This window comes from Vibrio marinisediminis (assembly GCF_014050145.1).
GTDB lineage: Bacteria > Pseudomonadota > Gammaproteobacteria > Enterobacterales > Vibrionaceae > Vibrio > Vibrio marinisediminis.
This window is the reverse complement of the sequence record NZ_JACFYF010000003.1, coordinates 1-57,671: the sequence shown is the minus strand read 5'-3', so window position 1 is coordinate 57,671 and position 57,671 is coordinate 1. Positions and strand designations below refer to the sequence as shown.

55 protein-coding genes, 10 tRNA genes, 1 rRNA gene and 1 riboswitch (1 of these 67 running past the window's edge) are annotated in these 57,671 nt (G+C 44.3%); of the genes, 38 read left to right on the top strand and 28 right to left on the bottom strand.

The annotated features are described in order from the left end of the window. The 9 genes from mshE to H2O73_RS07065 all read right to left on the bottom strand — a co-directional run. Positions 1 to 876: the 5' portion of an MSHA fimbrial ATPase MshE gene (gene mshE, locus H2O73_RS07105; protein WP_182108010.1), read on the bottom strand. The gene continues 849 nt to the left of window position 1, outside the view; only the first 876 of its 1,725 coding nucleotides appear in the window; the start codon lies at positions 874 to 876; its stop codon lies beyond the left edge, outside the window. Then, positions 866 to 2,029, bottom strand: coding sequence for a tetratricopeptide repeat protein (locus tag H2O73_RS07100; RefSeq protein ID WP_182108001.1), 1,164 nt, complete (start codon positions 2,027 to 2,029; stop codon positions 866 to 868). The genes mshE and H2O73_RS07100 overlap by 11 nt, the downstream gene beginning before the upstream one ends. Before the next feature lie 3 nt (positions 2,030 to 2,032). Beyond that, entirely contained in the window at positions 2,033 to 2,872 is an 840-nt protein-coding gene (locus tag H2O73_RS07095) for an ExeA family protein (RefSeq protein ID WP_182107999.1), read from the bottom strand. Positions 2,873 to 2,878: 6 nt separating this feature from the next. After that, entirely contained in the window at positions 2,879 to 4,507 is a 1,629-nt protein-coding gene (mshL, locus tag H2O73_RS07090) for a pilus (MSHA type) biogenesis protein MshL (RefSeq protein ID WP_182107997.1), read from the bottom strand. A 15-nt stretch (positions 4,508 to 4,522) separates the two neighbouring features. Next, positions 4,523 to 4,846 carry an MSHA biogenesis protein MshK gene (locus H2O73_RS07085; protein WP_182107995.1) on the bottom strand — a complete coding sequence of 108 codons (324 nt, stop codon included), beginning with the start codon at positions 4,844 to 4,846 and terminating at the stop codon, positions 4,523 to 4,525. Next, positions 4,839 to 5,489, bottom strand: coding sequence for an MSHA biogenesis protein MshJ (locus tag H2O73_RS07080; RefSeq protein ID WP_182108389.1), 651 nt, complete (start codon positions 5,487 to 5,489; stop codon positions 4,839 to 4,841). The genes H2O73_RS07085 and H2O73_RS07080 overlap by 8 nt, the downstream gene beginning before the upstream one ends. Beyond that, positions 5,489 to 6,931, bottom strand: a complete 1,443-nt coding sequence (locus tag H2O73_RS07075) for an MSHA biogenesis protein MshI (RefSeq protein WP_182107993.1) — start codon at positions 6,929 to 6,931, stop codon at positions 5,489 to 5,491. Before H2O73_RS07075 ends, H2O73_RS07080 begins: the two co-directional genes overlap by 1 nt. 6 nt (positions 6,932 to 6,937) lie before the next feature. Next, positions 6,938 to 8,941, bottom strand: coding sequence for an RNase E specificity factor CsrD (csrD, locus tag H2O73_RS07070; RefSeq protein ID WP_182107991.1), 2,004 nt, complete (start codon positions 8,939 to 8,941; stop codon positions 6,938 to 6,940). A 166-nt stretch (positions 8,942 to 9,107) separates the two neighbouring features. Beyond that, positions 9,108 to 9,650, bottom strand: a complete 543-nt coding sequence (locus H2O73_RS07065; RefSeq protein ID WP_182107989.1) for a single-stranded DNA-binding protein — start codon at positions 9,648 to 9,650, stop codon at positions 9,108 to 9,110. A 299-nt stretch (positions 9,651 to 9,949) separates the two neighbouring features. Between H2O73_RS07065 and H2O73_RS07060 the strand changes: the two genes are divergently transcribed. From H2O73_RS07060 to H2O73_RS07045, 4 genes are all read left to right on the top strand, one after another. After that, positions 9,950 to 10,597 carry a LuxR C-terminal-related transcriptional regulator gene (locus tag H2O73_RS07060; protein WP_182107987.1) on the top strand — a complete coding sequence of 216 codons (648 nt, stop codon included), beginning with the start codon at positions 9,950 to 9,952 and terminating at the stop codon, positions 10,595 to 10,597. Between the two features lie 124 nt (positions 10,598 to 10,721). Next, positions 10,722 to 11,594 carry a UTP--glucose-1-phosphate uridylyltransferase GalU gene (galU, locus tag H2O73_RS07055; RefSeq protein ID WP_182107985.1) on the top strand — a complete coding sequence of 291 codons (873 nt, stop codon included), beginning with the start codon at positions 10,722 to 10,724 and terminating at the stop codon, positions 11,592 to 11,594. 127 nt (positions 11,595 to 11,721) lie between these two features. Continuing rightward, the gene (uvrA, locus tag H2O73_RS07050; RefSeq protein WP_182107983.1) at positions 11,722 to 14,544 is read left to right on the top strand and encodes an excinuclease ABC subunit UvrA; all 2,823 of its coding nucleotides are present in this window, start codon (positions 11,722 to 11,724) and stop codon (positions 14,542 to 14,544) included. A 61-nt stretch (positions 14,545 to 14,605) separates the two neighbouring features. Next, on the top strand, positions 14,606 to 16,384 hold the full coding sequence (locus H2O73_RS07045; protein ID WP_182107981.1) for a PglL family O-oligosaccharyltransferase: 1,779 nt from the start codon (positions 14,606 to 14,608) through the stop codon (positions 16,382 to 16,384). A 63-nt stretch (positions 16,385 to 16,447) separates the two neighbouring features. Here the strand turns inward: H2O73_RS07045 and H2O73_RS07040 are convergent, their stop codons facing one another. Beyond that, complete coding sequence (locus H2O73_RS07040; protein ID WP_182107979.1) at positions 16,448 to 17,569, bottom strand: pyridoxal-phosphate-dependent aminotransferase family protein; 1,122 nt, start codon at positions 17,567 to 17,569, stop codon at positions 16,448 to 16,450. A gap of 171 nt (positions 17,570 to 17,740) precedes the next feature. Continuing rightward, positions 17,741 to 17,919, top strand: a riboswitch (Lysine riboswitch). A gap of 130 nt (positions 17,920 to 18,049) precedes the next feature. Between H2O73_RS07040 and lysC the strand changes: the two genes are divergently transcribed. After that, complete coding sequence (lysC, locus tag H2O73_RS07035; RefSeq protein ID WP_182107977.1) at positions 18,050 to 19,402, top strand: lysine-sensitive aspartokinase 3; 1,353 nt, start codon at positions 18,050 to 18,052, stop codon at positions 19,400 to 19,402. Positions 19,403 to 19,478: 76 nt separating this feature from the next. Here lysC and H2O73_RS07030 read toward each other — a convergent pair whose 3' ends face one another. Continuing rightward, positions 19,479 to 20,585, bottom strand: coding sequence for a PilT/PilU family type 4a pilus ATPase (locus H2O73_RS07030; protein ID WP_182107975.1), 1,107 nt, complete (start codon positions 20,583 to 20,585; stop codon positions 19,479 to 19,481). A gap of 10 nt (positions 20,586 to 20,595) precedes the next feature. Then, positions 20,596 to 21,627 carry a type IV pilus twitching motility protein PilT gene (locus H2O73_RS07025; RefSeq protein ID WP_182107973.1) on the bottom strand — a complete coding sequence of 344 codons (1,032 nt, stop codon included), beginning with the start codon at positions 21,625 to 21,627 and terminating at the stop codon, positions 20,596 to 20,598. A gap of 24 nt (positions 21,628 to 21,651) precedes the next feature. Here H2O73_RS07025 and H2O73_RS07020 point away from each other — a divergent pair, with 24 nt between their 5' ends. From H2O73_RS07020 to hemW, 7 genes are read left to right on the top strand one after another with little or no spacing between them, the layout of a single operon-like run. After that, a complete protein-coding gene (locus H2O73_RS07020) occupies positions 21,652 to 22,362 on the top strand; it encodes a YggS family pyridoxal phosphate-dependent enzyme (protein WP_182107971.1) in 711 nt (236 codons plus the stop codon). A 25-nt stretch (positions 22,363 to 22,387) separates the two neighbouring features. Continuing rightward, positions 22,388 to 23,206: a pyrroline-5-carboxylate reductase gene (proC, locus tag H2O73_RS07015; RefSeq protein WP_182107969.1), complete on the top strand. Its 819-nt coding sequence runs from the start codon at positions 22,388 to 22,390 to the stop codon at positions 23,204 to 23,206. A gap of 44 nt (positions 23,207 to 23,250) precedes the next feature. Continuing rightward, positions 23,251 to 23,808, top strand: coding sequence for a YggT family protein (locus H2O73_RS07010; RefSeq protein WP_182107967.1), 558 nt, complete (start codon positions 23,251 to 23,253; stop codon positions 23,806 to 23,808). Next, positions 23,808 to 24,098, top strand: a complete 291-nt coding sequence (yggU, locus tag H2O73_RS07005) for a DUF167 family protein YggU (protein WP_182107965.1) — start codon at positions 23,808 to 23,810, stop codon at positions 24,096 to 24,098. Before H2O73_RS07010 ends, yggU begins: the two co-directional genes overlap by 1 nt. 50 nt (positions 24,099 to 24,148) lie before the next feature. Further along, a complete protein-coding gene (locus tag H2O73_RS07000) occupies positions 24,149 to 24,580 on the top strand; it encodes a DUF4426 domain-containing protein (RefSeq protein ID WP_182107963.1) in 432 nt (143 codons plus the stop codon). A gap of 12 nt (positions 24,581 to 24,592) precedes the next feature. Then, positions 24,593 to 25,189 carry an XTP/dITP diphosphatase gene (locus H2O73_RS06995; protein WP_182107961.1) on the top strand — a complete coding sequence of 199 codons (597 nt, stop codon included), beginning with the start codon at positions 24,593 to 24,595 and terminating at the stop codon, positions 25,187 to 25,189. A gap of 3 nt (positions 25,190 to 25,192) precedes the next feature. Beyond that, positions 25,193 to 26,368, top strand: a complete 1,176-nt coding sequence (gene hemW, locus H2O73_RS06990; RefSeq protein WP_182107958.1) for a radical SAM family heme chaperone HemW — start codon at positions 25,193 to 25,195, stop codon at positions 26,366 to 26,368. Positions 26,369 to 26,440: 72 nt separating this feature from the next. Here hemW and glsB read toward each other — a convergent pair whose 3' ends face one another. Both glsB and trmB read right to left on the bottom strand, forming a co-directional pair. Then, positions 26,441 to 27,361 (bottom strand): glutaminase B, encoded by a 921-nt coding sequence (gene glsB / locus H2O73_RS06985; protein WP_182107956.1) that lies wholly within the window; start codon positions 27,359 to 27,361, stop codon positions 26,441 to 26,443. Positions 27,362 to 27,651: 290 nt separating this feature from the next. After that, a complete protein-coding gene (trmB, locus tag H2O73_RS06980) occupies positions 27,652 to 28,371 on the bottom strand; it encodes a tRNA (guanosine(46)-N7)-methyltransferase TrmB (RefSeq protein ID WP_182107954.1) in 720 nt (239 codons plus the stop codon). A 173-nt stretch (positions 28,372 to 28,544) separates the two neighbouring features. Here trmB and mutY point away from each other — a divergent pair, with 173 nt between their 5' ends. The 13 genes from mutY (at position 28,545) to H2O73_RS06915 (ending at position 34,350) form a co-directional block, all read left to right on the top strand. Beyond that, entirely contained in the window at positions 28,545 to 29,597 is a 1,053-nt protein-coding gene (gene mutY, locus H2O73_RS06975) for an A/G-specific adenine glycosylase (RefSeq protein WP_182107952.1), read from the top strand. Positions 29,598 to 29,613: 16 nt separating this feature from the next. Beyond that, on the top strand, positions 29,614 to 29,886 hold the full coding sequence (locus H2O73_RS06970; protein WP_182107950.1) for an oxidative damage protection protein: 273 nt from the start codon (positions 29,614 to 29,616) through the stop codon (positions 29,884 to 29,886). 71 nt (positions 29,887 to 29,957) lie between these two features. Then, positions 29,958 to 31,094 carry a membrane-bound lytic murein transglycosylase MltC gene (mltC, locus tag H2O73_RS06965; RefSeq protein ID WP_182107948.1) on the top strand — a complete coding sequence of 379 codons (1,137 nt, stop codon included), beginning with the start codon at positions 29,958 to 29,960 and terminating at the stop codon, positions 31,092 to 31,094. A 102-nt stretch (positions 31,095 to 31,196) separates the two neighbouring features. Continuing rightward, positions 31,197 to 31,272, top strand: a tRNA-Phe gene (locus H2O73_RS06960). 54 nt (positions 31,273 to 31,326) lie between these two features. Then, positions 31,327 to 31,402 (top strand) — tRNA-Thr (locus H2O73_RS06955). 7 nt (positions 31,403 to 31,409) lie between these two features. After that, positions 31,410 to 31,485: transfer RNA gene (locus H2O73_RS06950), tRNA-Phe, on the top strand. Positions 31,486 to 31,523: 38 nt separating this feature from the next. Beyond that, a tRNA-Asn gene (locus tag H2O73_RS06945) sits at positions 31,524 to 31,599 on the top strand. A 398-nt stretch (positions 31,600 to 31,997) separates the two neighbouring features. After that, on the top strand, positions 31,998 to 33,626 hold the full coding sequence (locus tag H2O73_RS06940; RefSeq protein WP_182107946.1) for a methyl-accepting chemotaxis protein: 1,629 nt from the start codon (positions 31,998 to 32,000) through the stop codon (positions 33,624 to 33,626). 222 nt (positions 33,627 to 33,848) lie between these two features. After that, positions 33,849 to 33,924 (top strand) — tRNA-Phe (locus tag H2O73_RS06935). 54 nt (positions 33,925 to 33,978) lie between these two features. Beyond that, positions 33,979 to 34,054 (top strand) — tRNA-Thr (locus tag H2O73_RS06930). 16 nt (positions 34,055 to 34,070) lie between these two features. Next, positions 34,071 to 34,146: transfer RNA gene (locus tag H2O73_RS06925), tRNA-Asn, on the top strand. Positions 34,147 to 34,182: 36 nt separating this feature from the next. Continuing rightward, positions 34,183 to 34,258: transfer RNA gene (locus tag H2O73_RS06920), tRNA-Thr, on the top strand. 16 nt (positions 34,259 to 34,274) lie between these two features. After that, positions 34,275 to 34,350 (top strand) — tRNA-Asn (locus H2O73_RS06915). 65 nt (positions 34,351 to 34,415) lie between these two features. Here H2O73_RS06915 and H2O73_RS06910 read toward each other — a convergent pair. The 9 genes from H2O73_RS06910 to mlaF all read right to left on the bottom strand — a co-directional run bounded on the left by H2O73_RS06910 (position 34,416) and on the right by mlaF (position 41,028). After that, a complete protein-coding gene (locus tag H2O73_RS06910) occupies positions 34,416 to 35,465 on the bottom strand; it encodes a serine hydrolase domain-containing protein (RefSeq protein WP_182107944.1) in 1,050 nt (349 codons plus the stop codon). A 133-nt stretch (positions 35,466 to 35,598) separates the two neighbouring features. Continuing rightward, positions 35,599 to 36,342, bottom strand: a complete 744-nt coding sequence (locus H2O73_RS06905; protein WP_182107942.1) for a 1-acylglycerol-3-phosphate O-acyltransferase — start codon at positions 36,340 to 36,342, stop codon at positions 35,599 to 35,601. A gap of 121 nt (positions 36,343 to 36,463) precedes the next feature. Then, positions 36,464 to 37,729: a UDP-N-acetylglucosamine 1-carboxyvinyltransferase gene (gene murA, locus H2O73_RS06900; protein ID WP_182107940.1), complete on the bottom strand. Its 1,266-nt coding sequence runs from the start codon at positions 37,727 to 37,729 to the stop codon at positions 36,464 to 36,466. A 9-nt stretch (positions 37,730 to 37,738) separates the two neighbouring features. Then, the gene (ibaG, locus tag H2O73_RS06895; RefSeq protein WP_182107938.1) at positions 37,739 to 37,993 is read right to left on the bottom strand and encodes a BolA family iron metabolism protein IbaG; all 255 of its coding nucleotides are present in this window, start codon (positions 37,991 to 37,993) and stop codon (positions 37,739 to 37,741) included. 9 nt (positions 37,994 to 38,002) lie between these two features. Beyond that, the gene (locus tag H2O73_RS06890) at positions 38,003 to 38,317 is read right to left on the bottom strand and encodes an STAS domain-containing protein (protein ID WP_182107936.1); all 315 of its coding nucleotides are present in this window, start codon (positions 38,315 to 38,317) and stop codon (positions 38,003 to 38,005) included. Then, positions 38,314 to 38,952, bottom strand: a complete 639-nt coding sequence (mlaC, locus tag H2O73_RS06885; RefSeq protein ID WP_182107934.1) for a phospholipid-binding protein MlaC — start codon at positions 38,950 to 38,952, stop codon at positions 38,314 to 38,316. The genes H2O73_RS06890 and mlaC overlap by 4 nt, the downstream gene beginning before the upstream one ends. A gap of 2 nt (positions 38,953 to 38,954) precedes the next feature. Then, positions 38,955 to 39,440, bottom strand: coding sequence for an outer membrane lipid asymmetry maintenance protein MlaD (mlaD, locus tag H2O73_RS06880; RefSeq protein WP_182107932.1), 486 nt, complete (start codon positions 39,438 to 39,440; stop codon positions 38,955 to 38,957). A gap of 2 nt (positions 39,441 to 39,442) precedes the next feature. Next, positions 39,443 to 40,234, bottom strand: coding sequence for a lipid asymmetry maintenance ABC transporter permease subunit MlaE (gene mlaE / locus H2O73_RS06875; protein WP_182107930.1), 792 nt, complete (start codon positions 40,232 to 40,234; stop codon positions 39,443 to 39,445). Continuing rightward, a complete protein-coding gene (gene mlaF / locus H2O73_RS06870) occupies positions 40,231 to 41,028 on the bottom strand; it encodes a phospholipid ABC transporter ATP-binding protein MlaF (RefSeq protein WP_182107928.1) in 798 nt (265 codons plus the stop codon). The genes mlaE and mlaF overlap by 4 nt, the downstream gene beginning before the upstream one ends. 234 nt (positions 41,029 to 41,262) lie before the next feature. On the opposite strand from mlaF, the gene H2O73_RS06865 reads away from it, so the two are divergent. The 12 genes from H2O73_RS06865 to mgtE all read left to right on the top strand — a co-directional run bounded on the left by H2O73_RS06865 (position 41,263) and on the right by mgtE (position 50,516). Then, positions 41,263 to 42,228 (top strand): calcium/sodium antiporter, encoded by a 966-nt coding sequence (locus H2O73_RS06865; protein WP_182107926.1) that lies wholly within the window; start codon positions 41,263 to 41,265, stop codon positions 42,226 to 42,228. A 19-nt stretch (positions 42,229 to 42,247) separates the two neighbouring features. Next, positions 42,248 to 43,213 (top strand): KpsF/GutQ family sugar-phosphate isomerase, encoded by a 966-nt coding sequence (locus tag H2O73_RS06860; protein WP_182107924.1) that lies wholly within the window; start codon positions 42,248 to 42,250, stop codon positions 43,211 to 43,213. Then, positions 43,213 to 43,770, top strand: a complete 558-nt coding sequence (kdsC, locus tag H2O73_RS06855) for a 3-deoxy-manno-octulosonate-8-phosphatase KdsC (RefSeq protein ID WP_182107923.1) — start codon at positions 43,213 to 43,215, stop codon at positions 43,768 to 43,770. Before H2O73_RS06860 ends, kdsC begins: the two co-directional genes overlap by 1 nt. Beyond that, positions 43,767 to 44,330: an LPS export ABC transporter periplasmic protein LptC gene (gene lptC, locus H2O73_RS06850; RefSeq protein ID WP_182107922.1), complete on the top strand. Its 564-nt coding sequence runs from the start codon at positions 43,767 to 43,769 to the stop codon at positions 44,328 to 44,330. The genes kdsC and lptC overlap by 4 nt, the downstream gene beginning before the upstream one ends. Next, positions 44,311 to 44,808 (top strand): lipopolysaccharide transport periplasmic protein LptA, encoded by a 498-nt coding sequence (lptA, locus tag H2O73_RS06845; protein WP_182107921.1) that lies wholly within the window; start codon positions 44,311 to 44,313, stop codon positions 44,806 to 44,808. Before lptC ends, lptA begins: the two co-directional genes overlap by 20 nt. Positions 44,809 to 44,810: 2 nt before the next feature. Continuing rightward, positions 44,811 to 45,536 (top strand): LPS export ABC transporter ATP-binding protein, encoded by a 726-nt coding sequence (gene lptB / locus H2O73_RS06840; RefSeq protein WP_182107920.1) that lies wholly within the window; start codon positions 44,811 to 44,813, stop codon positions 45,534 to 45,536. Between the two features lie 43 nt (positions 45,537 to 45,579). Further along, positions 45,580 to 47,040 carry an RNA polymerase factor sigma-54 gene (locus H2O73_RS06835; protein WP_182107919.1) on the top strand — a complete coding sequence of 487 codons (1,461 nt, stop codon included), beginning with the start codon at positions 45,580 to 45,582 and terminating at the stop codon, positions 47,038 to 47,040. A 23-nt stretch (positions 47,041 to 47,063) separates the two neighbouring features. Then, positions 47,064 to 47,351: a ribosome hibernation promoting factor gene (hpf, locus tag H2O73_RS06830; RefSeq protein ID WP_182107918.1), complete on the top strand. Its 288-nt coding sequence runs from the start codon at positions 47,064 to 47,066 to the stop codon at positions 47,349 to 47,351. A 2-nt stretch (positions 47,352 to 47,353) separates the two neighbouring features. Further along, positions 47,354 to 47,800, top strand: coding sequence for a PTS IIA-like nitrogen regulatory protein PtsN (ptsN, locus tag H2O73_RS06825; protein WP_182107916.1), 447 nt, complete (start codon positions 47,354 to 47,356; stop codon positions 47,798 to 47,800). Between the two features lie 8 nt (positions 47,801 to 47,808). After that, positions 47,809 to 48,672, top strand: a complete 864-nt coding sequence (gene rapZ, locus H2O73_RS06820) for an RNase adapter RapZ (RefSeq protein WP_182107914.1) — start codon at positions 47,809 to 47,811, stop codon at positions 48,670 to 48,672. 3 nt (positions 48,673 to 48,675) lie between these two features. Further along, the gene (locus tag H2O73_RS06815; RefSeq protein WP_182107912.1) at positions 48,676 to 48,954 is read left to right on the top strand and encodes an HPr family phosphocarrier protein; all 279 of its coding nucleotides are present in this window, start codon (positions 48,676 to 48,678) and stop codon (positions 48,952 to 48,954) included. Positions 48,955 to 49,160: 206 nt separating this feature from the next. Next, a complete protein-coding gene (gene mgtE, locus H2O73_RS06810) occupies positions 49,161 to 50,516 on the top strand; it encodes a magnesium transporter (RefSeq protein WP_182107910.1) in 1,356 nt (451 codons plus the stop codon). Positions 50,517 to 50,591: 75 nt separating this feature from the next. Here mgtE and metH read toward each other — a convergent pair whose 3' ends face one another. After that, positions 50,592 to 54,272 (bottom strand): methionine synthase, encoded by a 3,681-nt coding sequence (gene metH / locus H2O73_RS06805; protein ID WP_182107908.1) that lies wholly within the window; start codon positions 54,270 to 54,272, stop codon positions 50,592 to 50,594. 169 nt (positions 54,273 to 54,441) lie between these two features. On the opposite strand from metH, the gene H2O73_RS06800 reads away from it, so the two are divergent. Then, the gene (locus H2O73_RS06800; protein WP_182107906.1) at positions 54,442 to 55,731 is read left to right on the top strand and encodes a cation:proton antiporter; all 1,290 of its coding nucleotides are present in this window, start codon (positions 54,442 to 54,444) and stop codon (positions 55,729 to 55,731) included. A gap of 119 nt (positions 55,732 to 55,850) precedes the next feature. Here the strand turns inward: H2O73_RS06800 and H2O73_RS06795 are convergent, their stop codons facing one another. The 4 genes from H2O73_RS06795 to rrf all read right to left on the bottom strand — a co-directional run bounded on the left by H2O73_RS06795 (position 55,851) and on the right by rrf (position 57,516). Next, complete coding sequence (locus tag H2O73_RS06795; RefSeq protein ID WP_182107904.1) at positions 55,851 to 56,549, bottom strand: DedA family protein; 699 nt, start codon at positions 56,547 to 56,549, stop codon at positions 55,851 to 55,853. A gap of 26 nt (positions 56,550 to 56,575) precedes the next feature. Further along, on the bottom strand, positions 56,576 to 56,980 hold the full coding sequence (locus H2O73_RS06790; protein WP_182107902.1) for a hypothetical protein: 405 nt from the start codon (positions 56,978 to 56,980) through the stop codon (positions 56,576 to 56,578). Between the two features lie 299 nt (positions 56,981 to 57,279). Next, positions 57,280 to 57,356 (bottom strand) — tRNA-Asp (locus H2O73_RS06785). Positions 57,357 to 57,400: 44 nt separating this feature from the next. After that, positions 57,401 to 57,516: ribosomal RNA gene (gene rrf / locus H2O73_RS06780) — 5S ribosomal RNA — on the bottom strand. Between the last annotated feature and the right edge of the window lie 155 nt (positions 57,517 to 57,671).

Here is a 57,671-nt window from a genome sequence, read left to right as displayed (position 1 = left end):
TCTTACGCCCGAAGATTGATTGAGAAGACGCATTACCACCGATTCGCCATATTGAACAGGCATTGTCGACATACGGATATCGACCGATTGACCTTTGGCTTTGATGTTAAAGCGACCATCTTGTGGCAAGCGTTTTTCTGAAATATCCAGATTCGCCATCAGCTTTAAGCGCAAAACCAATGCCGAGGCAATATTCACTTCGTTAAGTAAGGTTTCATGCAATACACCATCAATACGCTGACGCAAGCGAAGTACATTAGAATCCGGTTCAATATGAATATCTGATGCGCCCACTTGGATCGCATCTTCAAACATTGAGTTGATCAGTTTTACGACCGTCACTTCATCGCTGTCAGAATCTTCAATACTGAAATCGAAGGCTTCTGTCACTTGGTGCTCTGCCTGTAACTGCTCGGCAAACGAAGCAATTTCTTTGGTTCGACGGTAATAACGGTCAAAACCATCAACCAATTGCTTTTCCGGAGCAATCACAAAATCAATCGAGTATTGCGGCAGTTGAGATAGCAATGATTCTTGAGCAAACAAATCAGCAGGGTCACTCATTGCGACTCGAAGTGAATCTTGGTTGCGACCGATCACCAATGCGCGCAAACGTCGAGCATGCACTTCTGGTAGTAACTGAACCGCATCAATATCGATATTTAAACGGCTTAAATCAATTAAGGGAACATCAAGTTGCTGAGATAAGAAAGTCAGCATCTGCTTTTCGGTTAAAAAGCCGAGGTCAATCAGAGCAGCACCGAGCTTTCGCCCTGTTGATTTTTGTGCCGCAAGCGCCTGCTCAACCTGCTGTTCGGTGATGATGCCTTCTTCAACCAACAAGTCACCAAGGCGTTTTCTTAATCTAATTTGCATTGGTTTGATCCTCTAGCCGGCTTAACAACACCAAACGGTCACGAATAAATTGCTGGGATTGGCTTGAAAGCCCAACTTTATTCAGTGCTTGTTGGTACACCTTCGTCGCTTTAGTGAGCTCAAAAGCTCGCTCTAACTGAATACCTAAACCCAACCACCAACGACCATTATCAGGCTCCAGCTGGACAAGTTTTTGATAGCTCTCTTGTGCCATTTCATCTTGCGCACTTTTTTGCGCCAAGACTGCTCGTAGCGACAAATATTCAACCGTTGGATTGGAAGGTAAATAAACAAGTGGGGTGAGCGCGGCAGTATTTTGCTTCTCTTTAAGCAACAATTTAGCCAATGAGATACGCAAACTCATATCATCTTGTGAAAGTGCGATGCCTTTTTGCAGTAAATCCACCGCTTTGCGGACTTCGCCTTTACCGTAATATAAAGCAACGAGTTTTTGTCGCACCTGGCTATCACGTGGTGTATAGCGAAGCGCATCATTGTAGTAATTGATAGCGCCAGCTAGATCATTGGCATCCAGCGATTTTTCCGCTCGAGACTGCGCTTTTTCGGCTAATTGGATTGGAGTGAGCTCGACTTGTTCCACGATAACCTCTCCTGTCGTAACCTCTAACGCGGGTTTAACTTGCGCGGTTACAACAGACTCTGGCTGGTGTGAAACACCAGCTTTGGCAATGAGCACCGGCTTTGCCACAACGTTATACTCTTCAACTTGTTCTAATGGCGCTGATAGCGTATTGCTTTCGACAGTTCGTTGAGCCACCACTATAGGAGCAACACGCTCTTCAACAACCGTATCCGCATTAGTAGGCAAAGAATTAGCAACTGCGTCACTCTGGCGTTGAGGCGCAGCAAAAATGGCATCACTTGCTTGAGCCAATTTAGTCGTTGGAGATCGCACTGGCGTATTGGTTGAAATAGGCTGACTAACAATCACTTCGCTTGTCGCCTGAAGTACAGGCACTGGCTGCTGAGAAATAGCCCAACCGCCGACCGCTAAGCTAAGGGTAAATCCACTTATCAGCCATGGTAATGCATTGGTTCGTTTTACAACTTGCACCTGCGCTCTTTCTAGCCCTGATTTTGAAACCGTTTGTGACTTCGACAATTCAGATAGCGCGTTATTAATCGCACTCATGTTCTAACTCCAACCCCATAATATCGGGCTTTTATATTTTGGTTTACAAGCATCAAAGGTATCGTGCATAGCGGCATGCAAGTGGGTGTTTCCAACTTTTGATAAGTTTTGACTGCTCGCAAATACTAAACTCTTGTGACAAATTTGGTTAACTAGCCTTGGGATGCCATGGCTCGCTTTCCACACCGATTTCTTCTGCGCTAAGGTGAACACGTCTTGGTTTGAACCCGCTTTGGCGATTCGACTATCAATATACGCAACGGTTTCATCGAGTGAGAGCGCTCTCAACTTTGCGTTAAAGGTAATTCGTTGGCGAAACTGACGCAGGTGGTATTGCTCTAACCGCACATCTAACTCAGGCTGACCAAACAGTACAATCTGCATCAACTTTTGTTGTTCCGTTTCCAAGTTTCCAAATAAACGCAGTACCTCAAGCGCTTCATCGCTGAGCGCTTGTGCTTCATCAACCAGCACCACAACCTGTTTGCCTATTTTCGTAAGCTCGATGAGACGACACTGTATATCGTCAACAATTTTGGTTGGGCTAACACTTTCAACTGACAACTCAGTTGCCACCGCTTGCCTTAATTCATCACCACTCAATGCAGGGTTAGGCAAATAGACTAACTGAATATGAGGCTCGAAATGGTTGACTAGCATACGACAAACCATGGTTTTACCCGTTCCAACCTCACCCGTTACTTTAATCACACCCTCCCCCATAGAGAGCGCCGAATTGACCATTTGAATGGCTTCATAATGTGGCTCTAAGCCCAAGAACAACTCAGTATTGGGCGTTAGATGAAATGGCAGTTGGGAAAAACCAAATTGCTCTAAATACATGCCGATTTACTGCTGCTGTTCCGGGAACCATTCTTGAAGTAAATCACGTGAGCGTTCCAGCTCCTTTTGCCATGTATTCACACCAACCACTGTTGGCTTAAGTAAAATTACCAATTCTGTTTTTTGGTTCAGTTTTGTGCTGTTTCTAAAGAGATGCCCAACCCCTGGAACATCACCTAAGAATGGAACTTTTGATACTTGATCGATAGTGTTAGATTTCATCAAACCACCTATCACCACCACATCACCATCTTGAGCTCGAATTACTGAGTCAGACTCACGAATTGAACTACGAGCTAGCGGTAGCGTGATGGCATTGCCACCAAAGCCAATCTCTTTCACTTGCTCTTTCACTTCAGTTACCGCAGGGTGCACGTGAAGCAGAACATTACCTTGGTCATCAATCTGTGGGGTGACATCTAATGAAATGCCTGAGAAAAATGGCGTTAACTCAACTTCTGGTGAAGGTTCTGAATTGTCACCAGAGCCAACAACACTCGACAGATCTGTCACGTAGTACTCATCAGTACCAACCTTAATCACTGCTTTTTGGTTATTTGAAGCAGTTACGCGTGGACTAGACAGCACATTTAAGTCACCTTGTGTGGCCATAAAACTGATGACCGCATCGAAACTACCACTCGAGATCACCAAATTTGTTTGACCACCGAGTAAGGTGCCTATCGTATCCAAACCTGGTAGTGTTGGAGCATTACCGTTGGTTAACTCTGTTGAACCTTGACCAATCGTATAGTCGGTACCATTAGAGCTAAAGGCTTTGCTCCAATTGATCCCTTGCTGATATCCGTCACTTAAGGTTACTTCTAATATCTTTGCTTCCAAAATAACTTGGCGATGCATGCGTTTCTGTGAGACACCTAAGAATTCACGTACTTGACGAATTTCATCAGGATAAGCACGCACAGTAATGACACTCGCTTGTGGGGTCACCACTACGGACTGCCCCTTACCACTACCAATCAATTGAGTCACAGCAGACTGTAATTGAGGCCAAAAATCACTTTCACTGGTTGTTTCAATCTCTGTACCACCGCTGGCAGAAGAAGAGCTTGATGAACTCGACGATGAATCAGAATCACTTGATGAACCACTGTCAGTACTGGTAATGGTACCGGTGGTAATTGAAGTCAATGAACGGCCCGTACGTTTAAATTGAAGGTAATCAACCGGAATTGTCACCGTGCGTAAACCCGCAGGGTAAACCTGAATAACTTTACCAACCACCTGCACGTCATAGCCATACATATCACTGACAACAGATAGCACTTCATCTAAAGTGACATCCGAAAGGTTTACGGTAATTTTCCCACTGACATCAGGGTGAATCGCCGCGCTAAACTCTGTGCCTTTAACCAAACTGGTGAAAAACGCTCTGGCATCCACACCACTGGCTTTGATTCGAAAACGTTTTACCGTTTCGCTTTGCTCAACGGCTATACCATCTAAATCAGGCATCAGATCAGCTTCTACCGATGGCGGCAGCTCTTGAAGTGCACGGCTATTTGATTCATTAATCGCTTCATTTAGGGCGTTTTTCGCTTCTACAGGGTCTCGGTGCCCCATCGCGCAGCCTGCCAACGAAACAAGGGAAATGGCTAAAACAAGTTTACGCATACAATTCCAACAACCTTATTGTTTTACTTCTAGAGGGAACAGTTCCAGTTTCCACTGTTTACTGCCACGGGTTACTGTTACGTAGTCAGCCTTAATTTGCTTAACTTTAAACCCATCAATTTTTTCACCGTTGGCCAGCGCCTGACCATCCAAGATCGCATAACACTCTTTACTGTCACCACACACAATGCTTTGTAAATTAGGCACACGGTATTTTACTACTTTCTTCACTTGGTCTGCTTTCGGAGCCTGCTGCCAATTCAGTGGGGCTGTTGGGTCTTGAGAAGCAAATGCAAATGAAGACACTGCGAACAAAAATAGGATTTTCTTTTTAACCACCAATAAACTCCTGTCTTGTACCGAGTGTATAAACTTCCAATATCAGCCTTGCTTTAGGATATGCGTCCACTTGGTATTGAAAACTTCGCCAATAGTAATTCACAGGCAGAGACTCTAATGTTTCCAGGTAAGTGAGAATGGCGAAGTAATTACCCGTTAGCTCTAAACGAACAGGGTGCAAGTAATAACCCGCGTAATTTTCAGAGGCATGATCATTGATGATCGGTTCTGCTTTTAACGACTCCAAAGAGACCAGATGTAACCCTTTGCTTCCCGCTAATACGTCCTCCAGCAATTTCGCCATTTGACTTGGTGAAATTAGGTTTTCAATTACCTTCGCGAGTTTTTCAGACAGTACCTGACTCTCCTTCAACAACCTTTTGTACTCGATATTGATTGATTGATCCGGATCTTTTTTGAGTTTTGCGGTAATCGCTAAAATTTCCCCTTCTAAGCGAAGGTTATTTTGCTTAGTAGTCGCAACTTGCTGAGTTAATAACTGGTTAGCTTTAATAGCGGGCTCAAGTAGCAACGTAAACATACACAGAGTAACAACCACAAAAGTACATAGAGTGATTAACCACTTTTCACGCGAACTTAAATTGGAGAACTTCTCTCCCATTTTTTGCCACTGTGCTTTCATCACTCAGTTTCCTCTTCCTTAGTACGCAGCTCAAAAGTAAGGACATTTTGTTCATTACGAGCAATTTTTAACTTTTCAAACGAGCGACCAACAAGGTTAATCTCACTCTTAAATTGATTGACCCAATTAGGTATCGCCTGAGGGTCTCGAGCCATACCTTTAATATCTAAATTGTCCGCATCCATTTGAATGGAACTTAGCGAAATATCATTGCGTCCAAGCTGGGCGAGAGATTGCATCACACCAGAATAACCCGCTTGTTGCTGTCCATCATATTTCGACACAGCCGCTAACGAATCTTGCTTGGATTTTATTTCTTCTTTTAGTCGCTCAACTGCATGAACTTTCTCAGGCGATGGACGATGCTTTGCCAATCGTTGATTGAGACTCGTCAACTGTTGGTTAAATTCTTTTTCTTGGGATTGCAACACGTTGAGTTGTTGTTCTAACTGGTTATTCTGCCAAGCTGAATAACCATAAACAGCGCCAAAAGCACCCAATAAGATGGCACTAAAAATCGCCACGTTATTAAGCGTAAAGCGCTCAACTTTAGGTTGAAGATGCTGTGGATATAGGTTGATTGCGGATAGACCATCCTCAACATCAAACTGAACCAGCAACGCGCCACACTCAACGATTGAACTAGATAGTGGGGAAACCTTTACGCTTAAGCGTTCATCCAACTCTTTTGCCAGTTCACTGTCATTTTCTTCATCGCAACAAACTTTCATGTGGTGCAAAGTCGCGCCACGCAATTGCGAAGACAAATAATCTATCGAACGTTGCAGCTCTAATGCGATGCCATCAAGTTGTAAGCCACTGGTCGCGACACCCGTCAATGGTGGAGTGACACCACGAATACTACGTTGAAAAACACAACGGTTATCAACAAAAGCACTCACTTTATAACCACTACCTTGGCTTCGTTGCAGCAAGATAAATCGTTCGCTATCTGGTGAAACTCGCGCCCAAATATCTTCCTCGACGAGAACTCGTCCTAAGCAAATCTTTATCGCATTCAGTTTATTCGCAAGCCCAAGTACCAAGGTTTTAGGTACGACATATACTTGCAGCTTACTGCTTGTCGGTAATGTCGTTGCATCAGCAACAATATCGGCGACCTTTTCACTGATCAGGTCTTTGAGCAAAAATGGCAGAGTAAGGCTTAGCTCCTCTTGAGGAACATTCGGCTTTTCGATTTGATAATTTTGATAAAGGTTGGAGTTGAGCACAACATCGACAGTAATATCCGTCAAATGAGCTTGCTGCAGTGTGGTTACCAACGTTTTTTGCCAGTCTCCAGACTCAATAAAGACTTGCTTTGGTAAGTTCGCTCCATTCCATTCAGAGAAATGGAGTGTGCTTGGCTGTACAACAACACGCAAACAGTTTGCTGAACGTTTAACAGAGCCAAACTTTCCTAATAAAGATTGAATGTTCATTTACTACTAACTTCTTCGCCAACGGTTACGTCGTCCAATATGGATATTTGACTTGGACTTACTTAGTTGTTCAGATTGCTGTTCAGGTATCAATTGTTGCTCAGGTTCGAAATAACGACCTTGCACACCTTGAACACCAAGGTTCAATAACGTTTTGTACTCTTGCTCTTGATCGACTCCGACCGCAATAACTTGAGTTTCGAGTCCTTCGCACGCACCGAGCAAACTACGGACAAACAGTTGGTTCTCATGTCTGTGATCTATTTGCTTTATCAAGCTTCGGTGGAGTTTGAGATAATCAATAGACAATTCTTTTAGATAGTAAGTACTGACAATTGAGCGCCCTGCTTGACCTACTACCACTTTACAGCCCAAACCATTTAACATCTTGATCACTGGCCGCATATAATCAAGATGCTTCACTAACCGTGCCTCAGAAAATTCAAACAATAATCGCTGTCGTGATTCACTCGGAAGTTGAAGTAGCTCATCCCTAAACCATCGAAAGTACTTTCTACTGGAAAACGGCGTAACATAAAGGTTAATAGAGTAACATAAACTATTTTTTGACGCTTTCAAAAACCTGACGACTGATAAAAAAACCGAACGATCTAAAAGACTTTCATAACCGATCGACTCAATTGCAGTATTAAAACGTGATGCTTTAATCAACCCTTTCTCTGGATCGTTAATTCGAACAAATAATTCGTAGTGCGCTAAGTTAGGTTGCGAATCTTCTAGCAAATAACACGGCTGAGAGAATATATAGACGCTATCTGGCGTTAGCACTTGGTCAAATAACGTTCGCCAACGAACACTTCCACGCTCCTGCTCTTGAATCGAGAGTTTATTAAAGCGGCTCCACGTATTCATTTGCTGTAAACGCGCACTTTTCAATGCAGTTTCTGTCTCATCCAAAATTTTACCTTGCCGCTCTCCCTCTTGGAACATACAGACACCGATATGGCACCAGTTGTCTTTGTCTAAGGGCTGCAAAAGCGACAATTTATCGAACTGTTTTAAACAATTAATCGCAATACCAGACACTTCCTTGCTACTCAAGTGCGGAGCAAAAACAGCAAAGTCAGATTCGTAATAACGAGATAACAACACATCTGGGTAGCGTAGTATCACTTTGTTGATCGCTTCACCCATCGCAATGATGAACTGATTAGCAGCCTGCTTATCAACTTCTTCAAGTACTTGCTCCCAATCATCGATTCGAATCAAAAGCACACCGCCATGAGAGCCACTTTCAGATAGTGCCGATTCCAGTTTGCTATCAAACAAGATTCGATTTGCCGTCCCGGTCAGTTGGTCAAGAAAAGTTTGGGTACGAATAAAAGTATCAAATCGACTGCGTTCTTGGCGCGCATCATTCAGCTCTTCAATTAAACGATCTAACGCTTCACTCGCAGTATAAGGCCACTCGTTGTGATCCCCTTTCGCGTACTCTTCTACGCGTCCCGCTAAAATCATTCGTCCGCGCTCTTCCAACAATTCAGAGCCACTCAATTGTATTTTGAGCCATTTAAGTCCCTGAATAAGACAAAACACGATCAGAGCAACCGCTAATGTTATCGACCACAAGGCTTGCAATGAATAGCCATAGCCAACGTAAGGCGGGATTGCCGTAAAGCGAATTTTAAAGCCGTTATTACGCTCGAGAGAATACTCAGCTTTGTGCAACAAAGAGGGTTCTATTTTTGACGAAGTATCGCGATAGCGGTATATCACACCAACTTGTGAAGATAACTCCATTTCAATAATTCGAGATGCCTGCAGCATTTTAGGCATCCAACGTTGCATGGAGTACGCCGCATCAGGGTCCTCCATCTCCTTGTCGACAACTTCAACAATGCCTTTCAACGATTGATCAAGGTACTCCTGTCCTAAGCTTCGAAACGACAATGTGCCGCCTAAAAACAGGATAAACATCGCACTAATAACGATCATCGTAACAAAACCGACTAAGCGCGTGCTCAATTTTAAGGTAGGTGTATACCTCATAAAATTGGAGCTCCCTCTCTCTGAAAATGGCAACAAAGTATGAACAAAGAAATGATACGCTAGAACTATTTTTCTAGCACGAAAGCCCACTTTCCATAGAGGAGCTTATCTCAGCCACTATATAAAAAAGCCGCGACAATCGCGGCTTTTTTTAACATTCAATCGATTAAAACGGGATGTCGTCGTCAAAATCCATTGGTGGCTCATTATATTGAGGCTGTTGTTGTGGTGCTTGTTGTACTTGCTGAGGCGCTTGTTGTTGGTGTTGCTGCTGCATCGCTGGCTGTTGAGGCTGACCCCAACCTTGCTGCTGCTGTTGCTGCTGACCACCCATAGGGGCCCCTTGACCACCGCCTTGGCGACCACCTAACATTTGCATCACACCGTTGAAACCTTGTACCACAATTTCAGTTGTGTATTGATCTTGGCCTTGCTGGTTCTGCCATTTGCGCGTTTGTAGTTGACCTTCAATATATACTTGAGAGCCCTTACGCAAATACTCGCCTGCAACTTCCGCTAGCTTGCCAAACAGAGACACTCGGTGCCATTCTGTTTTCTCACGCTGTTCGCCAGTCGCTTTATCACGCCATGATTCTGAAGTTGCAACTGTAATGTTTGCAACAGCACCACCGCTAGGCATGTAACGCACTTCTGGGTCTTGACCTAAGTTACCGACTAAAATAACTTTGTTTACTCCACGGCTAGCCATGTTTCGCTCCGTCTAGATTCATGTTCAATTTTGATAGCGCATAAGGATAACACCCCACTTGCAAATCAAACAACTGTTCCTGTCGATCTCACCAATAAGTTTCTTGTTACTGATCTCAGATTCCAATACTTCCATCTCCTTCTCTAGCCACAATTTCAATGAGATAAATAAAATTCACTATCAAATATGAAACAGAGACCGATTTCATACTGACGATGAGTCGCTCTTTGCAGTTAAATAAGACAGGATAGCCATATAACAATTTATAAAGTATATATCATCAACAATGAGAATAACTTATGGCGAAGAACATCTACGCGAGAACTCTCTATTTTCTTTGTGAAGATAAAGAAGCCCACTATCCAATTGTAGACCTTATTGAACAAAGCCTCTGTTTACCTATACCACGCATGGAGCCTCAAGACTTGATGCTAGCCATGCAGCAACATAAGCATAAAATTCTACTTATTGACCATAATAATTATCAACAGCTCAGCAGCGCTATACGCGACTTACCACTATCCAACAAAATATTCGAAACCGTCATCTTTAACGTCGAACGACGCTTAACCACCGATGAACTTTTAAACTTTGGCAATCTGAAAGCACTGTTCTATAAAAATGATGATATTGCCGATATCGCTTTTGGCTGTGGTGAAGTCATAAATAGCCAAAACTGGTTACCACGCAAAGTGACTGCCCAGCTACTGCATTACTATCGTCATGTTATAGATAGCCAAACGTCACCAGCAACCGTCGATCTAACGACAAGAGAGATTCAAATATTACGCAGCTTAAAAACGGGATCTTCGAACAACCAAATCGCCGAAGATCTGTTCATCAGTGAATTTACGGTTAAGTCGCATCTATATCAGATCTTCAAAAAGCTCTCGGTAAAAAATAGAGTTCAGGCAATCTCATGGGCGAAACAACATCTGGTGTCTTAAAATTAATTCACGAAGTAAAAAATCAACTTTTGCACTAGTTGGTTAATTATCTATTCATAAAAACCATGCTATCTTGTCGACAATTTCAATTTTCAATTACGTCAGACAGATAAAGGGTCTTCTCATGATTAAAAAATGTCTATTCCCAGCGGCTGGTTACGGAACACGATTTCTTCCTGCAACGAAATCTATGCCTAAGGAAATGATGCCTGTAGTTAACAAGCCTTTGATTGAGTACGGTGTAGAAGAGGCGATTCAAGCAGGCATGAATGGTATGTGCATTGTGACAGGTCGTGGCAAGCACTCAATCATGGACCACTTTGACAAAAACTACGAACTAGAACATCAAATCAATGGCACTAACAAAGAAGAGCTGCTGGTTGATATTCGCGACATCATCGAATCAGCAAACTTCACTTATATTCGCCAACGCGAAATGAAAGGCTTAGGTCATGCGATTTTAACTGGGCGTGAACTGATCGGTGATGAACCTTTTGCTGTGGTTCTAGCTGATGACCTATGCGTGAATGAACAAGCTGGTGTGCTTGAGCAAATGGTGACTCTATTCAAGCAATTCCGCTGCTCAATCGTCGCGGTGCAAGAAGTGCCTGAAGATGAAACTCATAAATACGGCGTTATCTCTGGCGAGATGATCAAAGACGATATCTTCCGCGTCGATGATATGGTTGAAAAACCAGAACCAGGTACGGCGCCAAGTAACCTAGCGATTATTGGTCGCTATATTCTAACGCCAGATATCTTTGACATCATCGAGCAAACTGAACCTGGCAAAGGTGGCGAAATTCAAATTACGGATGCGCTACTAAAACAAGCGAAAGCGGGTTGTGTCCTTGCGTATAAATTTAAAGGTCAACGCTTCGACTGCGGCAGTGTTGAAGGTTACATTGAGGCAACTAACTACTGCTTTGAAAACCTTTACTTAAAAGACAGTAAGAAAACTGAGCTGGGTAAACACGCGACGGCAAAACAAGCTTAAAGCTAACAAACATCCACCAAAGGCGGCCTACTCACGGCCGCCTTTGCTGTGTTTATATCCAGTATTTTCTTTGAACATTTCTCGCACTGTGTAATACTAGAAGTTCTTCCCATACAGAGCGACAACAATGGACAAGATAGAAGTACGCGGCGCCCGCACCCATAATCTTAAAAACATTAATCTCACTATCCCACGCGATAAACTTACCGTTATCACCGGTTTATCTGGCTCGGGGAAGTCGTCTTTAGCTTTTGACACTCTGTATGCAGAAGGACAACGTCGGTACGTAGAATCACTCTCTGCCTATGCTCGCCAATTTCTTTCATTAATGGAAAAACCGGATGTTGACCACATTGAAGGTTTATCTCCGGCGATCTCTATCGAGCAAAAATCAACATCGCACAACCCGCGCTCCACTGTGGGTACCATTACTGAAGTGTATGATTATTTGCGCTTACTCTACGCTCGTGTTGGTGAGCCTCGTTGCCCGGAACATAAGGTTCCGCTATCTGCGCAGACAGTCTCTCAAATGGTCGATAAAGTTTTAGAGCTACCACAAGGCTCCAAAATGATGCTGTTAGCCCCCATTGTCAAAGAGCGTAAAGGGGAACACGTTAAGACACTAGAAAACTTAGCCGCTCAGGGTTTTATTCGCGCACGTATTGATGGAGAAACCTGCGATCTCTCCGATCCACCACCACTTGAACTGCATAAAAAACACACTATCGAAGTGGTTGTTGACCGCTTCAAAGTCCGTGCAGACTTACAGCAACGTTTAGCTGAATCGTTCGAAACAACCTTAGAGCTCTCTGGCGGTATCGCCGTGGTTGCACCAATGGAAGGGAACGGCGAAGAAGTGGTTTTTTCAGCTAACTTTGCCTGCCCTCACTGTGGCTACAGTATGCAAGAATTAGAGCCGCGTTTGTTCTCATTCAATAATCCGGCAGGTGCCTGTGGTACTTGTGATGGCTTAGGCGTACAGCAGTATTTTGATCCTGCACGAGTGATTCAAGATGAATCATTAAGCCTTGCTCAAGGTGCGATTCGCGGCTGGGATCAGAAAAATTACTACTATTTCCAAATGTTGACCTCTTTAGCTCAGCATTATGATTTCGACCTCCACCAACCTTTCGAACAATTGCCGAAAAAGATCCAAGAGGTGATTTTAAAAGGTTCAGGACGAACAGAGGTTGAATTTAATTACATCAATGATCGTGGTGACATTCGAGTTAAACGCCATCCATTTGAAGGGATTCTCAATACCTTAGAGCGCCGCTACCGTGATACAGAATCAAACTCTGTACGCGAAGATTTGGCCAAATACATTTCAACCAAATGCTGTTCAAGCTGCGATGGTAGCCGCTTGAGACTCGAAGCTCGTAATGTCTTTATTGGCGATACCACGCTACCTGAAATTGTTGAGCTCAGTATTGCTGACGCATTATCCTTCTTTGCCGCTCTCTCCCTTGAAGGGCAGCGAGCCAAAATCGCTGAAAAGGTGATGAAGGAGATCAATGATCGCCTCGAGTTTTTGGTTAACGTAGGCTTAAACTACCTCAATCTATCTCGTAGCGCAGAAACACTCTCTGGTGGTGAAGCGCAGCGTATTCGCTTAGCTAGCCAAATTGGTGCAGGTCTAGTCGGTGTGATGTATGTGTTGGATGAACCTTCTATTGGGCTTCATCAGCGTGATAACGAACGTCTACTTAAGACCCTCACTCACTTGCGCGATTTGGGCAATACAGTGCTAGTGGTTGAACATGATGAAGATGCCATTCGCTGCGCTGACCATGTTATCGATATCGGTCCAGGTGCTGGGGTACATGGCGGTCAAGTCGTTGCTCAGGGCACTATGGAAGATATTCTCAAAGCTCCAGAATCTTTAACAGGGCAATACCTCTCCGGTGCTAAAAAGATTGCGATACCAGAAAAGCGCACACCGTTTAACAATAAAAAAGTAGTCGAACTCCTTGGCGCGACGGGCAACAATCTTAAAGCGGTTGATTTAACTATTCCAGTTGGTTTGTTTAGCTGTATTACTGGTGTTTCAGGCTCAGGAAAATCAACACTAATCAACGATACTTTCTTTAAAATTGCTCATACCCAACTGAATGGAGCGACCACGGCAACACCGGCACCATATAAAAAAATCAAAGGGTTAGAGCACTTTGATAAAGTGATAGATATTGACCAAAGCCCTATCGGTCGGACACCGCGCTCCAACCCTGCCACCTACACTGGGATATTTACACCTATTCGAGAACTATTTGCTGGTACTCAAGAGGCTCGCTCTCGTGGTTATAAACCAGGACGCTTTAGCTTTAACGTCCGTGGTGGGCGCTGCGAAGCTTGCCAAGGCGATGGGGTCATCAAAGTAGAAATGCACTTTTTACCTGATGTTTATGTGCCGTGCGATGTGTGTAAAGGCAAGCGCTATAACCGCGAAACACTAGAGGTTCACTATAAAGGCAAAGCGATTGATGAAGTACTGGAAATGACGGTTGAAGATGCACGTCAGTTTTTCGACCCTGTTCCTGTGATCGCCAGAAAGCTACAAACCTTGATGGATGTCGGCTTGTCATACATACGTCTTGGTCAGGCAGCAACCACTCTCTCCGGTGGTGAAGCACAGCGAGTGAAATTGGCTCGCGAGCTGTCTAAACGCGACACAGGGAAAACCTTATACATTCTTGATGAGCCAACGACGGGGTTACACTTCCATGATATCCAGTTGTTACTAACGGTACTGCATCGATTACGTGATCACGGCAATACCGTGGTGGTGATTGAACACAACCTCGATGTAATCAAAACTGCTGACTGGGTCATTGACCTCGGACCGGAGGGAGGACAAGGTGGTGGTGAAATTATTGCCCAAGGCACACCGGAAGATGTGTCACAGGTCGAAGGTTCACATACCGCACACTTCCTTAAACCTATGTTAAAATAGTCAAAAGTAATCAAACCAGCGTATCATACGCTGGTTTTGTTTTTGTAGAAGTGACCCCTATATGGCAACCATACATGTGACCGGTACGCAACTTGAGCCACCAACGCCAAGGCTGCCATTAATTCGCCCTTTTCTTGCGTCCCTTGGGGTCATCTACCTATTGGCCATGCATTTTTTTATGGCTAACCCTGGCGGTTCTGGCTTAGCGCTCTCTTTCAATGCCACTACTTGGCTGGCGTTCGGTATTACTATCGCCATTGGACTGTATCAAATCGGTACCGAGGGTAAGCTTCGCTATAACAAATTAACCATCGTCTTGTTTATCTCTTGCTTGATGATGACCGCACCAGTGCTTTACCTAAACTCATCACTGTTACTTTCATTCAATCGTCTCGCTGGTCTATGGATGGGATTTTTGTTGCTGGTGGTACTGCAACAATTTCGCTTTAGCAATCGTCAAAAACAGCGCTTGTTGTGGTTTATAGTTATCGCCGTTGCGATACAAGCTATCTTCGGCTGGTTTCAGTATTTACTGTTAGAGCCCGGTAATTTTTTTGGTTACAACACCGACAGCAATCGCCCCTATGGCATCTTCCAGCAGCCCAATGTAATGGCGAGTTTTCTTGCGACTGGTTTAGCGATTTCAGGCTACTTACTTTCGCGTCAACCTATTAAGTATCAGCGAAAATTGAGCGATGTCAGTCTGCTTTATGTCATGCCCTTGCTTACCATTCCATTGATCATCGTTTTGGCATCTCGTACGGGATGGTTGGGTGCAGCGATTGCCGTCGCTTTGGTACTACCGTACCTCTATCGATTTGCAACCCACAAGCGTATTGCGGGTTGGAGCCTATCGGTGTTAGTGGGCGTGATGCTCGGCTTAGTATTGCCTTTATTATCAGCCTCATCAAATAGCTCAAACGTCGACTTAATTGAGCAAAAAGTTAACCTCGAAAGCCCACGTAGTTACCTCTACCCTCAAGCGCTGGATATGTTTATTGAGAAGCCTTTCACTGGCTATGGATATGGCAGCTTTGAGCCCGACTATATTATTTATACCGCTAGACAGCACCAGCTCAATCCAAGTTATCATGTCGGACTACCGGCACTTGATCACCCGCATAACGAGTTATTATTTTGGGGAATTGAAGGCGGATTACTGCCCGTATTGGGGATAATTCTTGCAGCGCTATTCGTACTGCTTCGGATGTACCAAGCAAAGAAAGGGACTCGACTGGCGATGTTTGGGCTATTTGTTCCTATTGTGCTGCATAGCCAACTGGAATACCCCTTCTATCACTCATTCGTACATTGGATAACGTTCATTATCCTACTCTATTGGGTTGATCAACGCTCCAATGCTTGCCGAGTCGCCTCATTTAGCCGCGTTTCTCAAGTTGCTGTGAGGGTAATGAGCCTAGTATTACCGATCATTATTAGTCTTTATATGCTCAGCTCTTTGCATACTAATTACGTACTGACTCAATTTGAACGCTCAAGCCCTAAAGCACCGGAGATACTAGAAAAAGTAACGAACCCTATTGTTTGGAAAGATCGCTATGACTGGGATGTTTATAGCACTTATTTAAATATTGGTTTGATTACCCAAAACCCGGATTACATAAAGCCTTACATTGAATGGTCATTAGCCATTATTAAAGATAAACCACGTCCGGCGTTTTATAACAACTTGATCATGGCTTACCTAGGGCTAGGTGATACACTCAAAGCCGAGCAAATTCGTAGTGAAGCGAAATTTCTTTTCCCGAATCGCGACTTTGACAAAGTACAATACATTGCACCGGATATTGATGCGCTCAAACCCTCTGCAGGGCAGTAGTATTCGCTCAATTCAATGACATTGTTTAGGCAGATAAAAAGCGGCTTTACGCCGCTTTTTATTTTATTGCGTTAATGATTCTTCCAACGCTCTAAGACATAGCGCAACATTTTCTTCTTTAGCACCATACCCCATTAAACCTATCCGCCAGGCTTTACCAGCCAAAGCGCCAAGACCTGCACCGACTTCCAAATTGTACGTTTCGAGTAAGTGGCTACGCACTTTCGCTTCGTCAATCCCTTGCGGTACATAGACAGCATTGAGTTGCGGCAAACGGTAAGCCTCATCCACGACAAATTCAAAGCCCAACTTTTCTAGCCCTAACTTTAATTTTTCATGCATCGCTTGATGACGCTGCCAAGCATTTTCTAACCCTTCATTTTGCAGTATCAACAACGACTCATGCAGGGCATACAAACTGTTGACAGGAGCGGTATGATGGTAGCTACGTTTGCCCTCGCCGCTCCAATATCCTAATACTAAGCTTTGATCTAAGAACCAGCTTTGTACTGGAGTCGTGCGGCTCTGAATCTTCTCAATCGCTTGCTTAGAAAAAGTTAATGGCGCTAAACCTGGAACACAAGAGAGACACTTCTGGCTACCTGAATAGACCGCATCCAATTGCCATTCATCCACTTTCAATGGCACCCCACCTAATGAGGTCACCGCGTCCACAATTGTCAACGCGTTGTGCTGTTTTGCTAGTGCACCAATGGCTTTCGCATCCGAAACTGCCCCTGTTGATGTCTCTGCGTGGACAAAGGCAACAATTTTGGTTTCAGGATTATCAATGAGTGCTTGTTCAACTTTATCAACTGAGACAGGGCATCCCCACTCATCATCAATGACAATCGCTTCACCCCCTGCGCGTATTACGTTTTCACGCATGCGCTCACCAAAGACACCATTGCGGCAAACTATCACCTTATCGCCCGCTTCAATCAAATTGACAAAACATGCCTCCATCCCGGCACTGCCCGGTGCAGATACCGCGATAGTAAACTCATTTTCGGTTTGAAAAGCATACTTGAGTAGCTGCTTAAGCTCGTCCATCATGCCAACAAAAAGTGGGTCTAAGTGCCCAACCGTAGGGCGACTCAACGCTTGTAGTACTTGCGGAGAGATATCTGACGGTCCCGGTCCCATCAGAATTCGGCGAGGTGGAATAAAACTTTGAATTGTCATAATTGCTCCTTGCAGCATGCTTTTAGTCTTCTCTGTATCTACGCCACATTAGATCAATATCCACCTTGGAACAATTGGTCATAAGTCTAGTTAACTCTAATTTGTTAAATAGTCTCGGTTTCTAAGTAAAATTTTCGATTGACATTGGTCACATAAAGCCGTTCAATAATTAAACACAGAAGAGGAGCATTGCCTAGGTAGATGCATCGTGGAGCCGCAACTCCGAAACGATTCATTGAGGGAGAGCAGTGCCGAGACGCCACCAAATTGCAGGTTAGGTGACGTCGGTTGACTTGAGTTGACTCTCATCAATTGTCATCAGCACTGTCTGATGAAGCGCTTCTGAGGTGAATATTAATGCCTAATAACTTACCTCTATATATCGCTCAAAACTCTCTTCTCGTTTGATCATATTCAAACAAAAAACAAAGGACGTTGGATAACCAACAACAATATTCAGGAAGTCGTGGGAGAATCGCTGTGAGCTTATTTAATGTCGCCAAATTTGGCGGTACGAGTGTTGCAAATTTTGAAGCCATGAGCCGCTGTGCGGCTATTATTGAAAACAACCCAAATACTAAACTGGTGGTAAGCAGTGCTTGCTCTGGAGTCACCAATCTATTAGTTGAACTCGCTAATGGAGTGGTGTGCGAGCAAGAACGAACTAAGATCATCGAAAAACTTGCCGACATACATCAGGCGATCCTCGCCAAGCTGGAAAGCGCCACTGAATCGGCAGTTGAGGTACAAAAAATCCTCGATACAGTCACTCGCCTTGCTGAAGCAGCATCAATTCAAGAAAGCACCAAGCTGACCGATCATCTCGTCGCGTGTGGTGAGTTAATGTCTACCCACCTACTAGCACAAGTGATGCGTGAACGCGGCATTAACACCGTGCGTTTTGATATTCGCCAAGTGCTACGTACCGATAACAGCTTTGGTAAAGCAGAGCCTGATGTTGAGCAAACCGCACTCCTCGCCCATGAAAAGCTGATCCCTCTTTGCCAAGAATTTGTGGTTGTTACACAGGGCTTTATCGGCTCAGATGAACAAGGTAACACCACAACTCTCGGACGTGGCGGTAGTGACTACAGCGCAGCCTTAATTGCCGAAGCGGTTAAAGCTGAAGGTCTTGAGATTTGGACTGATGTTCCTGGGATCTATACCACAGACCCTCGCATTGCGGAAAAGGCGTCGCCAATACCGGAGATCAGCTTTAGTGAAGCCTCTGAAATGGCAAATTTTGGCGCTAAAATTCTTCACCCTTCAACTTTAGTTCCAGCACTGCGCCATGATATTCCCGTCTTTGTCGGCTCATCAAAAGAGCCAGAAAAAGGCGGTACTTGGATTCGTCATCAAGTACAAAGCTCACCACTATTTCGTGCTCTAGCGCTGCGTTGCAACCAAACCATGGTCACCCTGCGTAGTGCGAAGATGTTCCATGCTTATGGTTTTTTAGCCAAAGTATTTGAGATCTTAGCCAAGCATAAAGTGTCGGTTGATCTGATCACCACCTCGGAGATCAGTGTCTCTTTAACGCTCGATCAAACCGATACCGCCGGTGGCGCACCAGAGCTTCCTGCGGCTGCCCGTCAAGAACTCGAAGAGCTATGTACGGTTGAGATCGAGCAAAACCTCTGCCTAGTTGCGCTTATCGGTAACAACATGAGTGAAAGCCGTGGTTATGCTAAAAAGGTATTTGGCACACTGGAAGATCTCAACTTACGTATGCTCTGCTTCGGCGCTAGCCCACACAACTTGTGTTTCCTTGTGCATGAGTCTGTCGCGCGTCATGCGATTCAAAAGCTTCACCAAGAGCTATTTGAAGTCTAACTCTTCAAAGCTATAAATAGAAAAACCGAGCATCTGCTCGGTTTTTTGCAAATCAACTCTATGGTCAAGTAAGTAATTAATCCATATCGATTTTCACGTTAGCTAGCGTGCCACTTGTTATGCTATCGCCCCGTTGAGTCTTGAGCATAATACGCAAATCATTGGCAGAATCGGCACTATGCAGAGCATCCTCTTCACTGATTTTGTCATCCACAACAAGCTGGTATAATGCTTGGTCAAAAGTCTGCATACCAATTTGCTGAGACTTCGCCATGGTCGACTTCAACTCATGCAAATCACCACGGCGAATCAGGTCAGCCACCCGTGAACTATTAAGCAAAATTTCGAACACACCATGGCGCCCTTGCCCATTTTTATCACGCAACAACTGCTGCCCAACCACTCCTTTCAGGTTCATTGAGAGATCAAATAAGAACTGCTCTTTCTTCTCCTTAGGTACCAAGTGAAGAATACGTTCTAAGGCTTGGTTGGCATTATTGGCGTGCAAGGTAGCCATACACAAATGACCCGTTTCAGCAAACGCCATCGCATATTCCATGGTTTCTCGGCTACGGATCTCACCAATCAAAATCATATCAGGAGCTTGGCGAAGCGAGTTTTTCAATGCCACTTCATAGCTTTCAGTATCAAGACCAACCTCTCGTTGGGTAACGATACAACGTTGATGTGGGTGCACAAATTCAATCGGGTCTTCTACCGTAAGAATATGCCCAGTGCGGTTCATATTACGAAAACCCGTCATTGCCGCCATGGTGGTTGATTTTCCCGACCCTGTCGCGCCCACCACAAGCACCAAACCGCGTTTGGCAATCGATAAGTTTTGCAGTACATCCGGCAAATTAAGTGATTCAAAAGTCGGTATTTGAGTCTCGATACGGCGAATCACCGCACCAGGCAGCTCTCGCTGAAAGAATGCAGAAACACGAAAACGACCATACTCACGCACCACAGCAAAATTGGCTTCACGAGTTGAATTAAAGTCAGCTCGACGTGAGTCATCCATAATTGAGTTCAATAACTCAAAGACACCTTGCTCGGTCAGCACATCTCCATGAGCGCGCAATTCACCGTCAACACGATAGAGTACTGGCGCACCGACAGTAATATATAAATCTGAGGCTTTTTGTTCCGTCATCCCTTGTAGAAATGCATCGATTGCCATTGATCATCCCTTAATAAGTTAGCGAACCAATTTTCTGTTCGACTTCTTCAGGCTCAACCAGACCACGCGCAATTAGTTGTTTGGCATTTTGCTCGATGGTTTGCATCCCTTGAGCTGAGCCCGTCTGAATAACCGAATACATTTGCGCCACTTTATCTTCACGAATAAGGTTACGGATTGCTGGTGTCGCCATCATAATTTCGTGGCAGGCAACTCGACCACCACCGATACGCTTCAGGAGCTTTTGCGCAATCACAGCGCGCAAAGATTCAGACAGCATCGAACGCACCATATCTTTGTCACTACCCGGGAAGACATCAATAATTCGGTCAATGGTTTTAGCTGCAGAGCTAGTATGCAAGGTGCCAAACACTAAATGCCCTGTTTCTGCAGCGGTCAATGCTAGGCTAATCGTCTCTTGGTCACGCAATTCACCGACGAGAATGACATCCGGGTCTTCACGCAGTGCACTTCGCAATGCCGCTTTAAAGCTATGTGTATCACGGTGAACTTCACGTTGGTTCACTAGACACTTATGATTCTCGTGAACGAACTCAATCGGGTCTTCGATGGTCAGAATATGCTTATTGTGATTACGGTTAATGTAATCAACCATGGCTGCTAGCGTAGTCGACTTACCTGAACCAGTAGGTCCAGTTACCAACACCAAACCTTTTTCAATATTGGCTATTTTTTCAAAGATTTCTGGCGCATCTAACTCTTGTAAGGTAGGGATTGTGGTTGGAATAGTACGGAAAACTGCCGCACAACCACGCGCTTGATTAAACGCATTAACACGGAAACGTCCGACATCAGGTAATTCAAAAGAAAAGTCGACTTCGAGACGTTCCTCAAATTCACTGCGCTGTGCATCGTTCATAATCTCGAATACCAAACGGTGCACATCAGCATGACTAAAAGCAGGCACGCCTAGCTTTCTGACTTCACCATCTATGCGTACCATTGGAGAAACACCTGCAGAAAGATGTAGATCTGATGCATTATGTTTTACACTAAAGTCCAGTAACTCAGTGATATCCATTTAAATTCCTTAGTAAAGTTAGCTATGAACAGTATTCAACAAAACATTGAACAGATCACCTCACAGATCTTAAGTGCACAGCAAAAATGTGGGCGCGCTCAAGAGTCCGTGCAACTTCTCGCCGTCAGCAAGACCAAGCCAAACCAAGCCGTTCTAGAGGCGGCTCAAGCAGGTCACACTGCTTTTGGTGAAAACTATGTGCAAGAAGGCGTAGACAAAATAGCATATTTTTCAGAGCATCATCCTGAACTGCCTCTTGTATGGCACTTTATTGGTCCAATTCAGTCCAATAAAACTCGCCCAGTGGCAGAAAGCTTCGATTGGGTCCACACCATTGACCGCTCTAAGATTGCTCAACGTTTGAGTGATCAACGCCCAGCAGAAATGCCACCATTACAAGTGTTGATCCAAGTTAACACTAGCGGTGAAAGCAGCAAATCTGGCATTGAAGAAGAACAGGTTTTTGAACTTGCAGAGTTGATTTCATCACTGCCAAACCTCACCTTAAGAGGGTTGATGTCAATTCCAGCTAATGTTCCAGATCATGCGTCTCAACTGTATGCATTCAATCAATTGGCTGACTTAAAACAGAGCCTAAGCGAACGCTTCCCACAGCTCAACTTAGATACCCTATCTATGGGGATGAGTGGCGATATGGAAGCGGCTATCGAAGCAGGTAGCACAATGGTTCGCATTGGTACCGCTATTTTTGGTGCTCGAGACTACAGCAAATAATAATGTAAATAACTAGGAAGCCATCATGGAACACAAGAAAATCACCTTTATCGGCGCAGGGAATATGGCGCGTTCAATCATTGCTGGTTTATTGGCAAGTGGTTACCCAGCGAGCTTTATTACCGCTACAGGACCAAATCAAGACAAACGTGATTTTCTCGCTAACCAATATGGTATAAACACCACTGGTGACAATGCTGAAGCGGCGCGTAATGCTGACGTTATTGTTCTGTCGGTAAAGCCACAGATGATGGCATTAGTCGCCGAGGGAATGCGCGATATAGCCTACCAAGATAAACTGGTGATCTCGATTGCGGCTGGTATCAGTGCAAACCGTCTCAATGAAATGTTTGCCGCGGCATTAAACCTAGTACGTGTGATGCCAAATACACCTTCGCTCGTAGGCAAAGGCATGAGCGGACTATACGCACCTGACAATGTTAGTGAGCAAGATAAACAGTTCGCAGCAGACTTAATGCGTGCTGTTGGCAAAGTTTGCTGGGTAGAACAAGAGTCTGGTATCAATAACGTCATTGCCGCAGCCGGTAGCGCACCCGCTTACTTCTTTTTGTTTATGGAAGCAATGCAAGCGGAAGCCATCAACCAAGGTTTTGATGCAGAGACAGCACGACTACTGGTGCAACAGTCGGCTTTAGGTGCAGCAGAAATGGTGGTTGCAAACCCTGAGATAGAGCTGTCGACGTTGCGCGAACAAGTGACCTCAAAAGGTGGTACGACTGCTGAAGCAATTCGTACTTTCAATGAACATCAATTATCCGATATCATCGCTAAAGCAATGCAAGCGGCGGTGCAGCGCGCACAAGAAATGGAAAAACTATTTTAATAGTCAGAACCGTTTGTGGACTGTTTTAAATACAAGGTTAATCTATGAATTCAATGAGTTTTCTAATATCCACCCTGTTTGATTTGTACATCATGGTGGTTTTGCTACGCATTTGGCTACAAGCTTCGCGTGCAGATTTCTACAATCCGTTCTCACAATTTATTGTTAAAGCAACTCAACCAGTAATTGCTCCACTGCGTAGAGTGATTCCTTCAATCGGCAAGATTGATATGGCAACACTGCTGTTTGCCTACGTCTTATGTGTATTGAAGTTCGTTAGCTTAATGCTGATTGCTTCTGGCGGCTCTGTTGTCTTCAGTGCTGACTTCCTACTGCTTGGTCTATTAACGCTAGTTAAAGCAGCTGGTGGTTTGTTGTTCTGGGTACTATTGATCCGCGCTATCCTAAGCTGGGTTAGCCAAGGTCGCAGCCCAATCGAATACGTATTTCATCAACTAACCGAGCCAATGCTCACGCCAATTCGCCGTATTATTCCTGCGATGGGCGGCTTTGACTTAAGCGTGCTGGTACTGTTTATCGGGCTTCAATTCGCCAACTTCTTAATTGGTGATTTAATCGGTCCAATCTGGTTCCAGCTATAATGTCAGTAGCGGTATGGCGTGAAGGCGACGATATTATTCTGCGCCTTTACATCCAACCGAAAGCAAGCCGCGACAAAATCGTCGGCTTGCATGGTGAAGAGATCAAAATAGCGATTACTGCACCACCTGTTGATGGCAAAGCCAATGCTCATTTGAGTAAATATTTGGCGAAGCAATTTAAAGTAGCGAAAGGATTGGTCAATATTGAGAAAGGCGAACTCGGGCGGCATAAGCAAGTTCGTATTATCTCTCCTAACCAAGTTCCTACTGAAATCGAAGCCATCCTATGATGGCTTTTAATTTATCTCATGGATGTAAAAATTAGAGTAAGGACATTATTATGAACAAATGGCTTATCGCACTGGCTATCAGTTGTTTGGCATTACCAAGTTTTGCCGGGCAATTCAAAACCATCAAGGATGTCGAAGTGCACTATTCGGCATTTAACTCCACCTTCCTCACCCCACAAGTTGCAAGTAGCTACCAATTAAAGCGCAGTGGCTACTCAGCAATCATCAACATTAGTTTGCTAGACCGCTCTCAAGCAGGTAAGCCTGCTCTATCGGGTAAAGTCACTGGCTTGGCTAAAAACTTAATTGGGCAATCTAGAGAGCTGGCTTTTAGAGAGGTTAAAGAAGGGGATGCCATTTACTACTTGGCTGAATTTAAAATCAGTGACGAAGAGAATATTAACTTCAATATCGATATCGATGCTGGCAATAAAGGCAAAGGCGCTTTAAAGTTCACCCAAAAATTTTATGTTGAAGAATAAACAGGACTGATGATGAGCAAGATTGTATTAGCGACTGGCAACCAAGGCAAAGTTCGCGAAATGTCTGACCTATTGGCTGACTTTGGTTTTGAAGTACTGGCACAGAGTGAATTTAACGTTGTTGATGCTGATGAAACTGGCACTACCTTTATCGAAAACGCCATCATCAAAGCCCGTCATGCCGCCAAAGAAACTGGTTTAGCCGCTATTGCTGATGATTCAGGTCTTGAAGTTGATTACCTTAAAGGTGCACCTGGTATTTACTCTGCACGTTTTGCTGGACAAGGAGCAAGTGATGAGGACAACCTCAACAAACTGCTCAAAGCGATGGAAGGTGTACCTGACGAACAGCGCAGCGCTCGTTTTCACTGCGTATTAGTACTAATGCGCCATGCTGATGATCCAACACCTATCGTATGCCACGGTAAATGGGAAGGTCGAATCCTGACCAAAGCACAAGGTGAAAATGGCTTTGGTTATGATCCTATCTTTTACGTTCCTGAAGATAACTGCTCATCAGCACAACTTGAGCCTGCGCGTAAGAAGCAGCTCTCACATCGCGGTAAGGCATTAAAAACACTATTTGCAACCTTAGCGGAGCAACGTTAAGCAATGCCTCTTCGACCACCAGCATTGAGCCTCTACGTACACATCCCATGGTGTGTACAAAAGTGCCCCTATTGCGATTTTAATTCTCATGCGCTTAAAGCAGAGATCCCTGAAGATCATTACATTGACGCACTTTTAGAAGATTTAGATCGTGACATCGAGAAATATCAGCTCAATCAGGCACCACGTCCGCTACACTCAATTTTTATTGGTGGCGGAACCCCAAGCCTAATCTCAGCCGAAGGCATTAAACGGTTACTCAATGGCATTGAGCAACGCATTCCTTTTAAGACTGAGATAGAAATTACCATGGAAGCCAACCCTGGTACGGTAGAAGCCGAACGATTTATCGGCTACCAAGCCGCTGGTGTCACCCGTATTTCAATTGGTGTACAAAGCTTTGCTGAAGATAAACTTGTTAGCCTTGGACGTATTCATGGCAAGCAAGAAGCGATCAATACCGCCAAGCTTGCACATACTATTGGTTTAAAAAGCTTTAACCTCGATCTTATGCATGGCTTACCGGATCAAAGCATCGATCAAGCGCTTGCCGATCTTGAGCAAGCGATAGAGCTTAACCCACCGCACCTCTCTTGGTATCAGCTCACTATAGAGCCCAATACCATGTTCTACTACAAACCACCGACGCTGCCTGACGACGATGATTTGTGGGACATTTTCGAACGTGGTCATCAAAAATTAACCCAAGCGGGTTACGTACAGTATGAGATCTCTGGTTACAGCAAACCGGGATACCAATGCCAGCACAACCTCAACTACTGGCGTTTTGGTGACTACTTAGGCATTGGCTGTGGTTCACACGGTAAGCTTAGTTTTAACGATGGACGCATTATTCGCACTACCAAAACAAAGCACCCGAAAGGCTATCTGGCAGCTTATCAGAACATGGTGAAGCCATACCTAAGTGATGAGTTTGAAGTCGCGGCGCAAGATCGCCCATTTGAGTTCTTTATGAATCGCTTTCGCTTAATCGAAGCTTGCCCTAAGCAGGATTTCATCGACACAACAGGGCTACCGCTAAGTGCTATCCAAACCACTATCGATTGGGCGCTAGAGCAGCAGTACCTGTCACAAACAGAGACCCACTGGCAAATTACTGAGAAAGGAAAACTCTTTTTAAACGATTTGCTTGAAGCGTTTATGGCAGAAGAAGAATAGTGAAATTCAGTTAGCTAAAAAGTAAAAAGGCTTGGATAACCAAGCCTTTTTACTATCGATAATTTAGACGATTTAGAAAATCGAACGACCAATACGCTCTGAAAGCAATTCTAACGCCTGTGTACCCGCCAAAGAGTTGCCTGAGGCATCTAGTTCAGGCGACCATACCGCAATACTCATCTCGCCCGGTACAATGGCAATAATGCCACCACCGACACCCGATTTACCCGGCATACCAACACGATAAGCAAACTCACCCGCACCGTCATACAAGCCGCAAGTTGCTAGCAACGCATTTAACTGCTTAGTTTGCATTGGGGTAATCACTTGCTTACCGGTTTGAACCGATACACCTTTATTGGCTAAATAGCTGAACGTTTTGGCTAAATCAACGCAGTTCATTTTCAATGCACAAGCATGGAAATAATTATTCAAGACTGGCAGCACTTCGTTTTCAAAGTTACCAAATGAACGCATTAAATAAGCAATCGCTGCGTTGCGATCACTGTGCATCATTTCTGAAGCTGCGACGACTTTGTCATAAACAACACGATCTTCACCCGAGAGCTGGCGAACAAACTCCAACAAGCGCTGACGAGGTGCAGAAAGACGGCTATGCAGCAAATCAGCCACCACAATAGCACCAGCGTTAATAAACGGATTACGAGGGATGCCCTGCTCCATTTCCAGCTGAATCATAGAGTTAAATGCTTGCCCTGATGGCTCTTTACCTACACGCGCCCAAATTTCTTCAGGTTTATACAAAGACATAGCAAGTGTCAGGCTAAGAGCTTTGGAAATTGATTGAATCGAAAATCCTTCATCAGCATCGCCCGCTTTTATCACTTCACCTTGGTTGGTAAATACCGCTATTCCGAGCTTGCTGTTTGGTACTTTTGCCAATGCTGGAATGTAATCTGCGACTTTCCCTTGTCCTATTAAAGGACGAACTTCTTCCAAGATGTCCGCTAGAATTTCGCGTGTCGGTTTCATCTATGACCTGCTTTTGGTTGTCGTTGAAACTCGCCAAAACGAGTTTATCTACCTAAATAATTTAGGTACTTATCTATATCTCCAAACAACTTGGCATGACAGAGGAGTGCCCGTAAACAAAGCCTCCGAGCATAGACTAACTATGTAATGAGGTTTGTGAACACCAATCAGCAACGCTGTGACTTCAAGTTGGGTGGGGATAGAGTCAAAAAAGCCAACATCAGGATGCTGGCTTTATGTTCTATATTTTATACCAAACGGGATTAGGTATAGTAAAGAAAATACAAAAACTACGCGGTGCGTTTGTATTTAATATCCCAAACTCCGTGACCAAGACGGTGACCACGAGCTTCAAATTTAGTCAGAGGGCGCTCCTCTGGACGCGGGATGTAATCACCATCCGTCGCAATATTGGCAAAACCAGGCGCTTGGTTCATAACTTCAACCATATGCTCTGCGTAGTTTTCCCAGTCAGTTGCCATGTGGAAAATACCGCTATCCATTTGAAGTTTTTGGCGAACCATTTCTGCAAATTCAAGCTGTACGATGCGACGCTTATGGTGACGCTTTTTGTGCCATGGGTCAGGGAAGAACAATTGCAGTGTGCTCAAGCTACCATTTGGGATCATGTGTTCAAACACTTCAACCGCGTCATGACACATAACACGTAGGTTAGTAATACCTGCTTCACGAGCATCAGCAAGACATGCGCCTACGCCAGGACTATGAACTTCAATACCAATGAAGTTTTTCTCTGGCGCATTCTTTGCCATTTCAACCAGCGATGCACCCATGCCGAAACCAATTTCAAGTACAACTGGGTTGTCGTTGCCAAACACTTCTTTCCAATCAAGAAGCTCCGCTTGGTAGTCGATACCCATCGTCGGCCAGCACTCTTTCATCGCGCTTTCTTGACCTTTGGTAAGACGGCCTTCACGACGTACAAAACTACGTATTCTACGGATCAGCTTGCCGTCTTCATTGTATTCGTTAGTGGTCACTTCACTCATGATTTCGCCTGTTTAAAATTTGGTCTCGACTTAAAGGGATTGTGATTATCCAAAGAATTGTCACTGGTGCAAGTCTTTCTGGATAAAACCCTACACTTTATTGGTTGTACTTACCCCTCGATCTGTGATGCAATTTTAAACCAATTAACTTACAAATAATAATCGAGCACGTCGTGACGCCTTTTGCCAATGCCATTGTTACTTGGTACGACGCCTATGGAAGAAAAGAACTTCCATGGCAACAAAATAAAACCGCTTACAGTGTCTGGTTATCTGAAATTATGTTGCAACAAACCCAAGTTGCAACCGTAATTCCATATTATCAGCGATTTTTAGCGCGTTTTCCGACCGTCATTGATCTGGCAAATGCCGAACAAGATGAAGTTTTGCATTTATGGACAGGGCTGGGTTATTACGCACGGGCACGTAATCTACACAAAGCTGCGAAGATCGTTGCCAACGACTACCATGGTGAGTTTCCAGTTGAGATTGAACTGCTTAATGCTTTACCAGGGATTGGGCGTTCAACTGCGGCAGCAATACTTTCTTCGGTTTATAAACAGCCTCACGCCATCTTAGATGGCAATGTAAAGCGCACATTAGCGCGTTGTTTTGCCGTGGAAGGATGGCCAGGGCAAAAGAAAGTAGAGAACCAACTTTGGTCCTATGCTGAACAACACACTCCGACTCAAGATACTGATAAATACAATCAAGCGATGATGGACATGGGAGCAATGGTTTGTACTCGCAGTAAGCCAAAATGTAGCTTGTGCCCGGTTGAATCACTGTGTGTAGCAAAAGATCTCGGTAACCCACTAGATTACCCAGGTAAAAAACCGAAAAAAGAGAAACCAGTAAAAGAAACCTGGTTTGTCATACTGCACCACAATGGCAAAGTTTGGCTGGAACAACGTCCACCCACCGGGATCTGGGGCGGTTTATTCTGCTTCCCTGAAAGCAATAATTCAGACATTCAAACCCAATTAGAACAGCGCCATGTTCAAGCGCAAAGTGTTCAACTGCAACAACAACTGATCGCATTTCGCCATACCTTTAGTCACTATCATCTAGATATTACGCCGATTTTGCTGGATCTATCAAAACAGCCTGACGTGATAATGGAAGCGGGCAAAGGTCTTTGGTATAACTTATCTCAACCAGAAGAAGTTGGATTAGCAGCGCCAGTAAAACAATTACTCGAAAGCTTGCCATTTGAACTTCGTTAGTTAAAAGGAATCTGTTATGAGCCGCACTGTATTTTGTGCTCGACTAAAACAAGACGCCGAAGGTCTTGATTTTCAACTTTACCCAGGTGAACTAGGTAAAAGAATTTTCGACAACATCTCAAAACAAGCATGGGCAGAGTGGCAACACAAACAAACCATGTTAATCAATGAGAAGAAACTGAATATGATGGATCCGGAGCACCGTAAGCTACTGGAAACTGAGATGGTTAACTTCTTATTTGAAGGTAAAGATGTTCACATTGAAGGCTATACACCGCCAAGTGAATAACTAACATCAAGAGAAATTAGAGATGACATCGCAGTTAACTGTGATGTCATTTTTTTGTGTTTAGGATTGTGATGAAAAAACTTGCGTACTTCTTAACTGCCATGATGCTGGTCGGCTGCAGCCGTGAATTCGTTGAAAGCATTTATGACATTAACTATGAACCGACCAACCGATTTGCCAAGAACTTAGCGCAGCTTCCGGGGCAGTTCGAAAAAGACACCATGGCACTTGATGCTTTAATTAATAGCTTTTCTGGCAATATCGAAAAGCGTTGGGGTAGCCGTGAAATCAAAGTCGCAGGTAAGAGTAACTACGTTAAATACATTGATAATTACCTTAGTCGTTCTGAAGTAGACTTTCAGAAAGGCACGATTATTGTAGAGACCGTCTCTCCAACCGATCCTAAACTGCACCTAAAAAATGCCATTATCACCACCCTACTGACTCCAGATGATCCAGCGCATGTCGATCTTTTTTCATCGAAAAGCATCAAGCTAGAGGGACGTCCTTTCTTATACCAACAGGTTGTCGATCAAGACAACAAACCGATTCAATGGTCTTGGCGCGCCAATCAGTTTGCCGACTACCTGATCGCCAACAAGCTAAAAGTCAAAGACGTCGATTTTAAGAAAGCCTATTACGTAGAAATCCCTTTGGTTGAAAATCAGGTTGAGATCCGTGGCTATAAGTACGCTGATATTGTTCGCCGAGCATCGCGCAAGTACGACATCCCTGAAGACTTAATCTACGCCATCATCAAAACCGAAAGTAGCTTCAACCCTTATGCCGTTAGTTGGGCCAATGCGTATGGATTAATGCAAGTGGTACCCAAGACCGCAGGTAGAGACGTATTCAAACTGGTAAAAAAACGTTCTGGAGAACCGAGCCCTGAGTATTTGTTTAATCCTGAAAACAACATTGATGCCGGAACGGCTTACTTTTACATCTTAAAAAATCGCTATCTGAAAGATGTAGAACATCCATTGACGCTGGAATACACCATGATCTCCGCATACAACGGCGGAACGGGTGGTGTTTTAAACACTTTTAACCGCTATGATCGAAAACGAGCAATGCGAGACATTAACTCTTTGCAGCCAAACCAAGTTTTTTGGGCGCTTACTAATAAACACCCCAAAGCAGAAGCGCGTCGTTACCTAGAAAAAGTTACAAATTACAAAAAGGATTTTAACTCTGGTAAAACCTAACGGTAATTTTCGAACAAAAACCAAGCAAACAACCGTTATTTTAAAAAAAAACTAAAAATAACGTTGACGTAGGAGCCGAAAATACGTTTAATACGCTCCGTTGCCCGGATAGCTCAGTCGGTAGAGCAGAGGATTGAAAATCCTCGTGTCGGTGGTTCGATTCCGCCTCCGGGCACCATAATTTAATTATTGGTGTCTTAGACATCAGTAAGTTAGCAAAGAATATTAGTGTGCCGACTTAGCTCAGTAGGTAGAGCAACTGACTTGTAATCAGTAGGTCACCAGTTCGACTCCGGTAGTCGGCACCATTCTTTTGCCTCGATAGCTCAGTCGGTAGAGCAGAGGATTGAAAATCCTCGTGTCGGTGGTTCGATTCCGCCTCGAGGCACCATTATTTGGTGCATTGTTTACACGATACACATGAATAATTCCTCCTTAGCTCAGTTGGTAGAGCGACGGACTGTTAATCCGCAGGTCGCTGGTTCGAGCCCAGCAGGAGGAGCCACATTTGAAGCCAAGTCGAAAGACTTGGCTTTTTTTGTATCTGTAATACCTCTATTATCGCCCTCATTGCTACCTAATAACACTTACCTCTCCGGCTTTTCCTATTTTCTAATTGATTTCCCTCCCCTATAGCTGCCAAAATGCGCGCCCATTTTATTGGCTCAAAGCAAGCAAATTAAATATCAATCAGTAACCAACCGAGTGATATCAAGCTTTACTGTGTTCTGAATACTTATTTTCCGACGAGAATTTAATCGGCATCATAATTCTATTCAAAGCACAGATAACTCACTTGAGCCTAATGTAGTATTTTCTCGCAGCAATCTGCGAAGCGTAACTTTGTTCAAAATAGAGTAGATACCAAGGTTCGTATCTACAAGCCTTAGCCAGTGGGGAAACATGAAACTCAAAACACAAGCTTATATTCTGTCAGCTATTATTTTAACGGCTCTTTTAGCGTTGACAGTCACAGGTCTTTGGACGCTGCGCGTAGCGAGTACTCTCGACAATAAAGCGCGTGTAACCGAATTATTTAGAAGCGCCTATAGTGTTCTGACAGAAGTTGAAAAAATGGCAATCGAAGGCAAACTGGGAGAAAGAGAAGCCAAACAACTAGCAACTCGCCTACTTCGTAATAACATCTACAAAGATAATGAATACGTTTATGTCGCCGATGACAATATGATGTTTGTCGCCGCCCCACTCGACCCACAACTGCACGGCACCAGCTTTCATGATTTTAAAGATGGCAATGGCGACAGTGTCGGACAATTGCTCCTTGATGAACTAAGCCGTTCATCTCCAGGTCAAATGGTTGAATACACTTGGACACAAAAACAGCCTGACGGCACCATTGAAGAAAAGTTGTCTATTGCAGAGAAAACGCCACATTGGGGTTGGGTTGTAGGTACAGGTATCGGCTTCAACGAGGTAAATGCGCGTTTCTGGTCTACCGCTCAATGGCAACTCTTGCTTTGCCTTACTATTGCGGCGGGTATTTTTAGTGTCCTCATCGTCTCTATCCGCAAAATGCTCGCCCTGCTTGGTGGAGAACCCCAAGCCGTGCGTAATGCCGTTCAAGCGGTTGCTAGAGGGGATATTCAAACATCGTTCAAGGTACCGGCTGTAAAAGGAAGTATCTATGAGGCAGTACAAGACATGAGCCTATCTCTGGCTCAACTGGTTAAAAACTTAGATTCCTCGATGGTAGCATTGCGTCATGAACTAGCTAATGTGGAAGACCGAGCAGGTGCAATTTCAGAATTGACCGATTCTCAACAACAATCTACCGCGATGATCGCAACAGCAATGACTGAAATGGCTTCTTCCGCAACTCAAGTAGCCGATTCGGCTAGTGATACTGCGCGCAACACTGATGAAGCTGACAAACAAAGCCAACATACTCAGCAGTTAATTCATAATACCGTAGACAACATACAAGGACTTGCTTCTCAGCTAAGCACTGCCAGCCAAGCGGTCGCCGATCTTGATAACGATGTTAACAATATTGTGAAAGTACTCGATGTGATTGGTGATATTGCCGAACAGACCAACCTACTTGCTCTAAATGCCGCGATTGAAGCAGCCCGAGCTGGTGAACAAGGGCGTGGCTTTGCTGTCGTAGCCGATGAAGTTCGTAATCTAGCAGGACGAACCCAATCAAGTACCAAGGAGATCCAACAGATGATTTCAAACCTACAAGAAGGATCTCGAAACGCCATTCAGACGATGGACGTGTGTGCTGCAACCAGTCAAAGCACGGTGGAAGAGTCTCAAACTGCGTCACAAGCACTGCAACAGATAGTCAACGCACTCGAATCCATTTCTCAAATGAGCCATCAAATCGCAACCGCTGCAGCTGAGCAAACTGAGGTAAGTGACGATATTTCGATGCGAATTAACATGATTGAAGAGAGCGGAAGCCAGCTAAGCCATGTGGTAACAGAAAGTCAAAGTAGCACTCAAAGCCTCACTCAACTGGCAAATGAGCTCGAAAATTGGATGAGCAAGTTTACTGTTAAGCAATAATGAATAGCTAAACCGACAAAAGCACGCGTATTTGCGTGCTTTTTTTATGCTCCAACCGCTACTAATACTGTGCTTTTAACACTATAACTTGTCTTAATTCATAGCGGCACAGGGTGTAAATGAGCAAAAACAGCCCATTAAGTACAGAAAAGCAACAAACGATATTTTTTTTGCAATTTAATGTTGACCTGAAAAGCGAAAAGCCGTTTAATACACCTCGTTGCCCGGATAGCTCAGTCGGTAGAGCAGAGGATTGAAAATCCTCGTGTCGGTGGTTCGATTCCGCCTCCGGGCACCATAATTTAATTATTGGTGTCTTAGACATCAGTAAGTTAGCAAAGAATATTAGTGTGCCGACTTAGCTCAGTAGGTAGAGCAACTGACTTGTAATCAGTAGGTCACCAGTTCGACTCCGGTAGTCGGCACCATTTATTCAAATATAGTTCCTCCTTAGCTCAGTTGGTAGAGCGACGGACTGTTAATCCGCAGGTCGCTGGTTCGAGCCCAGCAGGAGGAGCCACTTTCAATTGATAAGACTTTGTCTTGTTGATTATGTGCCGACTTAGCTCAGTAGGTAGAGCAACTGACTTGTAATCAGTAGGTCACCAGTTCGACTCCGGTAGTCGGCACCATTTATTCAAATATAGTTCCTCCTTAGCTCAGTTGGTAGAGCGACGGACTGTTAATCCGCAGGTCGCTGGTTCGAGCCCAGCAGGAGGAGCCAATTTCAAAAGCCAAGTCTCACGACTTGGCTTTTTTTATTTCTGCGAACCTTATCCTCAAAACCAATCACAACAAGCTTGCTAATAACCTTACCGTCTCAAGTGAAGGCGCACTCGGCATGTCATAATTACCTCCAGTTGCAACAATCACGGCTTGCTCATTGGGCAGCATCACTATGTACTGCTCACCAATGCCAACAGCGGCAACCGCACCGCCAATTTGTGAAATCTGCCAAAAATGCAAATGATAGCCCATGCTGTAGCTAAAAAAACGACTCAACTTCAATTCATCAAACCAATGAGGTGCCACAATCTGTTGTTGGTTAACCTGCCCTCTATTGAGCCACATCAGACCAAACTTGCCCATGTCCATTGGTGACAGCATTAATCCCCAATCAGCCCCTGGCTCATTGCTACCATGCTGGGTTAACCAACGATAGTTTTCAATCCCCAACGGTTCAAACAGTTTCTTGCGCATCACTTTGGCAAAAGGCTGGTCGTACAACCGCTCGATAATTTTTGACAAACCTACGGTTGATAAACCGCTATACGCGAAACGACTACCGGGCTCAAACGCAAGATCACTACTCAAAAACATCGTCTGCAGATCGTTTGCCATATAGTGCCGATAAAATGCATTTCCCGAACCTCGTCTCACAGAAGTGGCGAGTTCATCTAGCGCATATCCAGTCGACATATTCATGACATCTCGAACCGTAATTGCCATCTTATCAACTCGGTCATGCTGTTTATATTCAGGAAATAAGCTAAATACGGGGACATCGAGGTTCGCTAACTTACCTTCATCAATCGCAATAAAGATCAGCGTCGCCACAAATGATTTGGTGACAGAATGGAGATTATGCAGTTTATTGGCGCCTACAGGCACGTTAGACGTCTTTTGGTCACCAACAGAGCCTCCGCCTTGCCGGTGCAGTTCAAACACCTTCTTGTCACTCTGCCAAGCGATTAGCGAATGTATATTGTTGGCTTTACCACTTTCTACTCGTTGCTCGACAGGCGCAAACTTCGCCTGACTTTGCACGATCTCAATATCTGGCTGGTCACATCCTGTTATCAACAACAGTACTATCGCTCCAGCTTTGCATAATTTCATTTCAATGCCCTTTTGTTCAATCACAGTGGTAATAGAACAAAAAGCGCTGAGCATTACAGCGTGCTGCTACAGGTATAAAAAAAGCGTGCGACCAAGCGCACGCTTTTTCTCTAATTCAGAATTCTAGGCATTCTTAGTTTGTCACTTTCCTGCCAGCTTGATTCAATTGCTTTACTTCCTCATCAAGCTCTACCAATTTACTTGCCATTTGTTCACGGCAGATATTGGCTAACTCTCGAACTTGCTCTTTTCTATAACCTTCAGTGCTAACCGGTGGCAGCATTTCAACAATCACATGACCGTTGTTCCAACGGTTAAACTTAATATCACTGGTTGAACTACATACAATCGGAATAACACCGACTTGAGCACCGATCGCTGCGTGGAACGCGCCGGTTTTAAAAGGCAACAAACCGCGACCACGAGAACGCGTTCCTTCAGGGAACATCCAAACCGATACATCGCTGCTCTTCATGCTATCCACAACTTGGTCAATCGTACCTACTGCTTTACTGCGATTAGCGCGATCAATCAGGATATTTCCCGTTAACCAATAAAGCTGACCAAACAGTGGTAACCAAGCTAGGCTCTTTTTACCCACAGTCACAACTTTAGGTGTTACCGCAGAAGAGACAGTAAACAGATCCCAGTTATTCTGGTGGTTCGCCACATAAACATGCTGACCTCGGGTGTAAGCATCCTCAGGGATTCGCAGTTCTAGTTTGATACCAAATACGCGAGACATCTTGCCGAACAAACGACCAAAGGTGAATACGTGTTTTGGATTACGAGGGCTTAGTAAGCAGTAACCACAACCAAATACAAACATGATTATCGCAAAAATAGCGACAGCAAAAACACGTAACAGTGCAATCATTAATGCTCTCCAAAAACGAATGGGAAAGGATAGTGGCCCTAATTTAACGGATCTTGAGACCATAAAAAAGCCGAAACCTAAGTTTCGGCTTACATTTGTTCGCTAAACTCTATTTAGCCAATCAATTTGCGTCACGAAAACGCTCAATATTGGCACCAAGAGCTGACAGCTTATCTTCGATCTTATCGTAGCCACGATCGATGTGATAAATACGATCAACAATCGTCTCACCTTGCGCAATGCAGCCTGCAATAACTAAGCTTGCTGATGCGCGCAGATCCGTAGCCATCACTTGCGCTGCACTTAAAGACTCTACGTCACCACAGATCACTGTGTTACCTTCAATCTCTGCTTTAGCACCCATACGCATTAACTCTGGTACATGCATAAAGCGATTTTCGAAGATAGTTTCCGTGATCACACCACCACCTTTCGCCATCATATTTAGCAAGGTAAATTGCGCTTGCATATCTGTAGGGAAACCTGGGTGTGGTGCCGTTCGAACGGTCACAGCCTTAAGCTCGCGATCTGTCATATCGACTGAAATCCAGTCGTCACCAGTCTCAACTTTTGCGCCCGCTTCTTCTAGCTTCGCTAGTACCGCTTCAAGTAGGTGTGCATGGGTATTACGACAAACCACTTTACCGCCAGATACCGCAGCGGCAACTAAGAATGTACCTGTTTCAATACGGTCAGCAACAACAGCGTGTTTACCACCGCCTAAACGCTCAACACCTTCAATCGTGATTGTATCAGTACCAGCACCTGTCACTTTTGCGCCTAGCGCATTTAGGAAGTCTGCGGTATCCACAATTTCTGGTTCACGTGCTGCGTTATCCAACACGGTTTTGCCTTCAGCAAGTGTTGCGGCACACATAATGGTGATGGTTGCGCCGACGCTGACTTTATCCATCACGATGTGAGCACCTTTGAGGCGACCATCTACCGATGCTTTTACATAACCGTCTTCAAGCGTGATGGTGGCACCAAGTTGCTCTAAACCATGGATATGCAAATCGACAGGGCGCGCACCGATGGCACAGCCACCAGGCAACGACACTTGACCTTGACCAAAACGAGCGACAAGTGGACCCAGCGCCCAAATTGATGCACGCATCGTTTTTACTAAGTCGTAAGGTGCGCAGTACTCATTGATACTACTTGGGTCAACATGAACTGAACCATTGCGTTCTACTTTAGCGCCAAGGCGCTTTAATAGTTCCATCGTGGTGTCGATATCACGCAGATGAGGGACGTTTGTTACCTCAACAGGCTCTTCCGCCAAAATAGATGCAAAAAGGATTGGAAGGGCGGCGTTCTTAGCACCAGAGATAGTGACTTCGCCCACTAATGGCTGCTTAGAACCAGTTACTCGAAATTTTTCCATTACTAAACCTTACAGCGACATCAACTTCTTATCACGAGCCCATTCTTCAGGCGTGTATGCCTTGATAGAAAGAGCGTGGATGTCATTTCTTTGGATATACTCCATGAGTGGCGCATAAATAGTTTGTTGTTTCTTAACGCGATTCATTCCATCGAAACAAGCATCAACAGCGATCACTTCGTAATGGCTACCCTCGCCCTTTACATGTAGTTCTTCTAGATTTAGTGCTTCGTTTAATATCTGTTGTACTTTTGCGCTATCCACAAGTTACCTCTAATTAGTCTTGATGTGCTCAGCAATGTATTTTTCCACATTGCTCAATGTCAGCAAAGTGCTGAGTTGCGTTGGCACGAAGCTGAGCATTATATGACAGTTTCGCTTTTTTGCATGCTCTAAAAGATGAATCAACATCACCATACCAGCAGAGTCAACTCGCTCAACATTTGCCAAGCTAACTTCTAAAGAAGTTTGTTGTGGCTGCCAGGCTTTAAGTTGTGCCCATAACTCAGGTACAGAGTCACGATTAAGCACACCGCTTAGTTCACTGCGGCTTTCATCAACCCATTGCCACTGATGGTGAGCTATCATTGCTTAGCCTCAAAGCGAATTGGCTGTGCTGCCAAAGCTTCCAGATCGCTGGCAACCGAAAGGATGCCCTCTTGGCGCAACTTACCACTCCATTCTGATTGCTTGCTTGAAAGTAGACTAATACCTTCTGCAATCATGTCAAACACCTGCCACTCGCCCGTTTTCTTGTTTTGGCGTAACTTAAACTCAAGTTTAATATTTGGTCGTGGGGTATCAACAATGTCCACTTTAACACTAGTGATTGTTTTACTTGAATCGAGTTTTTTCTCTGGCTCAAATTCAAGTTCTTGATCTGTGTACTGAGTCAAAACCTGAGCATATGAAGCGATTAAATAGCTACGAAAAGCCTTAATAAACTCATTCACATCGGCACGTTTTGCCCCTTTTAAATTGGGACCAAGAAGTTTCAACGCTGCGTATTTGTGATTCACATACGGCATCAATTCCTGATCAACAATCTCTTTAAGATGGTTAGGGTCTTGCTTGATGGTGCTCTGTTCTGCTTTTAGACGAGCAAATGCCGTTTCAGATACTTGCTTCATCATTGTATATGGTTGTGTCTTATCGACTTCTGCTGCAGTTACCGATAGTGGCAACAGCAACACACAAACCATCGTCATAAATTTTTTCAACATCTTTACTCTCCAGACTCTGAGCCACCGCCAACGCTATAAAGAACTTGTCCAATCAAATCCTCTAACACTAACGCAGACTTGGTATCTTCAATATAGTCGCCATCCACCAGCATTTGCTCATCATCAAAAATGAAACCCGGTGTTAAACCGATGTACTGCTCACCAATCAATCCCGAAGTGAGTATTTGCACACTTGATGTTTCAGGGAATTGATTAAACTGGCTGTTCACTGCCATTTTCACCACTGGCAGTAGTGACTCTTGGTTTAGGCTAATCGATGTAACTCGGCCGACAACAACCCCACCCACTTTGACGGGTGAACGTACTTTTAAGGTACCGATATTGTCGAACTCAGCACTTAGAGTATAAGTATCACTTGAGCCAAGCCCTTTTACGTCAGCGACTTGAAAAATCATAATCAAGACCGCGCAAATTCCCGCTAAAACGAAGCTACCAACCCATAATTCTGTTTTACGTGTCTGTTGCATTTTTAATTCCCGAACATCAATGCGGTCAGTACGAAGTCTAGTCCAAGTACTGCCAAAGAAGAGTGTACTACTGTGCGAGTGGTCGCACGGCTGATGCCTTCCGAAGTTGGAATCGCATCATATCCATTAAAGAGCGCAATCCAAGTCACGGTAATGGCAAACACTAAGCTTTTGATAAAGCTATTACCAATATCCTGACCAAGATCGACAGAAGCCTGCATCGTTGACCAGAAACTACCATGGTCAATCCCTTTCCAGTCAACCCCAACCAGTTGTCCGCCCCAAATACCAACGGCCATAAAAATCATCGTTAGCAAAGGCATTGAAATCACACCCGCCCAAAAACGAGGTGCAATGACGCGCTTAAGTGGGTCTACCGCCATCATTTCCAACGAAGAAAGCTGTTCTGTTGCTTTCATCAATCCGATTTCAGCGGTAAGAGCGGAACCAGCCCGCCCAGCAAATAATAGGGCGGTAACAACCGGTCCCAACTCACGAAGTAACGACAGAGCAACCATTTGCCCAAGCGCACCCTCAGCACCGAAATCCACCAAGATAACGTAACCTTGGAGGCTCAATACCATGCCAATAAATAAGCCCGATAAGAAAATGATCAGCATGGATTGCACACCCACACTGTAAAGTTGTTTGATTAGTAACGGGGCATTTTTGATAGGTTGTGGTCGACTTGCCAGAGCACTAAACAGCATCAGACTGGCACGACCAAATACTTCAACGATCGCCATTGAGCGGCGACCAGTTGCAGCCACAAATTCAATTAGGTTGGATTTCATTTAAACAGGTCCTCTGCAATTGATTTTGCTGGGTAGCTAAATGGCACAGGACCATCCGCATAACCTAACAAAAATTGCTGAACTTGCGGGTCAGGGTTTGCATGCAGTTCATCAGGTGTACCACTGGCAATTACTTTACCATTGGCAAGAATGTATACCCAATCGGCGATACTCATCACTTCTGGTACATCATGTGAGACCACAATCGACGTTACACCTAACGCTTGATTCAAATTACGAATCAATTCCACCAGCACACCCATGGTTATAGGGTCTTGCCCAACGAACGGCTCATCAAACATGATCAGTTCAGGGTCAAGGGCAATTGAGCGTGCTAATGCCGCTCTGCGTGCCATACCACCCGACAATTCACTCGGCATTAACTGTGCTGCGCCGCGTAAACCAACCGCTTCTAGTTTAAGCAATACCAAAGTACGAATAAGCTCTTCATCTAGCTCGGTATGTTCACGCAATGGAAAGGCAACATTATCAAAAACGGTAAGATCGGTGAAAAGTGCGCCAGATTGAAACAGCATGCTCATTTTTTTTCTAACTTGATAGAGCTTGCGGCGGCTTAATGTAGGAATGTTATGGTCATCAAACCACACCTCGCCACTGCTAGGAGCCAATTGCCCGCCAATCAGTCGCAATAGTGTTGTTTTACCAATCCCTGATGGTCCCATTATTGCGGTAACTTTACCCTTGGGAACATGGAGGTTTACGTTATCAAAAATCGTCCTATCTCCACGAGAGAAAGTAAGATTATTGACAGTAACCAAATCACTTGATGACATTAGGTACTCGTCGTCAGAATCCTTGTTTAATAGGCAATAATAAGCAGAATACCCTCGAATTAAAAGCACTGTTCGATTAATTGTGAACTACTTAGATCCAGCTCCTCACTGTAAAGCATCGTTAGAATTACATAATGTGCAACAAATATTTCAATGTTCAGCTTCCCTTTTATACCTCAACGCGTCAAAATTGGCGGTTAAATTGTTCAGATTATAGATAAGTTGGGAAATATCATGTTCGAAGCAGTAGCGCTCCTCATCGTCGGTCTTATTTTCTTGGTATGGAGTGCCGACCGATTAGTATTTGGTTCTGCCGCACTTGCTCGAAACTTCGGTATATCTCCACTTGTTATTGGTATGACTATCCTCGCGATGGGATCTTCTGCCCCAGAAATGATGGTTTCTGCCACTGCGGCACTTGATGGTAAGACCGACACTGCGGTAGGTAACGTCATCGGTTCAAACATTGCCAATATTGCATTAATTTTAGGTATTACAGCCTTAATAAAGCCACTTTCTATTAGCTCTGCGGTATTACGCCGTGAACTCCCGCTGATGATCGCAGTGACTGTTATCGCTGGCGCTATTTTATGGGACAACCACCTTGGCTTTATGGAAGGTGTACTGCTTCTAGTGCTATTCGCGTTTTTTATTCTCGCCATGCTACGCATTAGTCGCAAAGAAAAGCACAATGGTGACATTCTGTTAGATGAGCAAGAAGCGGAAGTGCCAGAAGGTGTCAATAACCTGAAAGCAGGGATGTGGGTGGTGATTGGTTTAATCATTCTTCCCATCTCAGCAAGCACACTGGTTGATAGCTCAGTCGTCATTGCTAAGTATTTCGGCATGAGCGATTTGGTTATTGGACTGACTATCATCGCCGTCGGTACTAGCCTACCCGAACTCGCCGCTTCTGTTGCTGGCGTAATGAAAGGTGAAGATGATATGGCCGTGGGTAATATCATTGGTTCAAACGTTTTCAACATCCTTGCTGTAATGGGCATCCCTGGCATCCTTAACCCATCAATGTTAAGTGAACTCGCGATGGGTCGCGATTTTTGGGTAATGCTTGGCGTCTCGTTACTGCTTGTTGCGATGGCTCTGGGCAAGTCTCGCAGTATCAATCGTCTTGAAGGGGCTTTTCTCTTCGTTGTCTTCATCGCTTATCAAAGCTATTTGATCATCAATATGACCGCTTAATTGAATCCAGGAATTCCATATGTTTGACTACCGCTCAGCTGCGTTAGATGTGCTGAATACTGAAGTAGAAGCTATAAAACAACTCGACCAATATTTTGACGAGAACTTTGTCCAAGCGTGCGAAACCATTTTGAACAATAAGAGTGGCAAAGTGGTGGTCATGGGCATGGGTAAATCGGGTCATATTGGCAACAAAATTGCTGCCTCATTTGCCAGTACTGGCACCTCTGCGTTCTTTGTTCACCCAGGTGAAGCCGCTCATGGTGACTTAGGTATGGTTAAACCGGGTGATATCGTATTAGCCATATCCAATTCGGGCGAAGCAAATGAGATTTTGGCGCTTTTCCCCGTATTAAAACGACTCAAGATCACCATCATTAGTATGACAGGTAAACCGGCGTCAACGATGGCGAAGCTGGCTGATATCCATCTACAGATTTCGGTTCCTAAAGAAGCATGCCCATTGGGCTTAGCACCAACATCGAGTACGACTGCCACTCTAGTGATGGGAGATGCGCTCGCTGTATCACTGCTGCAAGCGCGCGGCTTTACCGCTGAAGACTTTGCATTGTCACACCCAGGTGGGGCATTAGGTCGTAAATTGCTACTCAAGCTTTCCGATATCATGCATACCGGTAATGCGCTTCCGTTAGTATCAGCTAACACACTGATCCGTGATGCTCTGCTTGAAATAAGCGAGAAAGGTTTAGGCATGACCGCTGTTGTCGATACAGAGCACCAACTGCAAGGTATTTTCACTGATGGCGACTTACGTCGTATTTTAGATAAGCGTGTAGACATTCATACTACCGTTATCGGTGAAGTAATGACAAAGAACCCAACCGTTGCGTGTCCAAACATGTTGGCGGCTGAAGGTGTAAACTTAATGCAAGAAAAAAGCATTAATGGACTACTGCTTTGCCAAGATAACCAAGTAGTCGGCGCATTGAATATGCATGACTTACTTAAAGCTGGAGTAATGTAATGACGGCAAAAGTTGCCACTCTTTACGGTCAGGTAGACTCAGAGATCATTGAGATCGCCAAACAGATCAAGTTATTGATCTGTGATGTCGATGGCGTGTTCTCCGATGGTCTAATCTATATGGGCAACAATGGCGAAGAACTCAAAACCTTCCACACTCGTGATGGATATGGCGTAAAGTCACTCATGAATGCAGGAATAGAGATCGCTATTATCACTGGTCGTCGTTCGCAAATAGTTGAAAACCGCATGACAGCACTGGGCATCTCGCTGATTTATCAAGGTCAAGATGACAAGGTAAAAGCGTATCAAGATATTTGCCTAAAACTTGGCATTGCCCCAGAGCAAACCGGTTATATCGGTGATGATTTAATTGATTGGCCTGTCATGGAGAAAGTGGCACTGAAAGTCTGTGTAGCGGATGGACACCCACTACTGGCACAGCGAGTAAACTATGTCACAACCATTCGTGGTGGGCATGGTGCTGTACGTGAAGTTTGTGATTTAATTTTACAAGCTCGAAACGAACTAGATGTGCACAAAGGTTTAAGTATATGAGTCTTGCTCGTATCGGATATTTGGTATTGGTTGCCATCATCGCCACCTCTGGCTACTACTTGATGCGCGAACAAGCCACATACGATATACAAGTCGAACCAAACGTAGAGCTGCCTATTTTTACTGGTAATGGTCTAACCAATACTTCGTACAATGAGCAGGGTCTTCGTAGTTATGTGATTACATCAGAACGTTTGAACAACTACGCCAGTAACGGTGAAACTGTTTTTGATAAACCTGTTCTAAAAGTTTACCAACAGGGTGACATACAAGAATGGGAAATCACCGCGGAGCGCGGCGTATTAACTAAAGACCATATTTTGGTACTAGAAAGTAACGTACTGGGTAAAAATTTATTACCTGACTCCGGATTTGACACTCTATCAACTGACACCTTGAGTATTCAGTTAGATAATCGCGATTTTTGGGCTGAAAACCAAGTGACTCTGGTTGGCCCTAAGTTTGAAACAGTCGGTCAAGCGATGAAAGGAAATCTCGCTGAGAATACCGCGACACTATACAAACATGTACAAGGCAGATATGAAACTCTCACACCTTAGTTTAATTGCCTGTTTGTTTGCTTCAACACAAGCGTTGGCTTTGTCTACGGACCGCGACCAACCTGTGTATATTGATTCAGACAGTCAGCAGCTTGATATGCAAAGCAACAAAGTCACCTTTTTGGGTGATGTGAAGCTAAAGCAAGGCAGCATTAATATCAATGCAGACAAAATAGTGGTTACTCGTGACAAAGATGACGGTTCGATTAAGAAAATTGAAGGCTTCGGTGAGCTTGCCAAATTTTCTCAATTAACAGATGACGGTAAGACTTTGCACGGTGAAGCAAAAGAACTTTACTACAATGTCAGCGAAGACCAACTGACGATGATTGACCAAGCAATGCTGGCACAAGATGATAGCGAAATTCGTGGTAACCATATTCGCTATCAAATTTCATCGCAGAAACTGATTGCTGACGGTAAACAAAAAGGCGACCGTGTCTCTACCGTGCTTCAGCCACAAGCAGTACAAGAATAATTATGGCTATTTTAAAAGCAGAGCATTTAGCAAAAAGCTACAAAAGCAGAAAAGTGGTCTCTGACGTCAGCTTAGCGGTTGAGTCAGGACAAATTGTTGGGCTATTAGGTCCTAACGGTGCCGGTAAAACCACCTCGTTTTATATGATCGTAGGCTTAGTAGCCCGTGATGAAGGCACCATTAGTATCGATGGACAAGACATCAGTATCTTGCCAATGCATAGCCGATCTCGCATGGGTATTGGTTACTTGCCACAAGAAGCCTCAATCTTCCGTAAGCTGTCTGTTCAAGACAATATTATGGCGGTACTTGAGACGCGTGAAGAACTCACTCGCGAAGAACGCCAAGATAAATTGGAAGATTTATTAGAGGAATTCCACATTCAGCACATTCGTGAAAGTGCAGGTATGGCACTATCAGGGGGCGAGCGTCGTCGAGTTGAGATTGCGCGCGCTCTGGCAGCAAACCCTCAATTTATATTGCTGGATGAACCCTTTGCTGGTGTGGACCCAATCTCAGTTATCGATATTAAGAAAATTATTGAACATCTACGTGATCGTGGCTTAGGTGTACTGATAACCGACCATAACGTTCGAGAGACGCTGGATGTATGCGAAAAAGCTTACATCGTGAGCCAAGGACATTTGATTGCAGAAGGAACGCCAGAAGACGTACTTAACAACGAACAAGTTAAGCAAGTTTATCTCGGCGAACAATTCCGACTATGATTAATAAAAAGTCTGTAGAACTTTATAAGGCACGTATTACTGCATGAAACCCTCATTACAACTCAAGCTAGGACAGCAGTTGGCGATGACGCCGCAATTGCAGCAGGCGATCCGCTTGTTGCAACTTTCGACGTTAGATCTTCAACATGAGATCCAAGATGCATTGGATTCCAACCCACTACTAGAGGTTGAAGAAGCCAATGATGAGCCGTCCACCAGCGATGAGAAAACGGCAAATGAGGAAAAAGACCACAGTTTGGAAGCGACGGAAATCGAGCTTCCAGACAGCTCTGAGCTAATTGAAAAATCTGAAATCAGCTCAGAACTAGAGATCGATACGACTTGGGATGATGTTTACAGCGCCAACACAGGGAGTACTGGCATCGCTTTAGATGATGATTTTCCAGTTTACCAAGGTGAAACCACCGAATCGTTGTACGATTACCTGCTTTGGCAGCTTGATCTCACCCCATTTAGTGAAACCGACCGAACCATCGCACTTGCTATTATCGATGCCATTGACGACTACGGCTATTTAACCATTTCACCACAAGATATCTTAGAGAGCTTCGATAGCGAAGAGATTGAATTGGATGAAATCCAAGCCGTGCGCAAGCGCATTCAGCAGTTTGACCCGCTTGGTGTGGCTTCTGTCAACCTACAAGATTGCTTGCTACTGCAACTTGCGACTTACCCTGCCGATACCCCGTGGTTGAATGAAGCGAAGCTAGTTCTCACTGAACATATCGATCAACTTGGCAATCGCGATTACAAACTGATCATTAAAGAAACTAAGCTTAAAGAAACCGATCTTCGCGAAGTTCTGAAACTGATCCAGCAACTTGACCCTCGTCCGGGTAGCCGAATCTCTTCAGAACATGCCGAATATGTCGTGCCCGATGTGTCTGTATTCAAAGATCATGGTAAGTGGGTAGTAACAATAAACCCTGATGCGGTTCCACGCTTAAAAGTGAATCAGCAGTATGCCGCGATGGGCAAAGGAAACAGCGCAGACAGTCAGTACATTCGAACCAATTTGCAAGAGGCAAAATGGTTAATTAAAAGCTTAGAGAGCAGAAACGAGACTCTGCTCAAAGTTGCCAAGTGTATTGTTGAACATCAAAGAGATTTCTTCGAGTATGGCGAAGAAGCGATGAAACCTATGGTTCTCAATGATGTTGCTCTTGATGTGGATATGCATGAATCTACCATTTCACGCGTCACCACACAGAAATACATGCACACGCCGCGTGGCATTTTTGAATTGAAGTACTTCTTCTCTAGTCATGTCAGTACAGACAATGGCGGAGAATGTTCATCGACTGCAATTCGAGCGTTCATTAAGAAGCTTGTGGCAGCGGAAAACACCGTTAAGCCATTAAGTGATAGCAAGATTGCAGCTCTACTCGCTGATCAAGGGATTCAGGTAGCTAGAAGGACGATAGCCAAATACCGTGAATCACTGGGCATTGCCCCTTCAAGTCAGCGTAAACGCCTACTTTAGGCAGCAACCGAGAAGGAAAGTCTATGCAAATCAATATTAATGGCCATCACGTTGATCTTACCGATTCAATGCAAGACTACGTAAACGAGAAGTTTCAAAAACTTGAGCGTTTTTTTGACCATATCAATAGTATTCATGTTGTACTTAAAGTTGAAAAGCTTCAGCAGATTGCAGAGGCAACCCTTCACGTAAATCAAGGTGAAATACATGCATCGGCAGACGATGAAAGCATGTATGCCGCTATCGACTCTCTAACCGACAAACTGGTTAGGCAGCTAAACAAGCACAAAGAAAAATTAAACAGTCATTAACTATGCAACTAAGCGAAATCCTAACATTGGACTGCACCAAAAGTGCAGTCCAATGTACTAGTAAGAAACGAGCTCTAGAAATGATCAGTGAAATCGTTGCAGAGCAAACCGGGCAAAACTCCACTGAATTATTTGAATGTATGCTTAGCCGTGAAAAGGTTGGCAGTACTGGCATAGGAAATGGAATAGCCATTCCCCATGCTCGTATGCACTCAAGCGATAAGGCTGTTGCGGTACTATTGCAGTGTGAAAGCCCAATAGAATTTGATGCTATTGATAACCGCCCAGTGGATTTGTTGTTTGCCTTACTTGTGCCTGACGCACAATGTAAAGAGCACCTCAAAACCCTCTCTTGTATGGCTGAACGTCTTAGTGACAAACAGATCCTCAAGCAATTGCGTAAAGCGCAATCGGATCAAGAGCTATACGATATTATGATCAACAGGTAATCACTGATATGCGATTAATCGTCGTAAGTGGTCAGTCTGGCGCTGGCAAAAGTGTTGCGTTGCGGGTATTAGAAGACTTGGGTTACTACTGTGTCGACAACCTACCAGTCAATATGTTGGATGTGTTCGTTCAATCCATCCAAGGCAGTAAGCAGAATGTTGCTGTTAGTATTGATATCCGTAACTTGCCAGAAGAGCCAACTCTGGTTAATGATGTCTTAGCTAAACTAAAACAGGAAAGCGATGTTAGCGTACTTTTTTTGGACGCTAATAAAGACACATTGCTTAAACGCTACAGTGAAACTCGCCGTATTCACCCGCTGTCACTCAGCCAAGAAAACACCTCTTTGGAACAAGCCATTGAGAAGGAAAAATGCATTCTTTCTCCGCTTAAAGAGAATGCTGATCTTATCATCGACAGCAGTAACCAATCCCTACATGAGCTAAGTGAAACTGTTCGACGCCGTGTTGAAGGTCGTGAACGGAAAGACTTGGTTATGGTATTTCAATCATTTGGCTTTAAATATGGTCTGCCAAGTGATGCTGACTACGTATTTGATGTCCGCTTTTTACCCAACCCTCATTGGGAACCTGAACTGCGCCCATTAACGGGACTCGATGCGCCTATTCGTGCTTTTTTAGAAAGCCATCAAGAGGTCATTGAACTAAAACTTCAGGTACAAAAGTTTATTGAGCATTGGTTACCACTGTTAGAAAAAAACAATCGCAGCTACCTAACAGTTGCCATCGGTTGTACCGGTGGTAAACACCGCTCAGTCTACTTAACTCAACAAATTGGACAATACTTTGCCGACTTAGGGCATCAAGTACAAATCCGTCATACTTCACTAGAAAAAGATCTCAAGGATTAATCAATGCAGCAAGAGAGCAAAACCGTCCTAATTCAAAACCGCTTGGGGCTACATGCTCGTGCTGCCGTCAAATTGGTAGAGCTTGCTCAATCATTTGATGCCATACTAACCATTCAAAGTCACGAAGGGAAAACCGCCACCGCAGATAGCGTCATGGGGCTATTAATGCTCGAGTCTGCTCAAGGCGAACACGTGACCATTCTAGCTGAAGGCAACGATGCCACCAGCGCTTTGGATGCCGTATGCCAACTTATCGAACACAAGTTTGATGAAGACGAGTAAACACCGCTTTCTTTCCTTTCGTTAATGGAGAGTCCTCTCTTTCGTAGTGATGGGCTCTTACAATGACAACTTAATTTCGACGTAATAACGCGCTAGGATAGCAATTCACAGTAAGAATTGTTTTTCTTAACACTATCTTATTAAACAAGTTGTAAAATTAAGTTACTATTCAGAACATTATAAGCCTATAGAGTTAGGGGGAATGAATGGCAGAGCAAATAGAATTCGATCAAGCTCACCAAGCCCTCCAAGAAGTCACTGAAGCTCTAGAAAATGGTCGTTTCGTCCATGTCCGCCGCCAACTGCAAGACATGGAACCAGAAGATATCGCTCATTTATTAGAGGCATCACCGCGTAAAAGCCGTGAAGTTCTTTGGCAACTTACCGATCCGGAAGATTACGGTGAAATCCTCGACGAACTAAGCGAGGATGTAAAAGATGACTTGGTGTCACGCATGGCACCAGAGATGCTCGCAGAAGCAACCGAAGGCATGGACACCGATGATGTGGCTTATGTACTTCGAAGTCTTCCTGACGACGTTTCGCGCGAAGTTCTCTCCCAAATGGATGACGAAGAACGCCAGCGTGTCGAAACTGCCCTTTCCTATCCTGAGGATAGTGCGGGTAGCTTAATGAATACCGACGTAATCACCATTCGTGGTGACGTCGATATTGACGTTGTTTTGCGTTATTTGCGCATGCGAGGCGAACTGCCAGAGGCAACCGATGCGCTCTATGTCATTGATGCTGAGAATCGTTTGATCGGCGAACTATCTTTGATGACGGTGCTAACGACACAGCCTGATGTCAGAGTAGCAGAAGTGATGGAAGATGCGGACGACGCCATTGAAGTCACCATGAGTGACTCCGATGTGGCAAGTCTATTTGAACGTCGTAACTGGGTATCTGCACCTGTCATTGATGAAAACCAGCAATTAGTGGGTCGTATTACCATTGATGATGTGGTTGACGTTATCCGTGAAGATGCCGAACACTCAATGATGAGTATGGCGGGTCTGGATGACGATGAAGATACCTTTGCGCCAGTAGTAAAATCCGCACGAAAACGTAGTATTTGGCTGGGAGCCAACGTCCTTGCAGCCCTTGCAGCGGCTTCGGTCTCCAACATGTTCGAAGCAACTTTAGATCAAATGGCTGCGATTGCGGTACTCATGACCATTGTACCTTCGATGGGTGGGGTGGCTGGTAACCAAACCGTTGCGCTCGTTATTCGCGGTTTAGCATTAGGTCATATCGGTGATGCCAACAAACGCGAACTATTGATGAAAGAAGCCGCGATCGGCTTTTTGAATGGGGTGCTGTGGGCATTAATCATTGGCGGTATCGTTGTTGCTTGGAAAGGTAATTGGATACTTGGCGGTATTATTTCAGCTGCGATGATGACCAATCTTTTGGTCGCCGGTATTGCGGGAGTGATGATTCCAGTCATGCTAAAGAAAATGAATATCGATCCGGCACTTGCTGGCGGTATGGCATTAACAACCGTAACCGATGTTATTGGTTTATCCGTCTTCCTAGGCTTAGCAACAATATTGATTTAGTCTAATTTGTACTCGTATTAAAAAAGCGCTGTTTTTACAGCGCTTTTTAGTTTTTAGAATATAGACAACTAGGCTTTAACCATTCAGGTTAGGTCCTAACCATTTCTCTGCTTCTAATCGATCCCAGCCTTTACGGTCAGCATAACTTTGCGCTTGATCTTCTTGGATCTGAGCAATGGCAAAATAACGAGAATCAGGGTGAGAGAAATACCAACCCGACACCGAAGCTCCCGGCCACATCGCATAACTGCTCGTTAGCGACATATCAATCGACTCTTCAACTTTGAGTAGTTCCCACAATGCCCCTTTTTCGGTATGTTCAGGACAAGCTGGGTAACCAGGTGCTGGGCGAATACCTTGATATTTCTCACGGATCAAATCGCTATTAGATAGATTTTCATCTGGAGAGTATCCCCAGATCTCTTTACGAATTCGTTCATGTAAATATTCGGCAAACGCTTCAGCCAATCGATCGGCAACGGCTTGGATCATAATTGCATTATAATCATCGCCTTGTGCTTTAAACTCATCGGCTAGTTCTCTTTCACCCACACCACCCGTCACCGCAAAGCCACCAATCCAATCTCGCTTACCCGACTCTTTAGGCGCGATATAATCAGATAGGCAATAGTTAAAGCCTTTTGGCTTTTCCGTTTGCTGGCGAAGGTTGTGCAGAACTTTTGCCACTTCGCTACGAGATTCATCCGTGTACACTTCAATATCATCGCCAACACTGGCAGCAGGGAATAATGCACACATACCACGAGATTTCAGTAATCCTTCTCGCTCAATTCTATCGAGCCAATCATTGGCATCTTTAAATAATCGCTGCGCTTCTTCACCCACTTCTTCATGTTGGAAAATGGTTGGGTATTTGCCCACCAAAGACCACGTCATAAAAAACGGCGTCCAATCGATGTAGTTACGTAGAATCGACACATCGAAATCATCAAATATATGCACTCCCGGCTTTTTGGGCACTGGCGGGGTGTAGCTATCCCAATCAATCGCGACTTTATTCGCTCGAGCAACTTCTAAGGTGACAGGCTTCGTACGTGGTTTTTTGCGATTGTGCTGATCACGAACTCGCACATAGTCTGCGTCCAACTTCTCCACGAAAGCAGGACGAAGAACATCTGATAATAAAGAGGTACAAACCCCAACGGCGCGTGAGGCATTATTAACATACACCACCGGGTTCTTGTAGTTTTGCTCGATCTTCACCGCAGTGTGCGCTTTTGATGTGGTCGCACCGCCAATCAGTAGTGGTAGATCAAGTTCAAGTCTCTCCATCTCTTTTGCCACATGAACCATTTCATCCAATGATGGGGTGATAAGCCCTGACAAACCGATAATGTCGACGTTTTCTTCTTTGGCCACTTTTAAAATTTTCTCGCATGGCACCATCACGCCAAGATCGATGATCTCATAGTTATTACACTGTAGTACGACACCAACAATATTTTTGCCGATGTCATGCACATCACCTTTCACCGTTGCAAGTAAGATTTTACCATTTGAAGAACCCGCTTCTTTTGAAGCATTAATGTAAGGTTCCAGGTGAGCAACCGCCTGCTTCATCACTCGGGCAGATTTAACCACCTGAGGCAAAAACATCTTCCCCTCACCAAATAGATCACCCACAACGTTCATACCGTCCATTAAAGGCCCCTCAATCACCTCTAATGGCTTTGAAGCATTTACTCTTGCCTCTTCAGTATCTTCAACAATAAACTCAGTGATGCCTTTTACAAGCGCATGTTCAAGGCGCTTTTCTACCGCCCAAGTTCGCCATTCCAATGCTGACGTATCTTCCACCTTACCAACGGCGTTTTCACGATATTCATCCGCGATATCCAGTAAACGCTCAGTACCATCATCACGACGGTTAAGCACTACATCTTCAACGGCTTCACGCAATTTATCGGGTACGTTGTCGTAAATTTCAAGTTGACCGGCGTTTACGATCCCCATATCCATACCGTTTTTAAAACAGTGGTAAAGGAACACAGCATGAATAGCTTCACGAACATAGTTGTTGCCACGGAAAGAGAACGAGACGTTAGAAACACCGCCAGAGATCATCGCATAAGGAAGCTCACGTTTTATATCTGCCACTGCCTCTATAAAATCAACCGCGTAGTTGTTGTGCTCATCAATACCCGTTGCCACCGCAAAGATGTTCGGGTCAAAAATAATGTCTTCTGGCGGGAAATCCACTTCATCAACCAAAATGCGATAAGCATTGGTACAAATTTCTAATTTGCGTTGACGAGTCTCCGCTTGTCCCACTTCATCAAATGCCATCACCACAACGGCAGCACCAAAGCGACGAATCAATTTCGCTTGCTCAATAAATTTCTCTTTGCCCTCTTTTAGAGAGATAGAGTTGACTATGCCCTTACCTTGGATGCATTTCAGACCTGCGACGATCACTTCCCACTTTGAAGAGTCGACCATTATCGGCACTTTGGAGATTTCAGGCTCAGAAGCACACAGGTTTAAGAAACGCTTCATACACGCTTCCGCATCGAGCATGCCTTCATCCATATTGATATCGATGATCTGTGCGCCATTTTCTACTTGCTGGCGCGCAACGTCTAATGCTTCATCATAAAGCTCTTCTTTGATCAGACGTTTAAAACGAGCTGAACCCGTCACGTTGGTGCGTTCACCAACATTGATAAATAGGGTTTCTTTCTCGATAGTTAAAGGCTCTAGCCCAGACAAGCGACAAGATACAGGTAGATCAGGCAATGTGCGAGGAGCCACCTCTTCTACAGCCATTGCCATATGACGGATATGTTCAGGCGTGGTACCACAACAGCCACCAATCAGGTTTAAGAACCCACTTTGTGCCCACTCTTTTACGTGTGCTGCCATCTCTTCTGGCGACAAATCATATTCACCGAATGCATTTGGCAAACCTGCATTTGGGTGCGCAGAAACGAAGGTTTCAGAGATACGCGACAGCTCATCAACATAAGGACGTAATTCATCAGGACCAAGTGCACAGTTAAGTCCAAAGGAGATCGGTCTCACATGGCGTAGTGAGTTATAAAAAGCTTCAGTCGTTTGTCCCGAAAGCGTTCGTCCTGACGCGTCGGTGATCGTGCCTGAGATCATCACAGGCAAAGCAAAACCAAGTTCCTCAAAAACACAGTCGACAGCGTAAGCACACGCTTTCGCATTTAAGGTATCGAAGATAGTTTCGATGAGAATGAGATCCGAACCGCCTTTAATCAGCGCGCGAGTAGACTCTGAATATGCCTCAACCAATTCATCAAATGAGACGTTTCTGTAGCCTGGGTCATTAACATCGGGAGAGATAGAGCAAGTACGGTTTGTCGGACCAAGCACCCCTGCAACATAACGAGGCTTATCAGGTGTTTTTTCCGTCCATTCATCCGCAACCTCACGGGCTAATTTTGCCGCGGCAAAGTTAATCTCATCACTCAGGCTTTCCATGTCATAGTCAGCCATGGCGATAGTGGTAGAGTTGAAGGTGTTGGTTTCAAGGATGTCAGCACCAGCTTCTAAGTAAGCCGCGTGTATATCTTTAATAAGTTTTGGCTGGCTCAGAACCAAGAGGTCATTGTTACCTTTAAGATCACAATGCCAGTCAGCGAAACGCTCACCACGATAATCTTGCTCTTCCAGTTTGTAGTCTTGAATCATGGTGCCCATACCACCATCGATCAGCAGAATACGTTGCTTTAGCTGCGCTATTATTTGTTGTCTTAACTTGCTTTCCACAATACAACCTCATTCCTTTGATTATCCTTCCATCCTAACACAGAAAGAAAAGGAGTCTAGACGTCTAAAGATGCAAATGTATGATACGAGGGTGATGAAATAATGTTTGCCATTTGTTGCGCTTAAGCACAGAATTACTAGTTACAAAATGTTACACAAGAGTCCCTTCATGTCGGTCTACTACACGCTTTGTTTTTTATCAGCCGCTGCAATGCTCATTGCCTTTGTAAACAGCAAAATAGGTAAGATGCAAACAACTATAGCAATTACCGCAGGGTCGATGATGCTATCGTTACTTATCTTAATCGCTGGTCAAAACGATTGGTTCGAACTCACTGAAATTGCAACCCACACGATTGCTAGTATCAATTTCGAAGATTTTCTATTAAAAGGCATACTCGGCTTTTTACTGTTCGCCGGCGGTTTAAGTATCAAGCTTCCCAACTTAAAAGATCAAAAATGGGAAATCACAGTACTGGCACTTGGCGCGACTCTGTTTTCCACATTTTTCATCGGTTTCGCTCTCTATGGATTTTGTGTATTAACGGGGATCCATTTTGAGTTGGTCTATTGTTTGTTATTTGGCGCACTCATCTCTCCTACCGATCCAATTGCCGTTCTAGCCATTGTTAAGAAATTAAATGCTCCAAAACGAATATCGACTCAGATTGAAGGCGAATCACTGTTTAATGATGGTTTTGGCTTGGTTATCTTTGTCACCATCTACACCATCGCATTTGGCACAGAAGCACCAACAATTGGCAGTGTCACCATGCTGTTTATTCAAGAGGCGATAGGTGGCATAGCTTATGGCTTAGTGCTCGGTTTAATCTTCCACTATCTCATCAGTGCAACCGATGACCATTCCATGGAGCTGCTACTTACCATAGGTATTCCAACCGCTGGTTACGCATTTGCTGAGATACTACATGTATCAGGTCCGTTAGCGATGGTCGTCTCAGGAATAATGATTGGCAACTGGACTCGTTATATTGGTTTCTCTAAAGAGAGTGAAGATCATTTAGACCATTTCTGGGAATTAGTCGATGAGTTCTTGAACGGGATACTTTTCTTATTGATCGGTATGTCGATGTTGTTGTTCGAATTCCACAAGGAAGACTTTATTCTGATGGCATTTGCGATACCTTTAGTATTAACAGGTCGCTACCTCAGCGTGTTCTTGTCTTATATTGGTTTTAAACGTTGTAGAAGCTATAACCCTTGGTCAATCCGAATACTCACTTGGGGAGGCTTACGTGGCGGTCTTGCTCTTGCGATGGCACTATCCATCCCAGCAGGGATCTGGGTTATTCCTGACAAACTGATCGACGTAAAAGAAGTCATTCTAGTGATGACCTACTCCGTGGTTGTCTTCTCAATCCTCATTCAAGGCTCGACCATTACACCAATGATCGAAAAAGCCAAGCAGGCAGAAAAAGAGCTCGATCAAACGAGCTAATAATGACTGGACACACATAAATGCAAATATACAAAAGACAGCCATTTGGCTGTCTTTTTTTGATCATATGAGATTAAGGTGCATTTGGATCATGGTAGCCCAAAAGCTCTAATAATGAATCAATGCTCAGTTTTATCTACTACCGGTTTTGCTTTTACTGAGTGCTGTTCCTGCCATACCTTACGAGCTCGAACCGTTACAAAACCTAATACAGCAGTTGCCAGCGTAATAACGGGTGCCGCCATCAAACCCATGGTAACTAATTTACTAATATGCTCTGGCAACATCGGTAGCAACATGCCTAAAGAACAGAGCAGCAATGTCCATAAAATGGCACTCAGCCATGCAAAATAATGAAACTTGTTCACCTTGTTAGCGCGCATCCCCATCATTAAAGGCAGCAATGAACGTACAACAGGAACAAAACGCGCACAAAACAGAGCGACCAAACCATGCTTGCTCAGCAGCACATCAACTTGCTGTAATCGCTTTTGAGGAACGGCTTTAACCCAACCTTGAACCTTAGGTAAACGATTTAACCAACGCCCTTGCACATAAGCAGCCCAACTGCCCACAGCAGCACAAGTAGCAATAATCACTAACACCAGAATCGGGTCGAGAACACCGACAGCAGCTAATGTCCCCGAGAGAACAACAACACTATCGCAAGGGAAAGGAGCTGCCGGAATAAACCCGCTCTCTAGAAATATCAATGCACCAACAACAAAATAGACCATCACGGCACTACCTGGTGTCATTAACGTCGTAAAGTCTTGATGCCAAAGGGCCATCAAAACATCAATAATTGAATCCAACATCTTATTACCTCATAAACCAAATCAAATCATGCGCTAAATAAAGGAATAGCATTTCGGCTATGAATAAAACGGTAGATAAGATTAGACTCATAATCTCGTCGCACTCGTGGATATATTTCACCTTCTAGCTCTCGATAGCGTAGCGAAGAGAGCAAATTCACATTCGCATAGATCGAATCATTGGTAGGTAAAAAATAGGTAGGTAGGTTTTGCCGTTCTGTTGGCTTATATAAATAACGGCAAAATACGGTGTGTAACGGGTTGTTGTGAGGCTTCGCTTCTATACCTAAAGATAATCGCTTAGCTTGACCTTGCTGCGGGCTCACAATGTTGTAGAGATTAGAATCGCGAGATAATAGCGGCTCATCCGTTGTATTTGAAAACAACAGAGTAAGACAGATTGCTGATAGCATTCCTATTATTCGCAACACGACTCTCCTACATTTTGTCTTACCCCAATTAGTAAGAACAATAACCCTATGTGGGGTTTTAGCGTTGCTGGCAAATAAGTTCAATAGCGATCATCTATCGTGATTATTAACGGTCGATAATCAAACAATAATAACTAAATGCAGAATAGGAAATAGTAGGATAAAAACGATTATATAAAGGTTTACCTTTCGATAAATCAATAGCCTGCATACGGCAACCCAAATTGCTGTAGAGATACAAATGAAGAATCAACAGATGTGAAAAAGCCCTGCTATTTCTAGCAGGGCTTTTCAATAAGTGGCGGAGTGGACGGGACTCGAACCCGCGACCCCCGGCGTGACAGGCCGGTATTCTAACCAACTGAACTACCACTCCGCAGTGGAATACTCGTTATTGCTAACAAGCGTTCATAATTTAAAGCCTGGCGATGTCCTACTCTCACATGGGGAAGCCCCACACTACCATCGGCGCTATTGCGTTTCACTTCTGAGTTCGGCATGGAATCAGGTGGGTCCGCAACGCTATGGTCGCCAAGCAAATTCTTACTTTACTTTCAGTTTTGAAAACTGAAGGCAAAAAATCTGGAAAGCTGTTTAAAGTTCTAAATACACATTCAATGTTCTTGCATTGAGTCCATCAAAACCCTTTGGGTGTTGTATGGTTAAGCCTCACGGGCAATTAGTACAGGTT

Bases quoted from the DNA above. Each gene is read 5' to 3' on its own strand.
- H2O73_RS07100 (WP_182108001.1), bottom strand. From the start codon at position 2,029: ATGAGTGCGATTAATAACGCGCTATCTGAATTGTCGAAGTCACAAACG.
- H2O73_RS07095 (WP_182107999.1), bottom strand. From the start codon at position 2,872: ATGTATTTAGAGCAATTTGGTTTTTCCCAACTGCCATTTCATCTAACG.
- mshL (WP_182107997.1), bottom strand. From the start codon at position 4,507: ATGCGTAAACTTGTTTTAGCCATTTCCCTTGTTTCGTTGGCAGGCTGC.
- H2O73_RS07080 (WP_182108389.1), bottom strand. From the start codon at position 5,489: ATGAAAGCACAGTGGCAAAAAATGGGAGAGAAGTTCTCCAATTTAAGT.
- H2O73_RS07075 (WP_182107993.1), bottom strand. From the start codon at position 6,931: ATGAACATTCAATCTTTATTAGGAAAGTTTGGCTCTGTTAAACGTTCA.
- csrD (WP_182107991.1), bottom strand. From the start codon at position 8,941: ATGAGGTATACACCTACCTTAAAATTGAGCACGCGCTTAGTCGGTTTT.
- H2O73_RS07065 (WP_182107989.1), bottom strand. From the start codon at position 9,650: ATGGCTAGCCGTGGAGTAAACAAAGTTATTTTAGTCGGTAACTTAGGT.
- H2O73_RS07060 (WP_182107987.1), top strand. From the start codon at position 9,950: ATGGCGAAGAACATCTACGCGAGAACTCTCTATTTTCTTTGTGAAGAT.
- galU (WP_182107985.1), top strand. From the start codon at position 10,722: ATGATTAAAAAATGTCTATTCCCAGCGGCTGGTTACGGAACACGATTT.
- uvrA (WP_182107983.1), top strand. From the start codon at position 11,722: ATGGACAAGATAGAAGTACGCGGCGCCCGCACCCATAATCTTAAAAAC.
- H2O73_RS07045 (WP_182107981.1), top strand. From the start codon at position 14,606: ATGGCAACCATACATGTGACCGGTACGCAACTTGAGCCACCAACGCCA.
- H2O73_RS07040 (WP_182107979.1), bottom strand. From the start codon at position 17,569: ATGACAATTCAAAGTTTTATTCCACCTCGCCGAATTCTGATGGGACCG.
- H2O73_RS07030 (WP_182107975.1), bottom strand. From the start codon at position 20,585: ATGGCAATCGATGCATTTCTACAAGGGATGACGGAACAAAAAGCCTCA.
- H2O73_RS07025 (WP_182107973.1), bottom strand. From the start codon at position 21,627: ATGGATATCACTGAGTTACTGGACTTTAGTGTAAAACATAATGCATCA.
- H2O73_RS07020 (WP_182107971.1), top strand. From the start codon at position 21,652: ATGAACAGTATTCAACAAAACATTGAACAGATCACCTCACAGATCTTA.
- proC (WP_182107969.1), top strand. From the start codon at position 22,388: ATGGAACACAAGAAAATCACCTTTATCGGCGCAGGGAATATGGCGCGT.
- H2O73_RS07010 (WP_182107967.1), top strand. From the start codon at position 23,251: ATGAATTCAATGAGTTTTCTAATATCCACCCTGTTTGATTTGTACATC.
- yggU (WP_182107965.1), top strand. From the start codon at position 23,808: ATGTCAGTAGCGGTATGGCGTGAAGGCGACGATATTATTCTGCGCCTT.
- H2O73_RS07000 (WP_182107963.1), top strand. From the start codon at position 24,149: ATGAACAAATGGCTTATCGCACTGGCTATCAGTTGTTTGGCATTACCA.
- H2O73_RS06995 (WP_182107961.1), top strand. From the start codon at position 24,593: ATGAGCAAGATTGTATTAGCGACTGGCAACCAAGGCAAAGTTCGCGAA.
- hemW (WP_182107958.1), top strand. From the start codon at position 25,193: ATGCCTCTTCGACCACCAGCATTGAGCCTCTACGTACACATCCCATGG.
- glsB (WP_182107956.1), bottom strand. From the start codon at position 27,361: ATGAAACCGACACGCGAAATTCTAGCGGACATCTTGGAAGAAGTTCGT.
- trmB (WP_182107954.1), bottom strand. From the start codon at position 28,371: ATGAGTGAAGTGACCACTAACGAATACAATGAAGACGGCAAGCTGATC.
- H2O73_RS06970 (WP_182107950.1), top strand. From the start codon at position 29,614: ATGAGCCGCACTGTATTTTGTGCTCGACTAAAACAAGACGCCGAAGGT.
- mltC (WP_182107948.1), top strand. From the start codon at position 29,958: ATGAAAAAACTTGCGTACTTCTTAACTGCCATGATGCTGGTCGGCTGC.
- H2O73_RS06940 (WP_182107946.1), top strand. From the start codon at position 31,998: ATGAAACTCAAAACACAAGCTTATATTCTGTCAGCTATTATTTTAACG.
- H2O73_RS06910 (WP_182107944.1), bottom strand. From the start codon at position 35,465: ATGAAATTATGCAAAGCTGGAGCGATAGTACTGTTGTTGATAACAGGA.
- H2O73_RS06905 (WP_182107942.1), bottom strand. From the start codon at position 36,342: ATGATTGCACTGTTACGTGTTTTTGCTGTCGCTATTTTTGCGATAATC.
- murA (WP_182107940.1), bottom strand. From the start codon at position 37,729: ATGGAAAAATTTCGAGTAACTGGTTCTAAGCAGCCATTAGTGGGCGAA.
- H2O73_RS06890 (WP_182107936.1), bottom strand. From the start codon at position 38,317: ATGATAGCTCACCATCAGTGGCAATGGGTTGATGAAAGCCGCAGTGAA.
- mlaC (WP_182107934.1), bottom strand. From the start codon at position 38,952: ATGTTGAAAAAATTTATGACGATGGTTTGTGTGTTGCTGTTGCCACTA.
- mlaD (WP_182107932.1), bottom strand. From the start codon at position 39,440: ATGCAACAGACACGTAAAACAGAATTATGGGTTGGTAGCTTCGTTTTA.
- mlaE (WP_182107930.1), bottom strand. From the start codon at position 40,234: ATGAAATCCAACCTAATTGAATTTGTGGCTGCAACTGGTCGCCGCTCA.
- mlaF (WP_182107928.1), bottom strand. From the start codon at position 41,028: ATGTCATCAAGTGATTTGGTTACTGTCAATAATCTTACTTTCTCTCGT.
- H2O73_RS06865 (WP_182107926.1), top strand. From the start codon at position 41,263: ATGTTCGAAGCAGTAGCGCTCCTCATCGTCGGTCTTATTTTCTTGGTA.
- H2O73_RS06860 (WP_182107924.1), top strand. From the start codon at position 42,248: ATGTTTGACTACCGCTCAGCTGCGTTAGATGTGCTGAATACTGAAGTA.
- kdsC (WP_182107923.1), top strand. From the start codon at position 43,213: ATGACGGCAAAAGTTGCCACTCTTTACGGTCAGGTAGACTCAGAGATC.
- lptC (WP_182107922.1), top strand. From the start codon at position 43,767: ATGAGTCTTGCTCGTATCGGATATTTGGTATTGGTTGCCATCATCGCC.
- lptA (WP_182107921.1), top strand. From the start codon at position 44,311: ATGAAACTCTCACACCTTAGTTTAATTGCCTGTTTGTTTGCTTCAACA.
- lptB (WP_182107920.1), top strand. From the start codon at position 44,811: ATGGCTATTTTAAAAGCAGAGCATTTAGCAAAAAGCTACAAAAGCAGA.
- H2O73_RS06835 (WP_182107919.1), top strand. From the start codon at position 45,580: ATGAAACCCTCATTACAACTCAAGCTAGGACAGCAGTTGGCGATGACG.
- hpf (WP_182107918.1), top strand. From the start codon at position 47,064: ATGCAAATCAATATTAATGGCCATCACGTTGATCTTACCGATTCAATG.
- ptsN (WP_182107916.1), top strand. From the start codon at position 47,354: ATGCAACTAAGCGAAATCCTAACATTGGACTGCACCAAAAGTGCAGTC.
- rapZ (WP_182107914.1), top strand. From the start codon at position 47,809: ATGCGATTAATCGTCGTAAGTGGTCAGTCTGGCGCTGGCAAAAGTGTT.
- H2O73_RS06815 (WP_182107912.1), top strand. From the start codon at position 48,676: ATGCAGCAAGAGAGCAAAACCGTCCTAATTCAAAACCGCTTGGGGCTA.
- mgtE (WP_182107910.1), top strand. From the start codon at position 49,161: ATGGCAGAGCAAATAGAATTCGATCAAGCTCACCAAGCCCTCCAAGAA.
- H2O73_RS06800 (WP_182107906.1), top strand. From the start codon at position 54,442: ATGTCGGTCTACTACACGCTTTGTTTTTTATCAGCCGCTGCAATGCTC.
- H2O73_RS06795 (WP_182107904.1), bottom strand. From the start codon at position 56,549: ATGTTGGATTCAATTATTGATGTTTTGATGGCCCTTTGGCATCAAGAC.